This is a genomic window from Variovorax sp. IB41 (assembly GCF_016405905.1).
GTDB lineage: Bacteria > Pseudomonadota > Gammaproteobacteria > Burkholderiales > Burkholderiaceae_C > Variovorax.
In genome coordinates this window covers 277206-328795 of sequence record NZ_JAEFCB010000004.1, presented here as the reverse complement: position 1 = coordinate 328795, position 51590 = coordinate 277206, and the positions used below count along the sequence as shown (strand labels likewise).

50 protein-coding genes (1 of these 50 only partly in view) are annotated in these 51590 nt (G+C 67.9%); 18 read left to right on the top strand and 32 right to left on the bottom strand.

Translation table 11 applies throughout. The features are described 5' to 3' along the window. Positions 1 to 97: 97 nt before the first annotated feature. Positions 98 to 1009 (bottom strand): LysR family transcriptional regulator, encoded by a 912-nt coding sequence (locus tag JC881_RS11820; protein ID WP_198785908.1) that lies wholly within the window; start codon positions 1007 to 1009, stop codon positions 98 to 100. Between the two features lie 145 nt (positions 1010 to 1154). On the opposite strand from JC881_RS11820, the gene JC881_RS11815 reads away from it, so the two are divergent. Next, positions 1155 to 2057 carry an amino acid ABC transporter substrate-binding protein gene (locus JC881_RS11815; RefSeq protein ID WP_198785895.1) on the top strand — a complete coding sequence of 301 codons (903 nt, stop codon included), beginning with the start codon at positions 1155 to 1157 and terminating at the stop codon, positions 2055 to 2057. A 4-nt stretch (positions 2058 to 2061) separates the two neighbouring features. Then, positions 2062 to 3351 (top strand): aminotransferase class V-fold PLP-dependent enzyme, encoded by a 1290-nt coding sequence (locus JC881_RS11810; protein ID WP_198785894.1) that lies wholly within the window; start codon positions 2062 to 2064, stop codon positions 3349 to 3351. An 18-nt stretch (positions 3352 to 3369) separates the two neighbouring features. Here the strand turns inward: JC881_RS11810 and JC881_RS11805 are convergent, their stop codons facing one another. Continuing rightward, the gene (locus JC881_RS11805; RefSeq protein WP_198785893.1) at positions 3370 to 4317 is read right to left on the bottom strand and encodes a class I SAM-dependent methyltransferase; all 948 of its coding nucleotides are present in this window, start codon (positions 4315 to 4317) and stop codon (positions 3370 to 3372) included. A 97-nt stretch (positions 4318 to 4414) separates the two neighbouring features. Here JC881_RS11805 and JC881_RS11800 point away from each other — a divergent pair, with 97 nt between their 5' ends. Beyond that, the gene (locus JC881_RS11800) at positions 4415 to 5044 is read left to right on the top strand and encodes a flavin reductase family protein (protein ID WP_198785892.1); all 630 of its coding nucleotides are present in this window, start codon (positions 4415 to 4417) and stop codon (positions 5042 to 5044) included. A 10-nt stretch (positions 5045 to 5054) separates the two neighbouring features. Here JC881_RS11800 and JC881_RS11795 read toward each other — a convergent pair whose 3' ends face one another. From JC881_RS11795 to JC881_RS11715, 17 genes are all read right to left on the bottom strand, one after another. Beyond that, the gene (locus JC881_RS11795) at positions 5055 to 5858 is read right to left on the bottom strand and encodes a CPBP family intramembrane glutamic endopeptidase (protein WP_198785891.1); all 804 of its coding nucleotides are present in this window, start codon (positions 5856 to 5858) and stop codon (positions 5055 to 5057) included. Positions 5859 to 5956: 98 nt separating this feature from the next. Further along, a complete protein-coding gene (locus JC881_RS11790) occupies positions 5957 to 6517 on the bottom strand; it encodes a methyltransferase family protein (protein ID WP_198785890.1) in 561 nt (186 codons plus the stop codon). Positions 6518 to 6547: 30 nt separating this feature from the next. Continuing rightward, a complete protein-coding gene (locus JC881_RS11785) occupies positions 6548 to 7306 on the bottom strand; it encodes an SDR family NAD(P)-dependent oxidoreductase (protein ID WP_198785889.1) in 759 nt (252 codons plus the stop codon). Next, positions 7306 to 9357, bottom strand: coding sequence for a phenylacetic acid degradation bifunctional protein PaaZ (gene paaZ / locus JC881_RS11780; protein WP_198785888.1), 2052 nt, complete (start codon positions 9355 to 9357; stop codon positions 7306 to 7308). The genes JC881_RS11785 and paaZ overlap by 1 nt, the downstream gene beginning before the upstream one ends. Before the next feature lie 23 nt (positions 9358 to 9380). After that, the gene (locus JC881_RS11775; RefSeq protein ID WP_198785907.1) at positions 9381 to 10130 is read right to left on the bottom strand and encodes an ABC transporter ATP-binding protein; all 750 of its coding nucleotides are present in this window, start codon (positions 10128 to 10130) and stop codon (positions 9381 to 9383) included. A gap of 5 nt (positions 10131 to 10135) precedes the next feature. After that, the gene (locus tag JC881_RS11770; RefSeq protein WP_198785887.1) at positions 10136 to 12037 is read right to left on the bottom strand and encodes a branched-chain amino acid ABC transporter ATP-binding protein/permease; all 1902 of its coding nucleotides are present in this window, start codon (positions 12035 to 12037) and stop codon (positions 10136 to 10138) included. Then, the gene (locus tag JC881_RS11765) at positions 12034 to 13062 is read right to left on the bottom strand and encodes a branched-chain amino acid ABC transporter permease (protein WP_198785886.1); all 1029 of its coding nucleotides are present in this window, start codon (positions 13060 to 13062) and stop codon (positions 12034 to 12036) included. Before JC881_RS11765 ends, JC881_RS11770 begins: the two co-directional genes overlap by 4 nt. A gap of 274 nt (positions 13063 to 13336) precedes the next feature. Continuing rightward, positions 13337 to 14482 (bottom strand): ABC transporter substrate-binding protein, encoded by a 1146-nt coding sequence (locus JC881_RS11760; RefSeq protein ID WP_198785885.1) that lies wholly within the window; start codon positions 14480 to 14482, stop codon positions 13337 to 13339. Positions 14483 to 14525: 43 nt separating this feature from the next. Beyond that, complete coding sequence (paaE, locus tag JC881_RS11755) at positions 14526 to 15611, bottom strand: 1,2-phenylacetyl-CoA epoxidase subunit PaaE (protein WP_198785884.1); 1086 nt, start codon at positions 15609 to 15611, stop codon at positions 14526 to 14528. A 130-nt stretch (positions 15612 to 15741) separates the two neighbouring features. Then, entirely contained in the window at positions 15742 to 16257 is a 516-nt protein-coding gene (paaD, locus tag JC881_RS11750) for a 1,2-phenylacetyl-CoA epoxidase subunit PaaD (RefSeq protein WP_198785906.1), read from the bottom strand. An 8-nt stretch (positions 16258 to 16265) separates the two neighbouring features. Next, positions 16266 to 17045 carry a 1,2-phenylacetyl-CoA epoxidase subunit PaaC gene (paaC, locus tag JC881_RS11745; protein WP_198785883.1) on the bottom strand — a complete coding sequence of 260 codons (780 nt, stop codon included), beginning with the start codon at positions 17043 to 17045 and terminating at the stop codon, positions 16266 to 16268. 169 nt (positions 17046 to 17214) lie between these two features. Continuing rightward, positions 17215 to 17514, bottom strand: coding sequence for a 1,2-phenylacetyl-CoA epoxidase subunit PaaB (paaB, locus tag JC881_RS11740; protein ID WP_198785882.1), 300 nt, complete (start codon positions 17512 to 17514; stop codon positions 17215 to 17217). Then, positions 17511 to 18518, bottom strand: coding sequence for a 1,2-phenylacetyl-CoA epoxidase subunit PaaA (gene paaA / locus JC881_RS11735; RefSeq protein ID WP_198785881.1), 1008 nt, complete (start codon positions 18516 to 18518; stop codon positions 17511 to 17513). Before paaA ends, paaB begins: the two co-directional genes overlap by 4 nt. Before the next feature lie 44 nt (positions 18519 to 18562). Continuing rightward, positions 18563 to 21007: a penicillin acylase family protein gene (locus JC881_RS11730; RefSeq protein WP_198785880.1), complete on the bottom strand. Its 2445-nt coding sequence runs from the start codon at positions 21005 to 21007 to the stop codon at positions 18563 to 18565. A 28-nt stretch (positions 21008 to 21035) separates the two neighbouring features. Further along, the gene (paaK, locus tag JC881_RS11725; RefSeq protein ID WP_198785879.1) at positions 21036 to 22346 is read right to left on the bottom strand and encodes a phenylacetate--CoA ligase PaaK; all 1311 of its coding nucleotides are present in this window, start codon (positions 22344 to 22346) and stop codon (positions 21036 to 21038) included. Positions 22347 to 22379: 33 nt separating this feature from the next. Continuing rightward, positions 22380 to 22823, bottom strand: coding sequence for a hydroxyphenylacetyl-CoA thioesterase PaaI (gene paaI, locus JC881_RS11720; RefSeq protein WP_198785878.1), 444 nt, complete (start codon positions 22821 to 22823; stop codon positions 22380 to 22382). A gap of 2 nt (positions 22824 to 22825) precedes the next feature. Next, on the bottom strand, positions 22826 to 23629 hold the full coding sequence (locus JC881_RS11715; RefSeq protein ID WP_198785877.1) for an enoyl-CoA hydratase-related protein: 804 nt from the start codon (positions 23627 to 23629) through the stop codon (positions 22826 to 22828). A gap of 149 nt (positions 23630 to 23778) precedes the next feature. On the opposite strand from JC881_RS11715, the gene paaY reads away from it, so the two are divergent. Together paaY and JC881_RS11705 are read left to right on the top strand one after the other, a co-directional pair. After that, complete coding sequence (gene paaY, locus JC881_RS11710) at positions 23779 to 24381, top strand: phenylacetic acid degradation protein PaaY (protein ID WP_198785876.1); 603 nt, start codon at positions 23779 to 23781, stop codon at positions 24379 to 24381. A gap of 65 nt (positions 24382 to 24446) precedes the next feature. Further along, entirely contained in the window at positions 24447 to 25112 is a 666-nt protein-coding gene (locus JC881_RS11705; protein WP_198785875.1) for a TetR/AcrR family transcriptional regulator, read from the top strand. Here JC881_RS11705 and JC881_RS11700 read toward each other — a convergent pair. After that, the gene (locus JC881_RS11700) at positions 25094 to 25897 is read right to left on the bottom strand and encodes an SDR family NAD(P)-dependent oxidoreductase (protein ID WP_198785874.1); all 804 of its coding nucleotides are present in this window, start codon (positions 25895 to 25897) and stop codon (positions 25094 to 25096) included. The two genes, JC881_RS11705 and JC881_RS11700, sit on opposite strands and share 19 nt — an antisense overlap. Positions 25898 to 26048: 151 nt before the next feature. Here JC881_RS11700 and JC881_RS11695 point away from each other — a divergent pair, with 151 nt between their 5' ends. Next, a complete protein-coding gene (locus tag JC881_RS11695; protein WP_198785873.1) occupies positions 26049 to 26627 on the top strand; it encodes a TetR/AcrR family transcriptional regulator in 579 nt (192 codons plus the stop codon). A 1-nt stretch (position 26628) separates the two neighbouring features. Here the strand turns inward: JC881_RS11695 and JC881_RS11690 are convergent, their stop codons facing one another. The 4 genes from JC881_RS11690 to JC881_RS11675 are packed head-to-tail and all read right to left on the bottom strand — an operon-like array spanning position 26629 to position 30750. After that, on the bottom strand, positions 26629 to 27666 hold the full coding sequence (locus JC881_RS11690) for a VWA domain-containing protein (RefSeq protein ID WP_198785872.1): 1038 nt from the start codon (positions 27664 to 27666) through the stop codon (positions 26629 to 26631). Further along, complete coding sequence (locus tag JC881_RS11685; protein WP_198785871.1) at positions 27663 to 28670, bottom strand: DUF58 domain-containing protein; 1008 nt, start codon at positions 28668 to 28670, stop codon at positions 27663 to 27665. The genes JC881_RS11690 and JC881_RS11685 overlap by 4 nt, the downstream gene beginning before the upstream one ends. Beyond that, a complete protein-coding gene (locus JC881_RS11680; protein WP_198785870.1) occupies positions 28651 to 29685 on the bottom strand; it encodes an AAA family ATPase in 1035 nt (344 codons plus the stop codon). Before JC881_RS11680 ends, JC881_RS11685 begins: the two co-directional genes overlap by 20 nt. Positions 29686 to 29739: 54 nt before the next feature. After that, the gene (locus JC881_RS11675) at positions 29740 to 30750 is read right to left on the bottom strand and encodes a S1C family serine protease (protein ID WP_198785869.1); all 1011 of its coding nucleotides are present in this window, start codon (positions 30748 to 30750) and stop codon (positions 29740 to 29742) included. Between the two features lie 89 nt (positions 30751 to 30839). On the opposite strand from JC881_RS11675, the gene JC881_RS11670 reads away from it, so the two are divergent. Together JC881_RS11670 and JC881_RS11665 are read left to right on the top strand one after the other, a co-directional pair. After that, positions 30840 to 31700, top strand: a complete 861-nt coding sequence (locus JC881_RS11670; RefSeq protein WP_198785868.1) for a TatD family hydrolase — start codon at positions 30840 to 30842, stop codon at positions 31698 to 31700. 130 nt (positions 31701 to 31830) lie between these two features. Next, positions 31831 to 32289, top strand: a complete 459-nt coding sequence (locus JC881_RS11665; RefSeq protein ID WP_198785867.1) for a hypothetical protein — start codon at positions 31831 to 31833, stop codon at positions 32287 to 32289. Positions 32290 to 32352: 63 nt separating this feature from the next. Here the strand turns inward: JC881_RS11665 and cysC are convergent, their stop codons facing one another. From cysC to JC881_RS11635, 6 genes are read right to left on the bottom strand one after another with little or no spacing between them, the layout of a single operon-like run. After that, positions 32353 to 32880: an adenylyl-sulfate kinase gene (gene cysC, locus JC881_RS11660; RefSeq protein ID WP_198785866.1), complete on the bottom strand. Its 528-nt coding sequence runs from the start codon at positions 32878 to 32880 to the stop codon at positions 32353 to 32355. Continuing rightward, positions 32877 to 33725 carry an STM4011 family radical SAM protein gene (locus tag JC881_RS11655; protein ID WP_198785865.1) on the bottom strand — a complete coding sequence of 283 codons (849 nt, stop codon included), beginning with the start codon at positions 33723 to 33725 and terminating at the stop codon, positions 32877 to 32879. Before JC881_RS11655 ends, cysC begins: the two co-directional genes overlap by 4 nt. Next, entirely contained in the window at positions 33719 to 35074 is a 1356-nt protein-coding gene (locus tag JC881_RS11650; protein WP_233101709.1) for an STM4012 family radical SAM protein, read from the bottom strand. The genes JC881_RS11655 and JC881_RS11650 overlap by 7 nt, the downstream gene beginning before the upstream one ends. Next, the gene (locus JC881_RS11645) at positions 35071 to 35877 is read right to left on the bottom strand and encodes an STM4013/SEN3800 family hydrolase (RefSeq protein WP_198785864.1); all 807 of its coding nucleotides are present in this window, start codon (positions 35875 to 35877) and stop codon (positions 35071 to 35073) included. Before JC881_RS11645 ends, JC881_RS11650 begins: the two co-directional genes overlap by 4 nt. Beyond that, positions 35874 to 36956, bottom strand: a complete 1083-nt coding sequence (locus JC881_RS11640) for an STM4014 family protein (RefSeq protein ID WP_198785863.1) — start codon at positions 36954 to 36956, stop codon at positions 35874 to 35876. The genes JC881_RS11645 and JC881_RS11640 overlap by 4 nt, the downstream gene beginning before the upstream one ends. Before the next feature lie 10 nt (positions 36957 to 36966). Further along, complete coding sequence (locus JC881_RS11635; protein WP_198785862.1) at positions 36967 to 37878, bottom strand: STM4015 family protein; 912 nt, start codon at positions 37876 to 37878, stop codon at positions 36967 to 36969. Positions 37879 to 38045: 167 nt separating this feature from the next. Between JC881_RS11635 and JC881_RS11630 the strand changes: the two genes are divergently transcribed. The 5 genes from JC881_RS11630 (at position 38046) to JC881_RS11610 (ending at position 43287) form a co-directional block, all read left to right on the top strand. Next, positions 38046 to 38585, top strand: coding sequence for a DNA-deoxyinosine glycosylase (locus JC881_RS11630; protein ID WP_198785861.1), 540 nt, complete (start codon positions 38046 to 38048; stop codon positions 38583 to 38585). Next, positions 38585 to 39367, top strand: coding sequence for a spermidine synthase (locus tag JC881_RS11625; protein WP_198785860.1), 783 nt, complete (start codon positions 38585 to 38587; stop codon positions 39365 to 39367). Before JC881_RS11630 ends, JC881_RS11625 begins: the two co-directional genes overlap by 1 nt. After that, positions 39364 to 41160, top strand: a complete 1797-nt coding sequence (locus JC881_RS11620; protein ID WP_198785859.1) for a GspE/PulE family protein — start codon at positions 39364 to 39366, stop codon at positions 41158 to 41160. The genes JC881_RS11625 and JC881_RS11620 overlap by 4 nt, the downstream gene beginning before the upstream one ends. 110 nt (positions 41161 to 41270) lie before the next feature. Further along, positions 41271 to 41759 carry a tripartite tricarboxylate transporter TctB family protein gene (locus JC881_RS11615; RefSeq protein ID WP_198785858.1) on the top strand — a complete coding sequence of 163 codons (489 nt, stop codon included), beginning with the start codon at positions 41271 to 41273 and terminating at the stop codon, positions 41757 to 41759. A 16-nt stretch (positions 41760 to 41775) separates the two neighbouring features. Next, the gene (locus tag JC881_RS11610) at positions 41776 to 43287 is read left to right on the top strand and encodes a tripartite tricarboxylate transporter permease (RefSeq protein WP_198785857.1); all 1512 of its coding nucleotides are present in this window, start codon (positions 41776 to 41778) and stop codon (positions 43285 to 43287) included. A 333-nt stretch (positions 43288 to 43620) separates the two neighbouring features. Here JC881_RS11610 and JC881_RS11605 read toward each other — a convergent pair whose 3' ends face one another. Then, positions 43621 to 44547 carry a LysR family transcriptional regulator gene (locus JC881_RS11605; protein ID WP_198785856.1) on the bottom strand — a complete coding sequence of 309 codons (927 nt, stop codon included), beginning with the start codon at positions 44545 to 44547 and terminating at the stop codon, positions 43621 to 43623. 98 nt (positions 44548 to 44645) lie between these two features. Between JC881_RS11605 and JC881_RS11600 the strand changes: the two genes are divergently transcribed. The 5 genes from JC881_RS11600 to JC881_RS11580 are packed head-to-tail and all read left to right on the top strand — an operon-like array spanning position 44646 to position 51443. Further along, positions 44646 to 45632: a Bug family tripartite tricarboxylate transporter substrate binding protein gene (locus JC881_RS11600; protein WP_198785855.1), complete on the top strand. Its 987-nt coding sequence runs from the start codon at positions 44646 to 44648 to the stop codon at positions 45630 to 45632. A 14-nt stretch (positions 45633 to 45646) separates the two neighbouring features. After that, positions 45647 to 47260 carry a gamma-glutamyltransferase family protein gene (locus JC881_RS11595; RefSeq protein ID WP_198785904.1) on the top strand — a complete coding sequence of 538 codons (1614 nt, stop codon included), beginning with the start codon at positions 45647 to 45649 and terminating at the stop codon, positions 47258 to 47260. A 21-nt stretch (positions 47261 to 47281) separates the two neighbouring features. Further along, complete coding sequence (locus JC881_RS11590; RefSeq protein WP_198785854.1) at positions 47282 to 48247, top strand: DMT family transporter; 966 nt, start codon at positions 47282 to 47284, stop codon at positions 48245 to 48247. 11 nt (positions 48248 to 48258) lie between these two features. Then, positions 48259 to 49053, top strand: a complete 795-nt coding sequence (locus JC881_RS11585) for an SDR family oxidoreductase (protein ID WP_198785853.1) — start codon at positions 48259 to 48261, stop codon at positions 49051 to 49053. Positions 49054 to 49082: 29 nt separating this feature from the next. Beyond that, on the top strand, positions 49083 to 51443 hold the full coding sequence (locus JC881_RS11580; RefSeq protein ID WP_198785852.1) for a DUF5672 family protein: 2361 nt from the start codon (positions 49083 to 49085) through the stop codon (positions 51441 to 51443). A gap of 3 nt (positions 51444 to 51446) precedes the next feature. Here JC881_RS11580 and JC881_RS11575 read toward each other — a convergent pair whose 3' ends face one another. Beyond that, a protein-coding gene (locus JC881_RS11575) for a DMT family transporter (RefSeq protein WP_198785851.1) crosses the window boundary here: on the bottom strand, positions 51447 to 51590 show its final stretch. 765 nt of this gene lie beyond the right edge of the window; 144 of the gene's 909 nt are visible here — the last part of the coding sequence; the start codon falls outside the window, past its right edge — the gene reads right to left on this strand; it ends in the stop codon at positions 51447 to 51449.

The following is a 51590-nucleotide window of genomic DNA, read 5'->3' as shown; positions in this document are numbered from 1 at the left end:
CAAGGAGGAGGGCGAAGCCCGGGGGACATTCGCGGAGCAAGGTACCCCGTCGGCGTGATCGCGCCCCCGAACAAGGCCGCCCGCACTCCCCAGTGGTTCAATCCTGCGCCTGGAACATGCGCGTGAAGTCGCAGCATTCCTGCGCCAGCATCACGATCGACGAGGTGAGCGCGCTGCGGTGTTCGCCCTTGTGCATCGCCACGTAGCGCACCACCGGCAGCGGCGGCGTCACTTCGATTACCGCGAGCATGCCGGCCGCCACCAGCGGCGCGAGGCATTCGCGCGGCAGGTAGCTCACGCCCAGCCCCGACACGGTGAGGCCGGTGAGCGCCACGAGGTTGCTCACCACGATCACGTTGGAAGGCTGCACGCCCTGGTCCTTCATCCATGCATCGTAGGCGCGCCCGGTGCCCGAGTTGTTGCCCTGCACCAGCATGCGGTGGCGCGCCAGGTCGTGCAGGCGCACGGTGCCCGTCGCCGCGGCCGAGGGAATCACGCCGGGCTTGCACATCCACGCGCTCTTCACCTTGCCGATGACCTTGCTCTGCATGCGCGAGTCGGCGAAGGTGTCGGGCACGATGACCACGTCGAGCGCATCGACCAGGAGCTTGTCGCGCAGCTGCAGGCTGTCGTCCACGTCGGGCTCCAGGATCACCTTGGGGTAGTGCTGCTGGATGAGACCGACCAGGCGCGGCAGCCACGTCATCGCGGTGAGCTCGGTCACGCCGATGCGGATGCGCCGCTCCACCACGCCGGGCTTGCCGAACTGCTCGACCGCGGCATCGCGCTGCTCCAGCAGGCGCTTGGCGAGAACGAACATCTCCTCGCCCTTTTCGGTGAGGCGCGCGGTGCGCTGGCTGCGGTCGAAGAGCTCGGTGTCGAACAGCAGCTCCAGTTCGTGCACCCGCTTGGAGACGGCCGACTGCGAGGTGTGCAGCTGGTTGGCGGCCTGCGCGAAGCCGCCGAGCTGGCCGATCCAGTAGAGGGCTTCGAGTTGCTTGAAGGTCATCACGGTGCGGGTCTCCTGTGAAAACTGCCTGCAGAACGCTTTTGTTCATGCAATTCGATCACAAAAAATCGCTTTTAGAAATTCATCGAGGCGCAGAAGATTCGCCCAGCCCACCCCTCCGTCTGCAAACCAAGGAATACACGCCATGGACTTCTTCAAGCTGCCTTCTGTCCTTGCCCTGGGACTCTCCCTCGCCTTCGCCTGCGCCGCCGCCAGCGCCCAGGACGGCGGCACGCTGCAGAAGATCAAGGAGAGCGGCACGATCCAGATCGGCGCGCGCGACAGCCAGATCCCGTTCTCCTACAAGCTGAGCGCCGACAGCGCGCCCATCGGCTTCACCAACGACATCTGCCTGAAGATCGTCGATGCGGTGAAGGCGAAGCTGGGCCTGGCGAAGCTCGACGTGCGCTACACCATGCTCAATTCGACCAACCGCATTCCGCTCCTGCAGAACGGTACGGTCGACCTGGATTGCGCGACCACCACCAACACCACGCAGCGCCAGGCGCAGGTCGATTTCGCGCCGAGCCATTTCGTCACCAACATCACCGCCGCGGTGCGCAAGAGCTCGGGCATCAACACCCTGGCCGACCTCAACGGCAAGAACGTGGCCACCGTCTCGGGCAGCACGTCGATCCAGCTGCTGCGCGGCGCGCGCAAGAGCGGCACGATCGAAGTCAACGAGATCGCGGGCAAGGACACCTCCGACGGCTTTTTGCTGCTCTCCACCGGCCGCGCGGACGCCTACGTGCTGGACGACGTGCAGCTCGCCGGCATGGTCGCCAGCGCCACCAATCCGGGCGAGTACAAGCTCTTGAAGGAGTCGCTGCGCCAGGAGCCCTACGGGATCATGCTGCGCAAGGACGATCCGCAATTCAAGGCGTTGGTCGATGAAACGGTCACCGGCCTCATGAAGTCGGGTGCCATCGAGCAGCTGTATGCCAAGTGGTTCATGTCGCCGATTCCGCCGAAGAACGCGAACCTGAATTTCCCGATGTCCGACGCGGTGCGCGACATCTACAAGAACCCCAACAACAAGGGCGTCTGAGCACATGGCGACCACGCTTGACAACCACCCCCGCGGCCTCGCGTTTTCCGATGCGCTGATGCGCGAGGTGAAGGCGCGCTTCCTGCTCGTGGACCACGACCACCACGGCCGCGAGCGCCTGTACTTCGACAACGCGGGCGGCTCGTTCCGGCTGAAGGCCGCGGCCGAGCGGTTCGCTGAGGTCGATGCGATTCCCGACAACGCCGAGCGCATTCACGCGACCGCGGTCGAGCTGCAGCAGATCCAGGCGAAGGCCGCCGACGACTTGCGCACCATCCTCAATGCGAAGGGCGGGAGCGTCTACGCCTCGCTCACCGCCTCGGGCGCCATGTTCGACATGGTGCGCGCGGTGGCTGAGAACGTGGCCGGAACGAACATGGTCACGACGGTGCTGGAGCACCCCTCGGCCTTCGACGCGATGAGCCTCTACGCGAGCCGGCTCGGCCGCGAGCTTCGCGTGGCGAAGAGCAATCCGGTGACGGGCGGCGTCGATGTCGATGAGATCGTGCGTCTCGTGGACAAGGACACCTGCCTCCTCAACGTGATCTACGCCTCGAACATCTCGGGCGCCAAGCTCGACATGGCCGAGATCGTGCGCCGCGCGCGCGCCATCAAGCCCGACCTCTACATCCTCGTGGACGCGGTGCAGCATGCGCCGCACGGCCTTATCGATTTGCAGAAGACGCCGGTCGATGGCATCAACCTCGCGCCCTACAAGTTCTTCGGCTGCCGCGGCTCGGGGCTCTCGTGGGTGTCCGAGCGCGCGGCCGTGCTGCCGCACCACAAGCTCGCGGGCAAGAAGCCGGACTACTGGGACCTGGGCAGCTCCGCGCCATGGCAGTTCGCCGCGCTCACGGAGATCGTGGACTACGTCTGCTGGATCGGCGGCCAGTTCACAGATGCCACCGAGCGCCGCGCGCTGTTCGTCGAAGGCATCGGCCGCATCGAGCTGCACGAGCGCGCGCTGCTCGCGGCGCTGCTCGACGGCACGGGCGATGCGACGGGCCTCCGCGAAATGCGCGGCGCGCAGGTGTTCCTCGACCACGAAGACTTGACGAAGCGCGACCTGATCCTGGGCATCGGCTTCGATCGCATCGACTGCACGCAGGCGGTGGTCGAGTACGGCAAGCGCGGCGTCACCGTGTACGAGCGCGTGGCGAGCAGCATCTACTCGAAGCGGATGCTCGAATCCTTCGGGCTCGAAGGCACGGTGCGCGTCTCGCCGCTGCATTGCCATTCGATGGCGGACATGGAGAAATTCCTCAAGGTCACGCAGGAGATCGCCGCGCTGTAGCCGTACAGCCGGGCGAGTTCAGGCGGCAGGCGGCGCTGCGCTGATCACGCGTGCATCCACGCGCGCATGGGCGATGTACCCCGCGCCGTCCCGCTGCCGCTGCAGGCCGTTGGTGCCTGCCGCGTCGTAGCGGGCCACGGTCTGTTCTCCGTCCAGGTCTTCCGTCAGCACCAGGCCGGTCTCCAGCAGCAGCGCACCGAGCGTCGCCGGATCGAAGCCCGAAAGGAAGGCCTCGCCGACGCCAGACACATCGCTGCGGAGTTTCCGGAACCCCTCGGTGCCCGCATGGCCGGGCTGCAGCGCCGCTTCGTCGATGTAGGTGAAGACCAGCTCGCTCCCCACCGGCGCAACGGTGGCGATGGCACGCAGCGTCGCGAGGTTGGCTTCGCGCGTGAGGTACACGGTGACACCGAGCCACGAAAAGAAGGTGGGCCGCGCCGGATCGAAGGATGAGCGTGCGAGGGCCGACTGCAGCGTCTCCTCGGCGAGGTCCGCCGCCACGAAATGCACGTCGCCGGATTCGGCGATGCCGCAGTGCCGCAGGCGCTCGCGCTTCAGCTGCTGCGTCGCGGGGTGGTCCACCTCATAGACCTGCAGGCCTTCGGCCCAGCTCGGGCGGCGGCAGAGAAAGCTGTCGAAACCCGCGCCGATGAGCACGTACTGCGCGATGCCGCGCGCGACCGCGGCCGCCAGCATGTCTTCGGTGTAGCGGCTTCGCAGGATGACGCCGGGATAGGCCGCGTTCGCGCGCATCGCGGCGTCCAGCACCCTGGCCGGCGCGGCCTCGGCGCGCTCAGCGGGGTCCAGCCGCGCCATCGCCCGGTCGCGCAGGCCGGCCTGCACGGACTCGGGCACGAGGCGGTCGCCCCACGGGTCGTCCAGCAGCGGCGCCGGGTCGCTGCGCGTGTGAAGCGCGCGCATCAGCGAGGTGACGAGGGCGGTGTAGCTGGCTTTCGAGGGTTCCATGAAGGGGCGCTCCGGGCAGAGGATGACGAAGGGCGGGCTTTGTGCGACGCTTGCCGCCGCTGCCGCCCCGGTTTCTACTTCATTCTCCGACGACTTCATGAACGCCTCCTCGTCCTCGTCCTTGTCCTCCCACCGCCGCCCCGTCCCGCTCGCCAAGGCCTACCGCCTGCTCAACCACGGACCGACGGTGCTCGTGAGCGCCGCGCACGGCGGGCAGCGCAACATCATGGCCGCCGCCTGGGCGATGCCGCTCGACTTCGATCCGCCCAAGGTGGCCGTGGTGCTCGACAAGAGCACCTGGACGCGCGTGCTGCTCGAAGGCGCGGGCACCTTCGCGCTGCAGGTGCCCACGCGCGCACAGCTCGACCTGACGGAAGCGCTGGGCAACAGCTCGGGCCGCGAGATCGTCGAGACCTCGGGGCGCGACAAGTTCGCGGCGTACGGCCTCGAGACTTTTGCGGGCACCGCGACCGATGCGCCGCTGCTCGAAGGCTGCGCCGCGTGGCTCGAATGCCGGTTGCTCCCCGAGCCGCCGATCCAGGAGCGCTACGACCTGTTCCTCGGCGAAGTGATCGCCGCGCAGGCCGATGCGCGCGTGTTCGCCGACGGGCGCTGGAACTTCACCGGCCACGACGAGCTGCGCACGCTGCACCATGTGGCGGGCGGGCACTTCATCGTCGATGGCGAGGCGGTGGATGCGCGGCCGCTGCCGCCGGTGCAGCGCTAGCCCTGACGGCTCAGCGCCGGGGCTTGCCCGCTCCCGGCGTCACCAGCAAACGCCGCAAGGCCAGCACCCCCACGACGGCCGCCACCAAGACCAGCAGCAGGGTCCACACCGCGTCCGCCCTGGAGGCGTCCGTGGGCCAGTCGCCGACGAACAAGGTGCCGGTGTTGTAGGTGGCGTGCAGCGCGACGCACGGAATGAGCGAGCGGGTGCGCTCGTAGAGCCAGCCGAGCACCAGGCCGAGCACCAGCCCGACGAGGAACTGGTAGATGTTCAGGTGCGCGGCCCCGAATAGCACGGCCGAGCCGACGATGGCATGCCAGCGTGCATAGCGCTGCAGGAAGCCGCGCAGCACGATGCCGCGGAACAGCATTTCTTCCAGCAGCGGCGCCACGACGCACACCGCCAGCGTGGCCGCGACGCTGCCGTCGGCCATGCGGCTGAAGAGCGACTCTTCCCACGGCGAGAGCGGCGCGACCAGCACCAGCAGGTTGAGCGCCGTGATCACCGTCACCATCAGCGCCGGCACGAGCAGCAGCACCGGCGGCACGACCATCGTGAGCGTCGCCCGCACGGACATCGGCGAGGCGTGGAAGAGCTGGCGGTAGGTGAGCTGCTGGTAGTGCATGACCACCGCGAACACGCAGCCGTTGCCCAGCACGGTGGAGAGCACGCCCAGCTGCATGCCGTTCAGCCCGAGCCAGCCGTTCGCATCGCGCAGCGCGGCGCCCACGACGAGCTCGCAGAGAAACAGCGCCACGAACAGCAGGATGGCCTGCACGGCGGAGGGAAAGGCCGTGCTTTTCGGGGAGGGCATGGGAGGGGCGCGAGGAGCGAGGGGCGGGGACGGGGGAGGTCGCGCATATTACCGTCGCCCCGCGAAACGACGGACGCATCCCGCGCCCGAATGGCCAACTACAGCACGAACGGAATGAAGCGCCGCGTGCGGCGCATGTAGTCGCGGTAGGTGTCGCCGAAATGCGAGATGCATTCCTTCTCGTCGCTGAGCGCCGTCAGCACCAAGAGCAGCGTGGCCGCCGCCACCAGCGCCAGCGTGAGCCAGGTGAACTGCTTGAGGAAGGCGCCCCAGGCCAGCAGCATCAGCGCGGTGTACATCGGGTGGCGGATGTAGCGGAAGGCGCCCGAGGTCACGAGCGAGGAGGTCTTCTCGAAGCCGTAGAGGGCCGGGTCGTCGTTGCGCGCATCGCTGGGCTTGCCCTGCGCCTTGAGGAGGCGCACCGCGTGGATCGGCAGCCAGATCGACAGCGCCAGGAATACGCACGAAAGAATCTGCGTCGCCGAGAACGGATCGACATGCCACACCGGCAGGTTCACCACGATCAGCACCAGCATGCATTCCCACGCGAAGAAGCGGTAGAAGCCATGCGAGCCGGGCTGGCGCAACGGCCCGCGCGAGACGTAGAGCAGCGCGGCAGTGCCGGCGACAAGAAGGAAGATCTGGAACCAGAAGAGCATGGCGGCCGAATTTACACGGGCCGCCTGTCTTCAGCCAGAGATCGAAAACCCGCCATCGACCGGAATGGCGGTGCCGGTCACGTAGTCGGAAGCGGCGCTCGCGAGGAACACCGCGGTGCCGGCGATGTCGGCCGGCTGGCCCCAGCGGCCGGCGGCGGCGCGGGCCACCACGCGGTCGTACAGGCCCGGGATCTGGCTGCGCGCGCCGTCGGTGAGCTCGGTCTCGAACCAGCCGGGCAGGATCGCGTTGACCTGGATGTTGTCGGCCGCCCATGAAAGCGCGGTCGATTTGGTCAGCTGCACGATGCCCGCCTTGCTCGCGGCATAGGCCGGCGCATAGGGCGCGCCGAAGATCGACATCATCGAGCCGATGTTGATGACCTTGCCGCCGCCGGCCGCCTTCAGGTGCGGGTGCGCAGCGCGGCTGCAGAGGAACGCGCTCGTGAGGTTGGTGTCCATCACCTGGTGCCATTCGGCAAGCGCGAGCTGGTCGACGGGCTTGCGCACCGTGGTGCCGGCGTTGTTCACGAGGATGTCGAGCCGGCCGCAGCGCGCGACCGCGTCGTCGAACCCCTTCTGCACGGAGGCTTCGCTGGTCACGTCGACTTCGAGCGCGAAGCTGTCGCTGCCCAGGGCCTTGAGTGCTTCCACCGCGGCGGCCGACTTCTGCGCATTGCGCGCCGCGACGATGACGCGCGCTCCGGCTTTCGCCAGGCCCAGTGCCATGCCGAGACCTATGCCGCCGTTGCCGCCGGTGACGAGTGCGACTTTTCCCGTGAGATCGAACATCAGGTGGCTTCCGGTTTCTTGGAGACGAGGGTCAGGATATCGTAGCTCGCGACCACGTCGCCATCCTGGTTCGTCACCTCCACGTCCCAGGCCACCACGCCCTGGCCCTGGCCGCTCGCGTCCTTCTTGTTGCGGTCGATCTTGCGCTTGCATGTGAGGCGCGCGCGGATCGTGTCGCCGATGCCCACGGGCTTGACGAAGCGCAGCGTATCGAGCCCGTAGTTGGCCAGCACCGGGCCGGGCGCGGGCGAGACGAACAGGCCCGCCGCCGCCGAGAGCACGAAGTAGCCGTGCGCGATGCGCTTGCCGAAGGGCGACTCCTTGGCCGCCACTTCGTCGAAGTGCATGTAGAAATAGTCGCCCGAGATGCCGCCGAAGGCCACGATGTCGGCCTCGCCGACGGTGCGGCGGTGCGTGAGCAGCGAGTCGCCGATGCGCAGGTCCTCGAAGTAGCTGCGGAACGGATGCACATCGCTCTCGCGCACGGCCGCGCCGCGCACGTGCTCGCCGGTGATCGCGGCCAGCATCGTGGGCGAGCCCTGCACCGCGGCGCGCTGCAGGTAGTGCTTGACGGCGCGCAGGCCCCCGAGCTCTTCGCCGCCGCCCGCGCGGCCCGGGCCGCCGTGCTTGAGTTGCGGCAGCGGCGAGCCGTGGCCGGTCGATTCGGTGGCGGCTTCGCGGTCGAGCACCAGCAGGCGCCCGTGCCATGCGGCGGCGACCGGGATCGCCTTGGCCGCGATGGCCGGATCGCGCGTGACCAGCGTGCCCACGAGGCTGCCGCGGCCGCGTGCGGCGAGCGCTAGCGCTTCGTCGATGCCGTCATACGGCATCAGCGTGCTGACGGGCCCGAAGGCCTCGACGTCGTGCGCGGCATCGTGTTCGAGGGGCTTGCGGCTCAGGAGCAGCGTGGGCGCGAAGAAGGCGCCCTCGGCGACCCCGTCGCCCACGGGCGAGAAGCCGTCGCGCTCGCCGTAGACCAGCTCGGCGCCCTGCAGCAACATGGCCACGCGCTCGGCCACGTCGGCCTGCTGCGCATGCGAAGCGAGTGCGCCCATGCGCACCTCTTCGCGCGACGGGTCGCCGATGACCGTTTTCGCGAGCCGCGCGCGCAGGCGCTCGGCCACCGCATCCAGGTGCTGGCGCGGCACGATCGCGCGGCGGATGGCGGTGCACTTCTGCCCGGCCTTGGTCGTCATCTCGCGCGCCACTTCCTTCACGAAGAGATCGAACTCCTCGTCGTCGGGCGTCACGTCGGGCGCGAGGATCGCGCAGTTGAGCGAGTCGGCCTCGGCGTTGAACGGGATCGACTGGCGCACGATGTTCGGGTGCACGCGCAGCTTGGCCGCGGTGTCGGCCGAGCCGGTGAAGGTCACCACGTCGGGGCCTTCGAGGCGATCGAGCAGGTCGCCCGTGCCGCCGATCACCAGCTGCAGGCTGCCCTCGGGCAGGATGCCCGACTGCACGATGAGCCGCACGGCCGCCTCGGTGAGGTAGCTGGTGGCCGAGGCCGGCTTGCCGATGCACGGCATGCCCGCAAGGAAACTGGGCGCGAACTTCTCGAGCAGCCCCCACACCGGAAAGTTGAAGGCGTTGATGTGCACCGCCACGCCGCCGCGCGGCACCAGGATGTGCGTGCCCGCAAAGCCGCCCTTCTTGCCGAGCGGGAAGGCCGGGCCTTCGTGCACGAGGTTGCCCGAGGGCAGCTCGTTGGAGCCGATGCCCGCATAGGCGCTCAGCGTGCCGGCGCCGCCTTCGATGTCGATCCAGCTGTCGGCGCGCGTGGCGCCGGTGTGGGCCGAGATCGCGTAGAGCGTTTCCTTGTTCGCCGCGAGGTACTTGGCCAGCGCCTTCAGGCGCTCGGCGCGCTGCTGGAAGTCCAGCTTCATGAGCGCGGGAATGCCCGTGCGGCGCGCGTACTGCAGCGCTTCGGCGAAGTCGATCGCCTCCGCATGCGTCGCGGCCACGGACTGGCCGTTGATGGCGCTGCGCAGCTGCTGCGCGCTTTCTTTGCCGATCCAGCGGCCGGCGATGTAGCTTTGAAGGGTGGTCATGGAAGTCCTTGAGCGTCCGGGGTTCAGGCGACGGCGGGTTCCGCGTTGCGGTTGCCGATGCCCAGGTAGGTGTCGATGATTCGCTGGTCGTGCAGCAGCTCGCGCGCATTGCCTTCGAGCGCCACGGCGCCCATCTCCAGCACGTAGGCGCGGTCGGCCACCTGCAGCGCGGCGCGCGCGTTCTGCTCCACGAGCAGCACCGAGACGCCATGGCTTCGCAGTTGCGAGACCACGCGCAGCACTTCGCGCACGACGAGCGGCGCGAGGCCCAGCGACGGTTCGTCCAGCATCAGGAGGCGCGGCCGCGCCATCAGCGCGCGGCCGATGGCCAGCATCTGGCGTTCGCCGCCCGAGAGCGTGGAGGCCATCTGCGGCTTGCGCTCGCGCAGGCGCGGGAAGATGGCGAACACCTCCTCCATGCGCGCGCGCTGGTCGCGCTTGCCCTTGCGCCACTGGTAGAAGCCGCCGAGCAGCAGGTTGTCTTCGACCGACATCTCGCCGAACAGCTCGCGCCGCTCGGGCACGAGCGCCACGCCGCGCGCGACCATGGTCTCCACGCCCGGGCGCGCGATGCGCTCGCCCGAGAGCGTGAGCGCACCGGTGGAAGGCAGGAGGCCCATCGCCGCGCACAGGAGCGTGGTCTTGCCCGCGCCGTTGGGGCCGATGACGGTGACGATCTCGCCTTCGTTCACATGCAGGCGCACGCTGTGCACCGCTTCGACGGTGCGGTAGGCGACGCAGAAGTCTTCGAGTTGGAGCAGGGGTGTGGTCATCGCGGTCATCGTGCGTCTTCCAGCAGTTCGTCGTCGGCGCCGCCGAGGTAGGCCTCGAGCACGCGCGGGTTGGCCTGCACTTCGGCCGGCGTGCCGGTCGCGATGACGGTGCCGAATTCGAGCACCGTGATGCGGTCGGCCAGGTTCATCACGAACTCCATGTCGTGCTCCACCACCAGGATGCCCAGGCCCTCGGCGCGCAGCTGGCTCAGCAGCACGGAGAGGGCGCGCTTTTCCAGGTGGCGCAGGCCCGCGGCGGGCTCGTCGAGCAGCAGCACCGACGGCTGGCCTGCGAGCGCGCGCGCGATTTCGACCACGCGCTGCTGGCCGAGCGAGAGCGATGCGGCCGGCGTGTCGGCGTGCGCGCCGAGGCCGCAGCGTTCGATCTGGCGGCGCGCCTCGGCCATCAGCGCAGCCTCTTCGGCGCGGTCCAGCCGCAGCATCGCGGCGAGCCAGCCGCGCTTGGCACGCAGGTGGGCGCCGAGCGCGACGTTCTCGACCACGCTGCGCTGCCCGAGCAGCCGCACATGCTGGAAGGTGCGGCCCAGGCCCAGCGCGGCGAAGGCGCGCGAAGGCTTCGTTGCCATCGACTGGCCCGAGAGCCGCACCTCGCCCGAGGTGGGATCGTCCACGCCCGAGATCATGTTGAAGAAGGTGCTCTTGCCGGCGCCGTTCGGGCCGATCAGCGCATGGATCTCGCCGGCCTTCAGCGTCATCGAGATCGCGTTGTTGGCCACGAGGCCGCCGAAGCGCTTGCTCACGTCGCTGGCTTCGAGCAGCAGCTCGCCCGATGCGGGCAGCTTGCGTTGCACGAGCTGCATCGTGGAGGGGTGCACCAAGGCAGGCGCCGCCTTGCGCGCGTCGTCGCGCACCCAGCGGCTCGCCAGCCGCGAGACCGTGGGCCAGAGCCCGTCCGCAAAACGCTGCAGCACGAAGAGCATCAGAAGGCCGAACACGATCACCTCGAAGTTGCCGCTCGTGCCCAGCAGCGCGGGCAGCACGTCCTGCAGCTTTTCCTTGAGCAGCGTGATGAGCGTCGCGCCGAGCACCGCGCCCCAGAGGTGTCCCGCGCCGCCGACCACGGCCATGAACAAAAGCTCGATGCCGATGTTCAGGTTGAAGGGCGTCGGGTTCACGAAGCGCTGCAGGTGCGCATAGAGCCAGCCCGATACCGCCGCGAGCAGCGCGGCCAGCACGAACAGCTTGATGCGGTGGCGCGCCGTATCGACGCCCATCGACTCGGCCATGAGCCGCCCGCCCTTGAGCGCGCGGATGGCGCGGCCTTCGCGCGAGTCGAGCAGGTTGTGCATCGCCCACAGCGCGAGCAGCAGCACGCCCCAGATCACCACGCCCAGCGCGCGCGGCGTGGCGAGCGAGAAGCCCGCGACCACCAGCGGCGGCACGCCCGTGATGCCGGTCTGGCCGCCCAGGAAATCCATGTTGCCGAACAGGTAGTAAAGACTCAGGCCCCAGGCGATGGTGCACAGCGGCAGGTAATGGCCCTGCAGCTTGAGCGTGACCGCGCCCAGCGTCCAGGCGAGCGCGAAGGTAAAGACCAGGCCGAGCGCAAGGCCCGCCCATGGCAACAGCGCGGGGCTCACCGCGCCGCCCATCCATGCGGCGGCGGTGGGCGAGGTGCAGATCCATGCGGTGGCGTAGGCGCCCATACCGACGAACGCGGCCTGGCCGAAGGAGGTCATACCGCCCACGCCGGTGAGCATCACGAGGCCCGCCGCGACCAGCGCATAGAGCCCGATATTGCTGAGCACGGACACGGTGAACTCGGGCAGAAAGCCCCAGGCCATCGCGAGCGCGACGACGAAGACCAGGGTGAGCTGGCGCGGCGTGACCAGCGGCTTGCCGGCGGGCGGAGCAGTGGCGGCGATGTTGTTGGATGGCGAGCTCATTCCTCGTCCTCCACATGATGGCTGCGCAGCGATCGCCACCACAGCACGGGAATGATCAGGGTGAAGACCAGCACCTCCTTGAAGGGGCTGGCCCAGAAAGAGGCGAAGGCTTCCAGCTGCCCCACCAGCAGCGCGCCGACGAGCGCCAGCGGATAGCTCGCGAGCCCGCCGACGATGGCCGCGACGAAGCCCTTGAGGCCGATGAGGAAGCCGGTGTCGTAGTACACGGTGGTGATCGGCGCGATGAGCAGCCCCGACACCGCGCCGATGAGCGCCGCGAGCGCGAAGCTCAGGTCGCCCGAGAGCTCGGTCGGAATGCCCGAGAGCCGTGCGCCCACGCGGTTGATGGCGGTGGCGCGCAGCGCCTTGCCGACCATCGAGCGCCCGAAGAACAGGAACATCGCGATCACCAGCAGCAGCGTGACGCCCACCACCACCAGCGACTGCCCGCTGACCGGAATGCCGCCGACGTCGAAGCGCGCGTCCGAGAAGGCCGTGGTGCGCGATCCCTCGGCGCCGAAGAAGAGGAGACCCAGGCCCACCAGCACTCCGTGCAGCGCGACCGAGACGATCAGCAGCATCAGCACGTTGGCATCGGCCAGCGGCCGGTAGGCCAGCCGATAGAGCAGCGGGCCGAGCGGCATGATGAGGATGAGCGTGGTGAGCGTCTGCCCCGCCATCGAGGTGGGCTTGAGCAGCAGCACCAGCGCGGCGGCGGCCAGCGGCAGCACCACGCACCACGCAAGCGCCGAGGCCCAGTCGACCACCGCGCCGCGCTTCCAGCGCCAGAACTCCACCACCAGCACGATCGCCGCGAGCGCGAGCAAGAGCCACAGCGTGGCCGGCACGCGGCCGGCCTGCAGCATCGCCATCGAGAGGGCCCCGAAGGCGACGAACTCGCCCTGGGGAATGAAGATGACGCGCGTGACCGAGAACACCAGCACGAGGGCGAGCGCCATCAATCCATAGACGGCACCGTTGACGATGCCGTCCTGCCCCAACAACAGGGCGATCTGCAAATCCATACGAGAACTTTCAATCGAGGCTGAATGCCCCCGAACCGGTCGAGCTGAGCTTGTCGAAGCCTTGCATGCTCGGAGCCGCCCTTCGACAAGCTCAGGGCGAACGGCCTGGCAGCCAGGCGAACGGCCCGGCAGCTAGGCGAAGGGGTGGCAGCTCGGAGCGAAGGGTGGCTCTAAGTGCCCCGGCCGTTCGGGCTGAGCCTGTCGAAGCCTTGCGCGTTCGAAGCGGCCCTTCGACAAGCTCAGGGCGAACGGGTTTGGGGGTGGGGTTTGCTCCTTAAGGCTGGTATTTCCAGGCGCCGTTTTCGATCTTGACCATCACGCGGGCGCGCTGGTCCAGACCCAGGTGGTCCTTCTCCGTCATGCTGAACACGCCATGCGCGCCCGACACTTCCTTGACCTGCTCCAGCGCATCGCGCAGCGCCGCGCGGAATTCCGGCGTGCCCGGCTGCGCCTTCTTCAGCGCGACCGGAACGGCCGACGTCATCAGGAGGCCCGCGTCCCACGCATGCGCGCCGAAGGTCGACACGGTGCCCTTGCCGTTGGCCGCTTCATAGGCCGCCACGTAGGTCAGCGCGGACTTCTTGACCGGGTTGCTGGCCGGCAGCTGGTCGGCCACGAGCACGGGGCCGGCGGGCAGGAAGGTGCCTTCCACGTCCTTGCCGCCCACGCGCAGGAAGTCGGCGTTCGCCACGCCGTGCGTCTGGTACATCTTGCCGGTGTAGCCGCGCTCCTTGAGCGTCTTCTGCGGCAGCGCGGCCGGCGTGCCCGAGCCTGCGACCAGCACGGCGTCGGCCTTGGCGGACATGATCTTCAGCGCCTGCCCGGTCACCGAGGTGTCGCTGCGGGAGTAGCGCTCGTTGGCCACGATGGTGATCTTCTTGAGCGCGGCGGCCTTGGCGAATTCTTCCGACCAGCCTTCGCCGTACGCGTCGGAGAAGCCGATGAAGGCGACCGTCTTCACGCCGTTGGCGGCCATGTGCTCGGCGATGGCCAGCGACATCATGATGTCGTTCTGCGGCGTCTTGAAGACCCACTTCTTCTTCGCATCCATCGGCTCGATGATGCGGGCCGAAGCGGCGATGGAGATCATCGGCACCTTGGCCTCGCTCACCACGTCGATCATCGCGAGCGAGTTGGGCGTGGTGGTGGAGCCCAGCACGATGTCGACCTTGTTCTCGGCGATGAGCTTGCGGGTGTTGGCCACGGCCGCGGTGGTGTCGGAGGCATCGTCCAGCACGATGTAGTTGATCTTCTGGCCGCCGATGGTCTTGGGCATCAGCGCGATGGTGTTCTTCTCGGGAATGCCGAGCGAGGCGGCAGGGCCGGTGGCCGAGACCGTCACGCCGACATTGACGTCGGCCCACGCCGCGGCGGCGGTGGCGCACAGCGCGGCGATCAGAAGGGGCTTGAAGAATTTCATTTGGGCTTGTCTCCGGGTTGAAAAATCGTTGAGGCCTGAAGTATCAACGCTCGTCGAAGGACAAGGTGACACGTTCGGTGAGGGGGTGTGCCTGGCAGGTCAGGACGAACCCCGCGGCCACTTCATTCTTGTCGAGCGCGAAGTTGCGTTCCATGCGGACTTCCCCGTCCACGCACTTGGCGCGGCAGGTGCCGCACACGCCCGAGGTGCACGAGAACGGCACTTCCAGGCCCGCGGCCGAGGCCGCATCCAGGATGCTGGGCTGCCCTTCGGTGAAGGTGATCTCGCGCTGAAGGCCGTCGCGCACGATGGTGATGCGGGCCTGCTTGGCGTCGCCCGGCAGCGGCTCGTGCACCACGGCGCCCACTTGTGTGGCCGAGGGCAGGGCGACGCCGAAGCGCTCGATGTGGATGCGGTCTTCCGGCACGCCGGCCGCGAGCAGCGCGGCCTCGGCCTCGTCGTTCATCTGGAACGGGCCGCAGACATACACGTGGTCGATCTTCTTGGCCGGCACCACGGACTGCAAAAACTCGCCGATCTTCTCGCGGTTCATCACGCCGAAGCCCAGGGGCGAATCGGTGTGCTCGTCGGAGAACACGTGCAGCAGCACGAGGCGCGTCATGTAGCGGTTCTTCAGGTCCTCGATTTCTTCCTTGAACATCGTGGACTGCAATTGCCGGTTGCCGTAGATCAGCGTGAAGCGGCTCGCGGGTTCGCGCGCCAGCACCGTCTTCATGATGGAGAGGATCGGCGTGATGCCGCTGCCGCCCGCGATGCCCACGTGGTGCCGCGCCGAGGCCGGCTCGATCGGCACGAAGAAGCGGCCCTGCGGCGCCATCACCTGCAGCGTGTCGCCCGGCTGCAGGTTCGCGTTGATCCAGTTGGAGAACACGCCGCCGCGCACCTTGCGCACGCCCACGCGCAGCTCGCCGTCGTCCAGGCCCGCGCAGATCGAATAGGAGCGGCGCAGGTCCTGGCCGTCGATGTCGTGGCGCAGGGTGAGGTACTGGCCCTGCGTGAAGCCGAAGACTTCCTGCAGGTCGGCCGGCACTTCGAACGAGACGATGACGGCCTCGTGCGTGTCGGGCTCGATGGCCTTCACGCGAAGGGGGTGGAAAAGGGTACTCATGCCAGATGCTCAGGGTTGCCAGGCGTTTTTCCAGGGCTGCTGTGGAACCGGCTTTGCCGGGCCACTGGCAGCGCCCCCTTGAGGGGGGAGGAGAAGCGACACGAAGTGCGCGAAGCCTGGGGGTGGTTCTTCATATGGGCTTGAAGTGTTCGAAGGGTTCGCGGCAGGCCATGCAGCGGTAGAGCGCCTTGCAGGCCGTGGAGCCGAAGGCGGAAAGGCGCTCGGTGCGCTCGCTTGCGCAGCGCGGGCAGGCGATGCGTTCGCCCGCGATGCGCCCGAAGAGCTTGATCGGCATCGCGGTATTGGCGGCCGCTTCGGGCGTGAGGTGGGCCGGCGGCGCGATGCCGTAGGCCTTGAGCTTGGCGCGGCCCTCGTCGCTGATCCAGTCGCTGCTCCATGCGGGCGCGCGGCGCAGCGTGGCGCGTGCATGGCCCAGGCCCGCCTGCTCGATGGCGGCCAGCACGTCGTGCTCGATGGCTTCGGTCGCGGGGCAACCGGAGTAGGTCGGCGTGAGCACGATCTCCAGGCCGTCGTCGTGTTCGATCACTTCGCGCACGATGCCCAGGTCGCACACCGACACGGCCGGCACCTCGGGGTCGAGCACCGTGTGCAGCACGGCCCACGCCGCGTCGACGCGCGAGGCCATGTCGGTGTTCACCACACGCCTCCGGGGAAGCTGCGCTGCAGGTGCTGCATCTCGGTGAGGATGTAGCCCATGTGCTCGCTGTGCACGCCCTGCTTGCCGGTGCTGCGGAAGGCGGCTTCCTTCGGCATCGCGAGGCCGGCCGCATCGAGCACCTGCTGCATCTCGGCGAGCCAGGGTTCGCGCAGTTCGCTCCATGCCGGGCCGAGGCCGCTGGCGCTCGCGGCTTCGTCCACCGCATCGCTCTCGAACAGCTCCGGCACGTAGAGCCAGAGTTGCTTGAAGGCCTTTTCGGTGCGGCGGCGCGATTCGTCGGTGCCGTCGCCCAGGCGCACGACCCAGTCGGCCGAGTGCTGCTGGTGGTAGCGCGCTTCCTTCACGGCCTTGCCGGCGATGGCGGCCACTTCGGCGTCGCTCGATGCCGCGAGGCGCTGCCACAGCAGCTTGAGCAGCGTGGCGACCATGGTGTTGCGCACCACGGCGAAGGCGAAGTCGCCGCGCGGCAGCTCGACCAGCGTGAGGTTGAAGTAGTCGCGCTCGTTGCGCAGGTACGCGAGCTGGTCCTCGTCGTGCGCGCGGCCCTCGCCCTCGAGCTTGCCGGCGTGCGTGAGCAGGCCGCGGGCCTGGCCCACGAGGTCCAGGGCGATGTTGGCCATCGCGATGTCTTCTTCCAGCACGGGCGCATGGCCGCACCATTCGCCCAGGCGCTGCGCGAGCACGAGACACGTGTCGCCGATGCGCAGCAGGTATTGCACGGCGGGCGTGCGGTTCAGTTCGATCGATGCTTGCATGGTGTTGAATTCCTTTTGCGACTCCCGATCCGTTCGGCCTGAGCTTGTCGAAGGCTGGTGACCGGCTTCGACAAGCTCAGCCCGAACGGTTGGGGGCGAGCGTGTCTCGATCCGTTCATCCTGAGCTCGTCGAAGGGCGACAGGCTCAGCCCGAACGGCCGGGTGGGCATTACATGTGGTCGACCTGCTTGGGCAGCGCGTAGAAAGTCGGATGGCGGTAGACCTTGTCTTCGGCCGGATCGAAGTACATGCCCTTCTCGCCCGGATCGCTCGCCACGATCTGCTCGGAGCGCACCACCCAGATGCTGCTGCCTTCCTGGCGGCGCGTGTACACGTCGCGCGCCATCTGGATGGCCATCTTCGAATCGGCCGCGTGCAGGCTGCCGCAGTGCTTGTGGTCCAGGCCCGCCTTGCTGCGCACGAACACTTCCCACAGGGGCCACTCTTGCTTGGTCGTATCGGCGCTCATGCGGCCTCCTTCAATGGTTGCTTGTTGGCGTGGGCCATCGCGGCTTCGCGGACCCATTCGCCGTCTTCCCAGGCATCGACGCGCGCCTGCAGGCGCTCGCGGTTGCAGGGGCCGTCGCCGCCCACCACGCGCCAGAATTCGCTCCAGTCGATCGTGCCGAAGTCGTGCGCCTGGCGCTCCTCGTTCCACTTCAGGTCCGGATCGGGCAGGGTCACGCCGAGGATGGCGGCCTGCTCGACGGCCGCGTCGATGAACTTCTGGCGCAGCTCGTCGTTGCTGAAGCGCTTGATGCCCCAGCGCATCGACTGCGCCGAGTTGGGCGACTGGTCGTCCGGCGGGCCGAACATCATGATCGAGGGCCACCACCAGCGGTTGACCGCGTCCTGCACCATCGCCTTCTGCGCGTCGGTGCCGTGGGTCATCATGGTGAGCAGCGCCTCGTAGCCCTGGCGCTGGTGAAAGCTCTCCTCGCGGCAGATGCGGATCATGGCGCGCGCATACGGCGCGTACGAGCAGCGGCAGATCGGCACCTGGTTCATGATGGCCGCGCCATCGACCAGCCAGCCGATGGTGCCCATGTCGGCCCAGGTGAGCGTGGGGTAGTTGAAGATCGAGCTGTACTTGGCCTTGCCGCTGTGCAGCGCGTCGAACATCTGGTCGCGCGAGGTGCCCAGCGTCTCGGCGGCGGCGTACAGGTAGAGGCCGTGGCCGCCCTCGTCCTGCACCTTGGCCAGCAGGATGGCCTTGCGCTTCAACGTCGGCGCGCGGCTGATCCAGTTGCCCTCGGGCAGCATGCCGACGATCTCGGAGTGCGCGTGCTGGCTGATCTGGCGCACCAGCGTCTTGCGGTAGTGCTCGGGCATCCAGTCCTTGGCCTCGATGAAGTCGCCGGCATCGATCTGCGCGTCGAAGCGCTCCTCGAGCCGCATCTCGTCGGCCGAACGCACGGCCTTCTTGCCGTCGCCTGCGTCCTTGCCCATGGTGTCCATGGCTTGCGTGTACATCGTGGTTCTCCTTTGCGGGTGAATGGGTGTGTGCCGGGCTGCGGTCAGTAGCTCAGCTGCTTGGTCGATTCGGCGTGGCGGTCCACTTCGGCGGGCGTCAGCGCCTCGCTCTTGCAGCCGAAGTCCTTGAAAAGCGTCATCTGGTCGGCGTAGTGCGCCGACTTGCGGCCATCGGGCGCGACGAAGCCGCTCTGGCCGGGCGGCGCGGCGGTGCACAGCGTGACGCCGCGCGCACCGAGCACCACCTTGTCGTTCTGCGAGCCCCGGTTCATGAAGCTGGGCAGCGTGAGCAGCTCGTCGGCACCCGCCTGCGGCGCGCCGATGAAGTTGCTGGTGAGAAAGGCGTGCTTGACCACCGGCGTGCGCCACTTCGCGGTGTCCTTGCCGTAGCGCTTCTCCAGCGCGGCCATGGCCTCCGCGAGCGTGGTGCGCAGCACCGCGTTCCTGTCTTCGCCGTTGAAGAAGTCGTAGGTCTGCGGCACGCCGGCCTTCGCGCCGAGCAGCGCGTTGTAGACCAGCTTCATGCCGTTGCCGGGGCGGATGCTCGCCACCTGCGTGTCGCCCGCGTAGCCGTTGCCCGCATAGGCCGCGAACACCTCGGGCGGCAGGTCGTCGGCCAGCACCTTTTTGTAGAGGATGGGCAGCCAGTTCATCATCAGCGTGGTGGCGGGGCTGTCGTAGACGCCACGCTCGGCCGGGTCTTCGTTCAGCGCATTCCAGTCGGCCAGCATGCGGGCCGCGCGGCGTGCGGGGGCGAGGGCCGGCAGGTTGCGCGTGGCCTCGATGGCGAAGGGCACCATGTAGCGCGCGTTGGTGTCGGCGTAGGCGGTGGTGCGGTTGAGCGCCCACAGTTCCTCGGGCGTGAGCTTCGGCTTGGCTTCCAGGCGCGCGGTGAATTCGCGCACGCGGTCGACCACCGAGTAGTTGCCGCCGTCGCTCACCGCGCCCGGGGCGGACTGGTTGTTCCAGTTGGCCACGTAGCCCTGCGCCGGGTTGAAGGTCCTGGGGTCTTCGCTGAAGGGGCGGATGCCGAGCCATTCCATCGAGCCGTCGCCCAAGGCCGGCAGGCGGATGTCCTGCGTGGCCGGGCGGATCGGCAGGCGGCCGGGCGAGACATAGCCGATGTTGCCTTCGGTGTCCGCGTAGTACCAGTTGATGGTGATGGCCACGCGCGAGGCCTGTGCCAGCCACTGGTCCCAGTTCTTCGCCTGCATCGAGTGGATCCAGCCGAGCAGCGATTCGAGCTCGTAGCCGTCCCAGCTGCGCTTCATCGAATAGGCGGTGCCGTTGGGCAGGTCGAAGTTGGTGACGATGCCGTGCACGGTGGCGAACACGTCCACGCTCTGGTCGGGCTGGCCCTTGACCTTGATCACTTCGGTACGCCGGGTCATCGCGCGCATCGCGCCGTTGAACTGGTACTCGTGCGGGTTGGCCGGGTTGAGCTTCTCCTGGTACATGTCGTTCACGTCCAGCGGTCCGGCGGTGGCGCCCCAGGCGATCTTGCCGTTGGTGCCGAAGAGCACGACCGGGTGCGCGAACGGCGTGTTGCCCGTCACGTCGAAGCCGGCGCCGTGCAGGCCGATGCCGAACACGTAGGACGGGTTGAACCAGTTGAACTGCGGGCCGTTGATGAAGACGGTGCTGCCGTCGGTGGTCTTCGATGGGCCGGCGATCCAGAGGTTGCTGGCGATGGGGCGGGTCCACGGCTCGGCCACGCCGCGGCGGGCCGCGTCGATGTCGTTGCGCGCGACCAGCAGCTCGGGCGAGACGGGGGCCAGGCGGGCGATGGTGTCGTCGCCGGCCGGCTGCACGGCAGCAGCCTGCGCGCGGGTGCCGGTGCGCGGCACGGTGGTCGGCGCGAGCGGGTCTTCCACCCAGCGGATCTGGTCGAACAGCTGGCGGCCGGCGACGTCGCCGCGCGCCTTGCGCAGTTGCTCCAGGAGGCGCAGGTTGGCGACCTCGCTGCTCACGTTGGAGTAGCGGTTGGCCATGGTGCCGACCCAGATCATGGCCACGTCGTAGCCCGTCCAGTCGGCCTTCGGCTTGAACCCGGCGTCGGTGAACTGCTTGGGCAAGAGCGTCGCCTCGGCCGCGAGCACTTCGTTGACGCGCGCGTTGAAGCCCGCGGCATAGCCGTCGAAGATTGCCTTGTCGTCGGGCGACAGGCGCGCCATCTGCGCGCGGATGGAGGCGGGCGTGAAGCCGGCGCGGCTGCCCTTGTCGAGCGCGACGTAGGCCGGGCCCATCACTTCGGAGACCGTGCCGAGCACTGCGCGGCGGGCCATCTCCATCTGGAACAGGCGGTCTTCGGCGACTGCGTAGCCGAAGCCGTGGAACAGGCCGCGCACGTCGTTGGCATACACGTGCGGCACGCCGTAGGCGTCGCGCTTGATCGTGACCTTGCCGCCGGGCGCGGAAGTCGTGGCGGCGCAGCCGGCCAGCACGAGGGCGGCGCAGGCGAGGGCGATCGGTCGGAAATTCAATGTCATCGGTTGCGTTCTGTGGGAGGCGATGCGCTCAGCGCGGGCGCGTGTCGATCACGCGGCGGGCCTTGCCGGTCTGGGTGCGTTCCATCTCGTTGGGCGCGTGGACCACCACGCGCGTGGAGATGCCGATGAGCGTCTTCACGCGGTGCTGCACCCAATCGCCGATCGCGGTGCGGTCGGCCGAGGCGGCGTCGGCGGGGTTGAGCTCGCAGTGCACCTCGACCTCGTCGAGCTTGTCGGCACGGCTCACATGCACCTGGTAGAGGCCCGACAGCGCCTTGTGCGCGAGCACGATTTCTTCCACCTGCGTGGGGAAGACGTTGACGCCGCGGATGATCATCATGTCGTCGCTGCGCCCGACGATCTTGCCCATGCGGCGGAAGGCGCGCGAGGTGGGCGGCAAGAGGCGCGTGAGGTCGCGCGTGCGGTAGCGGATGATCGGCATCGCCTCTTTGCTGAGCGACGTGAAGACCAGCTCGCCCTCTTCGCCGTCGGCCTTCAGCTCGCCCGTTTCGGGGTCGATGATCTCGGGGTAGAAATGGTCTTCCCAGATCACCGGGCCGTCCTTGCTCTCGACGCATTCGCTCGCGACGCCCGGGCCCATCACTTCGGAGAGACCGTAGATGTCGACCGCGTCGATGCCGGCCTTGGCCTCGATGTCGCGGCGCATCGCCTCGGTCCATGGCTCGGCGCCGAAGATGCCGATCTTGAGAGAGCTGTCTTTCGCATCGAGGCCCTGGCGCTCGAACTGCTCGATGATCACCTGCATGTAGCTGGGCGTGACCATGATGATGTCGGGCTTGAAGTCCTGGATGAGCTGCACCTGCTTCTCGGTCTGGCCGCCGGACATCGGGATGACGGTGCAGCCCGCGCGCTCCGCGCCGTAGTGCGCGCCCAGGCCGCCGGTGAAGAGGCCGTAGCCGTAGGCCACGTGGATCATGTCGCCCGCGCGTCCGCCCGCGGCGCGGATCGAGCGCGCGACGAGGTCGGCCCAGGTGTCGATGTCGTTCTTCGTGTAGCCCACGACGGTCGGCTTGCCGGTGGTGCCCGACGATGCATGGATGCGCGCGACCTGCGTGCGCGGCACCGCGAACATGCCGAAGGGGTAGTTGTCGCGCAGGTCGGTCTTCACCGTGAACGGGAACTTCGACAGGTCGGCGAGCGACTTCAGGTCGTTCGGGTGCACGCCCTTGGCATCGAAGGCACGGCGGTAGTGCGGCACGTTGTCGTAGGCGCGCTGCAGCGTGGCGCGCAGGCGCGTGAGCTGCAGTGCGGTGATCTCGTCGCGGCTCGCGGTTTCGATGGCATCGAATTCGCCGGGGGCGGGGTGTCGGGCGGTCATGGTGATTTCGTCTCTTCGGTCTCTTCGGTCTTTTCAGGCGGGGACGGCGGGCCGGCCCTTGGCGGTGTACGAACGGCCGCGGAACATCGCGATGCGCTCGCCGCGCTGGTTGGTGATTTCGGTGTCGTACACGCCGGTGCGCCCGGCCTTGGAGACCTCGTGGCAGCGCGCGGTGAGCACGTCGCCTTCGCGCGCGGGGGCGATGAAGTCGATCGAGAAGCCCGAGGCCACCGTCAGCTCGTTGTACGAGTTGCAGGCGAAGGCGAAGGTCGAGTCGGCCAGCGTGGCCATGAAGCCGCCGTGGCAAGTGGCGTGGCCGTTGAGCATGTCGGGGCGCACCCGCATCTGGAGGGTGGCCTGGCCGGGGCCGACCTCCACGATGCGCATGTCCAGGCCCTTGGTGGCGTTGTCGTTGGCGAGCATGCCGTCGCGGACGTACTCGGCGGTCTGCTGCGGCGTGCGGATGGATTCAGTCATGTTCAGCGGTCCTTGAACACGGGCGCGCGCTTGGCGCGGAAGGCCTCGACGCCTTCGCGGTAGTCGTCGGCGTTGCCCATCTCGCGCTGCAGGCGGGCTTCTTCGGCGAGGGCGGCGTCCAGGTCCATGTCCTGCGCGGCGGCCATCGCCTGGCGCGTCGCGACGAGGGCGCGGGTCGGCATGGCGGCCAGCTTCGATGCGAGCGCGGCGGCCGCATCGGCCAGCGCCGCGTCGTCCACGCACTGCCAGATCAGGCCGATGCGCGCGGCTTCTTCGGCGGGGAGCTTGTCGCCCAGCAGCGCGATGCCCATTGCGCGCGCCGAGCCCACCAGGCGCGGCAGCAGCCACGTGCCGCCGGTGTCGGGCACGAGGCCGATCTTGGTGAAGGCCTGGATAAAGCTGGCCGAGCGGCCGGCCACCACGAGGTCGCAGCACAGCGCGAGGTTGGCGCCCGCTCCTGCTGCAACGCCGTTGACGGCTGCGACCACCGGCACCGGCATCGAGCGCAGGCGCGCGACGAGCGGGGCGTAGTAAGTGGAGATGACGTGGCCCAGGTCCTTGGGCGCAGCGCCGGGCGTGGGGTCCGGGGCGACCGAGGGATCGGCAAGGTCCTGCCCCGCGCAGAAGGCGCGGCCGGCGCCGGTGAGAACGACGCAGCGAACGCTGTCGTCACCGGCTGCGAGCTCCAGCGCGGCCATCAACTCGGCATGCATGTGCGTCGTGAAGCTGTTGAGCGCCGCGGGGCGGTTCAGGCTCAGCGTGCGGACCGCGCCAGCGTTGCTGGTGAGAACTAAAGGTTCTGACATGGGGTGTCTCTCATCCTTGTGTGGGTACGAATCGGCTCGCAAACACTATTGACCGACCGTTCGGTTGATTTTAGGATCGAGCTCAATCCCGACACAAGCGGGTTGATTCAGGGCAAACCCTGAGTTCCCAAAAAAAGGAGACCGACCGAATGCCCAGCTATTCCATCGACGGCGTGATTCCCGTCGTCGACCCGAGCGCCTACGTGCACCCGAGCGCGGTGCTGATCGGCGACGTGATCGTCGGCCCCCGCTGCTACGTCGGCCCCTGCGCGAGCCTGCGCGGCGACTTCGGCCGCATCGTTCTGGAGGAGGGCTCCAACGTGCAGGACCACTGCTGCATCCACGGCTTTCCCGACAACGACACGGTGGTGGAGGTCAACGGCCACATCGGCCACGGCGCGATCCTGCACAGCTGCATCGTGCGGCGCGATGCGCTGGTGGGCATGAACGCGGTGGTGATGGACGAGGCCGAGATCGGCGAGAAGGCCATCGTCGCGGCCTGCGCCTTCGTTCCGGCCGGCATGAAGGTGCCGGCGCGCTCGCTGGTCTCGGGCATTCCGGCGAAGGTGAAACGCGAGCTCACCGAAGAAGAGATCGCCTGGAAGCTCGAAGGCACGCATGTCTACCAGGCGCTCACGGTGCGCTGCCTCGAGAGCCTGCGCGAAGTGGCGCCGCTCGCGGCGGTGGAGGCCGGGCGCCCGCGCATGCCCGCCATCGACGTGCGCCCGCTCATCGCCACCAAGCGCGGCTGAACCGCGCCGCGCTTCATGCAAGATCGCGCGCTCCTCCCAACCGATTCATCCCAGGAACCCGACCGATGCCGCGTGGAAGATCCGCCACCTACGACGACCAGCGCGAGTTGATCCTCGCGCAGGCCGCCCAGCTGTTCGCGCGCCGGGGCTATCCCGCCACGTCGATGAACCAGGTGGCCGAGGCGTGCAACCTCTCCAAGGCCACGCTCTATCACTACTACAAGGACAAGAGCAGCCTGCTCATCAGCATCGCCGAGACGCACGTCTCCAAGCTCGCGGCGCTGGTGGCCGAGGAAGAGGCCTCGACGCACACCGACGAGCAGCGTCTTCGCCGCTTCATCTACCGCATCGTGGAGGAATACGCCGGCGCGCAGGACGCGCACCGCGTGCTGACCGACGACGTGCGCTTTCTCGACGACGAAGACCGCGAGCGCGTGCTCGACAAGGAGCGCGAGGTGGTCGCGGGCTTCGCGCGCGCGGTGTCGGCGCTGCGGCCCGGCGCGCCCAGCGACGACCTGGCCAAGCCGCTGACCATGCTGCTGTTCGGCATGATCAACTGGATGTTCACCTGGATGAAGCCGGGCGGAACGCTCGACCACGCGGCGATCGCGCCGATCGTGGCCGATCTGTTCCTGGGCGGCATCGGCGCTGTGAAGTCACCGGACTACGCGGCGATCGCGGCCGCGCAGGCCGCGATCGCTGATCGGGCCGATCAGGCCGTCTTCAAGTAGCGCGCTGCCGGCTTGCTGGTCTGCGAGGCGCCGAACAGCGTGGCGCCTGCATCGACGAAAGTCGCGAGCAGGGCCGCATCGTTCACCGACGGCAGGGTGATCGGCTCGCCAAGGTCGAGGCCGGCGAGGGCGGCGTCCACGCAGTCTTCGGCGGCCATGATCGTGCCTTCGGCCAGCGCCGACATCGGCACGCCCGAGAGTTCCCAGATGTCGGTGGCCGTCGCCGCTGGCAGCACCAGCTGCACCTTCACGCCGGTGCCCGCCACTTCGTCCTGCAGCCCGCGCGTGAACGCGACCACGAAGGCCTTGGTGCCGCTGTAGATGCTGCTGATCGGCAGCGTGTGGAAGCCCAGCACCGAGCCGATGTTCACCAGGGTGCCGCGGTCGCGCGCCTTGAAGGCGGCCAGCGCGGCGTGGCTCAGGTGCGCGAGGGCGTTGATGTTCACGTCCAGCATGCTTTGCAGCTGCGCGGTCGTGGTCTGCGCGACGGGCGCGAGCGTCGAGAGGCCGGCGTTGTTGACCAGCAGCGCGATCGACGCGTCGGTGGCGATGACCTGGGTCACGCGCGCGAGGTCGTCGGCCACGGCGAGGTCGGCCGCGAGCGCCTGCACCTTCACGCCGTACTTGGCGCGCAGGGCGGCCGCGACTTCTTCCAGCAGGTCGGCGCGGCGCGCCACCAGCACGAGGTCGTGGCCGCGGCGGGCCAGGCGGTCCGCGTAGATCTTGCCGAGGCCGGCCGAGGCGCCTGTGACGATGGCGGTGCCGAGGGTTGCTTGTTCGCTCATTTGGAATCCATTCAAGTTCAGTGGTGGTGGTGGGTTTCGGGATCGTGGATCAAAGCATGATGACCATCATGTTTGAAGTGGCGAAGCATGATGGTTATCATGCTTAACGTCAACCGCGGTTCTGAAGTACCCCGGAACAGAAAGAGGTCACATGCGATACCCAGCAGCGGAAACCGCCGAAAAGCACCAGAAGATCCTTGCCGAGGCCTCGCGCCTGTTCAAGGAGCGCGGCTTCGACGGCGTGAGCGTGAGCGAGATCATGAAAGCCACGGGCCTCACGCACGGCCCGTTCTACAACCACTTCGACTCGAAGGAGGCGCTGATGGCCGAGTGCATCACGCACTCCGGAGATGCCGCGCTCGCCGACCTCGATGCGGCCGGCGAAACGCCCGAAGGCATGCGCACCTATGTGCGCGACTACCTCAGTCCTGACCACCGCGACGGCCGTGCCGACGGCTGTCTCGTGGCCGCGTTCGCCGCGCACTCTGGCCAGCCGGGCAGCGAGCAGGGCGTGGGCGCGCCGCTCACGGCGTACCTGAAGTCGGTCATCGACCGGTTCGCGAAGAACTTCCCGTGGCGCTCGAAGAAGAACGCGAAGGGCGATGCGATCCGCATGCTCGCGTCGATGTACGGCGGCGTGGTGCTGGCCCGCGCCGTGGACGACGAGGCCCTGTCCGAAGAAATCCTGCGCGAAGTGCTCGCGGGCCTGCAGGCCGCGCCGAAGGCCTGAGCTAGAGGATGCGGTTGAACCAGAGCAGCGACAGCCCCGCCGACAGCAGCGTGAGCACCGCCGCGCCGAGCGCGAAGAGCGCCGAGATTTCCGTTTCCTTCTTCTCCACGGTGAGCTTGGAGCTGAGCGTTTCGTAGACCTTCTTCAGGTCGTTCGCGGTGCCCGCGTAGAAGTACTCGGCGTTGGTCTTGTTGGCCACGGCCTTGAGCGTTTCCTCGTCCAGCCGCACGCGCATCGACCAGCCTTCGAAGCCGATGGTCTCGCCATCGACCGTGCCCACGCCCACCGTGTAGATGCGCACGCCGCGGTCGGCCGCGGCCTTGGCCGCATCGAGCGGATCGACGCCGGTGGTGCGCTGGCCGTCGGTCAGCATGATGATCGCGGCCGAGGTGAAGGAGCCGGGCGCCACGGGGGTGAAATCCTTGAGCTTCTTGTCGGTCTGGTCGATCGGCGTTCCGCGCTGGCGGCTCGGTGCGCTGAACTGCTCGACGTCGATGCCCGCATCGGGGAACAGCGTGGCCAGCGACACCACGATGGCGTTGCCGGTGGCAGTCGCGCGCTGCAGCTGGAAGCTGTCGATGGCGGTCACCAGGTCGTCGTGGTTGGTGGTGGGCAGTTGCGCCACCTGCGCGCTGCCCGCGAAGGCGACGATGCCCACCTTCACGGTGCGCGGCAGGTCCTTGATGAAGCTCTTGGCCGCCTCCTGCGCCGCCACCAGCCGGTTGGGCAGCACGTCGGCTGCGCGCATGCTGCCCGAGACGTCCATCGCGAGAATGATGGTCTGCTGGTTCGAGGGCAGCATCACCACGGCCATCGGCCGCGCCGCGGCCACCAGCATCGCGGCCATGGCCAGCAGGAACAGCAGGGGCGGCACATGGCGCCTGAAGCTCTGCCCCGCGCCCATGGCCTCGCGCACGATCGAGAGGCTCGCGTAGCGCACCGCGAGCTTCTTCTTGCGGCGGATCAGCCAGACATAGAGCAACACCAAAAGCGGCAACGCCGCCAGCAGCCAGAGGAATTGAGGCCAGAGAAAAGTCATGCTGCCACCGCCTTCACGTTGCCCGAACCCGAACTTGCATTGATGCGTGTGCGGCGCTTGCGCAGGTCGGCAAAACGAACGATGGCTTCCACCAGGTCGTCGCTGGTCGAAAGCTCCAGGGCATCGACGCCGGCCTTGGCGAGCGAGGCGCGCAGCGTCGCCTCGCGCTCGGCGGCCAGGCGCGCAAAGCGCTTGCGAAAGCCTGCATCGTGCGTGTCGACCCAGAGCTGCTCGCCGGTCTCGGCATCGCGCAGCGGCACGAGGCCGAGATCCGGCAGTTCGAGTTCGAGCGGATCGAAGAGGCGCACCGCGATCACCTCGTGCCGCTGCACCAACTGGCCGAGCGGGCGCTCCCAGCCGGGTTCGCTCAGGAAGTCGGACACCACGAAGACGGTGGAGCGGCGCGGCATCAGCGTGGCGGCGGATTTCAGCAGGTCGTCCAGACGGGTCATTCCTTTCTGCGCGGGGCCGTCCGCCTTGTCGGCGCGGCGCTCCATTGAATGCAGCAGGTGCAGCACGTGGCGCCGGCCGCTGCGCGGTGGAATCACCGCTTCCAGGTCGTTGCCGTAGACCAGCGCGCCGACCCGGTTGCCGTGCCGCGTGAGGAGCCGCGCGAGCACGCCGACAAAGCCGGCCGAGATCTCGCGCTTGGCTTTCAGGCCCGAGCCGAAATCGACCGAGCGGCTGAGATCCAGCACGAACCAGGCGGCCATCTCGCGGTCTTCGGTGAAGACGCGCACGTGCGGCGTCTGCAGCCGGGCGGTGACGTTCCAGTCGATGTGGCGCACGTCGTCGTGGTGCTGGTATTCGCGCAGGTCCGCGAGGTCCAGGCCGCTGCCGCGCATGAGCGTGCGGTAGTCGCCCTGCAGCAGGCCATCGAGGCGGCGGATGACGGTCCATTCGAGCCGGCGCAGCGCGCGCTCGGCTCCGCCGGCCACAGCCGATTCGGCTGCAAGCCGTTCGTCGTTCGCGGCCGCGGGGGCCTTACGCCACCAGCTTTTCATGTTCCAAAGGTTTGGGTGGTGCGGGAATGGCCCGCATGATCTTCTCGATCAGGCTGTCGGGCGTCAGGCCTTCGGACAACCCTTCGTAGGAAAGCGTCACGCGATGGCGCAGCACGTCGGCCACCAGCGCGGTCATGTCCTCGGGCAGCGCGTAGCTGCGTCCGCGCAGCAGTGCGAGGGCGCGCGCGCCCTCGGTGAGGCTGATGCTGGCGCGCGGGCTCGCGCCGAAGGTGATGAAGCGGCGCATGTCCTTCAGGCCGTGCTTCTCGGGCGTGCGGGTGGCCGAGACGAGCTTCACCGCGTACTGGATCAGCGAAGGATCGACGTACACGCGCCGCGCCTCCGCCTGCAGCGCCGCGAGCTGCTCGGTGGTGGCGACCGGGCTGGCCTCCACCGGCGGGCCGATCACGCGCTGGACGATGACGAACTCTTCCTCGTCGCTTGGGTAATCGACCAGCACCTTCATCATGAAGCGGTCGACCTGCGCCTCGGGCAGCGGGTAGGTGCCTTCGGTCTCGATGGGGTTCTGCGTCGCCATCACGAGGAAGGGGCGCGGCACCTTGTGCGTCTCGCCGGCAATGGTGACCTGGCGCTCCTGCATCACTTCGAGCAGCGCGCTCTGCACCTTGGCCGGTGCGCGGTTGATTTCGTCGGCCAAGAGCAGGTTGGCGAACACCGGGCCCAGCGAAGTGCTGAATTCGCCCGTCTTCTGGTTGTAGATGCGCGTGCCCACCAGGTCGGCAGGCACCAGGTCGGGCGTGAACTGGATGCGCTTGAAATGGCCGCGCACGGTGTCGGCCAGCGTCTTGATGGTGAGCGTCTTGGCCAGGCCCGGCACGCCTTCGACCAAGAGGTGCCCGCCCGCAAGCATCGCGACCATCACGCGCTCGAGAAATCGGTCCTGCCCCACGACCACGCGCTTGACCTCGTAGAGGATCTGCTCCATCAGCTCGGCGGTGGCGGGCGCCGTGGAGAAGCTGGAGGTGGTCGGGGTGGTCGGGTTCTCTGTGCTCATGCGAAGGGCTTTCGAAGGAAATCAGAAAAATCGGAACGGCGGCGAACCTGCAAATCAGAAGGGCGGCGATCCCGCCGCGGAGGCCGCGTTCTCGATGGGCACCGCGAAGCCGATGCCGATGAAGGTGCGCTGCTGCGTGGGGTTCAAGATGGCGGTGACGATGCCCAGCACCTCGCCGTCCATGTTGATGAGCGGGCCGCCCGAATTGCCGGGGTTGGCGGCCGCATCGAACTGGATCAGGTTGCCCAGTTCCTGCTTGCCCTCGGGCGAGCGGAACGAGCGCTTCAGGCCCGACACCACGCCGGCCGACACCGACGGCCCGATGCCGAACGGAAAGCCCACGGCGGCCACCTGGTCGCCGGGGCGCAGGTCGGCGGTGGAGCGCATCGCGGCGGGAATCAGGTCGTCGGGAATCTTCTGCGCCTGCAGCACCGCCAGGTCGTTCTCGGGCTGCACGCCGGTGATGACGGCCACGGCTTCCAGCCCATCGGCGAAGGTGACCTTGATCTTCTCGGAGCCGGCCACGACGTGCAGGTTGGTGAGGATCACGCCCTTGTCGACGATCACCACGCCGGTGCCCACGCCGCGCTCGACTTCGCCGGGCGCCGCGCCGTCCAGCGGCGCTTCGGGCGGCTTGCCCTTGGCCATGTTGCGGCCGCGCTTCTGGGTCTTGGCTTCGGGCGTGGCCTTCTCCGGGCCGTAGCTCACCACGCGAACGACCGAGGGGCGAATGATGTCGGCGGCCTTGGCGGCGGGCGAGGGGAGGGTGGCGGTCTGCATCGTGCGCAGCACGGCCGCGTCGATGTCTTTCTGCGTGATCGCCTTGCCCTGGCGCGGCCACCACACGGTGCCGCCGGTGACCAGCGCGGCGCACAGCACGAGGAGGAGGGCGAAGCTCTTGCGTCCGGGCTGCCAGCCGGTCTGACCATGAGCGGTCGGCGGCTGCATGGCGCCACCTGCGCCTGCCGTGTCCGGCGATGCCGCGGCATCCGCCAGATCGGCCGCTTGTTCTGCGGCCGGCGGCGGCGTGCGGGGCGAACGGCTGTAGAAAGCGGGCCTGCGCATCGGAGAACCTCCGGCAAAAAAAGACGCGTGAAGGAGTTCACAGTAGCACGCTTTCCGCGCCTGCGCATCCCTTCGGGCATCATCGCGCGATGGCTTCGTTTGTCGATACCCACTGCCACCTGGACGCGCCCGAATTCGGTGCGGAGATGCCGCAGATCCGCGCCCGCGCCGCGGCCCGAGGGGTTTCCCTGTGCGTGATTCCGGCCGTGGCCGTCTTCAACTTCGCCGCCGTGCGGGAGCTCGCCCACAGGCAGGGCGATGCCTACGCCCTGGGTATCCACCCACTTTGCACGGGCCAGGCGGAGGATGCCGACCTCGAGGTGCTCGACGCGGAACTGACCGCGCGGCAGGGCGATCCGCGGCTCGTGGCGGTCGGCGAGATCGGCCTGGACTACTTCGTCGACGGCCTCGATGGCCCCAAGCAGGAGCGTTTTTTTCACACTCAGTTGCAACTGGCACGCAAGCACGGGTTACCCGTGCTCATCCACGTGCGGCGTTCGGTCGACAAGGTGCTCAAGCACCTGCGGCAGACCGCGGGCGGGCGGCCATGGCAGGGCATTGCGCATGCGTTCAACGGCAGCGAGCAGCAGGCCAACGCCTGCATCGCACTGGGCCTTCGGCTGGGCTTCGGCGGCGCGGTGACCTTCGAGCGCGCATTGCAATTGCGGCGGCTCGCGACCACGTTGCCGCTCGATGCGATCGTGATGGAAACCGACGCGCCCGACATCCAGCCGCACTGGCTCTACCGCACGCAGGCGCAGCGCGACGCGGGCGAAGCGCAGGGGCGCAACGACCCCGGCGAGCTGCCGCGCATCGCGGAAGTGGTGGCCGGATTGCGCGGCATCGGCATCGATGCGCTGGCCGCAGCCACCACCCGGAATGCGGTCCGGACGCTGCCGAAGCTCGAAAGTCTGATGGCCTTGTCGGCGCGGGCGCCGCACCCCGCGTAGGCCAATGTCCCGAGTTGCGGCGGGGGCGGCATGGGGCGAGTTTTTGCTGTCATCCTTGAAGTTCGAAGTGGCGTTGCTTGCACAGTGGCAAGTCCGTCACTCCAACACTTCACTCAAAAAGGAGTCTTCCATGACCACATCTTTCGTTCGCACCATGCCCGTCGTGCTCGCCCTGGCGCTCGCCTCCATCGGTGTGTCCGCCGTGGCACAGACCGCAGCCCCCGCAACGGCCGAGCCCACCACCACCGAGAAGGTGAAGGAAACCGGCAAGGACGCCGTGGACGCCACCAAGCGCACCACCAAGAAGGCCGTGAACGCCACCGAAAACGGCGCCGAGAAGGCCTGGGACGCCACCAAGAGCACCACCAAGAAGGCCGCCAATGCCACCGAGCGCGGCACCAAGAAGGCCTGGAGCGCGACCAAGAACACCACCAAGAAGGCGACCAACGCCACCAAGAACGCGGCCGCCAAGACCGGCGACGCCGTGGAAACCGCCGGCCACAAGACGGCCGACGGCATGCGCAGCACCGGCGCGGCCATCGGCGAGAAGATCCCCGGCACCGCCGAGAACGAAGCCGCCAAGAAGTAAGTCTGGGCTTCGGTCCGCGCTCTCTCGAAAAAACCCGCTTCGGCGGGTTTTTTCATGGGCGGGCTAAGCGCCGTGGAGCAGCTCGATCACCTGGTCCGCGAGGGCGTCAGGCGACGGATGGGTGCCATCGAGGCGCAGCTCCGGCTGCACCGGTGCCTCGTAGGGAGAGTCGATGCCCGTGAAGTCCGCGATCTCGCCCCGCCGTGCTTTGCGGTACAGAAATTTCGGATCGCGCACCTCCGCGATCTCGATCGGCGTGTCGACATGGATCTCGAAGAACGCGCCCGCCGGAAACAGCGAACGCGCCATCGCGCGGGCGCTGCGAAACGGCGAGATGAGCGCGACGATGACGACCAGGTCCGCCGCGCTCATCAGCTTCGCGACCTCTGCCACCCGCCGCGTGCTTTCCATGCGATCCGCATCGCTGAAGCCGAGGTCGCGGTTCAGCCCGAGCCGCAGGTCATCGCCATCCAGCAGCACCGTGTGCTTGCCGAGCGCGCGAAGCCGGGTCTCGACCTTGCGCGCGATGGTCGTCTTGCCCGCGCCGGAGATGCCGGTGAGCCAGACGACGCAGGGCGCCCGGTCGTTCATGTCCGCAGCGGAATGCGGGCGAGCACGCCGTCGCCGTAGGCCGGGTAGAAGTCCAGGTCGCGCCGGTGCACGTAGCCGATGAAGCAGTCGCACTTGAACCGGCTGCAGGGCTGCTCCGCCAGCATGCCGTCGAGGTCGTCGGCATACAGGTTGCCCAGGCGCCGCGGAATGAAGTGGCACCGTTGCACCTCGCCGTCGCCATCGACGGCGATGGCTTCGGAGCCCGCGCGGCAGGCCTTTCCGCGCGACGGCCCGGGCGAATGCTCGTGGACGAAGCGCGGGTCCATGGCATCGAGCCACTGCAGGTCTTGCGCCGTGTAGTAGCCCGGGCCGCGCCGGTCGTAGGCGTTGAGCCAGAAGGGCGTCGTTTCAGGGAGCGCCGACTTCAGCGCGCGAATGGCCTCGTAGTGCGCCTGCATTGCCACGACGCCGACCGAGTGACCGATGCCCAGCACGGACAGCTGCCGGGTGCGCTCGAGGAAACGCTCGAGCCGCGTCTGGTCGGGGTGATAGGTGCACCACAGCGAGATCTTGCCGGCCGGCGCCTCGGCGAGCCACGACAGCGGTCCCGCCAGGTTGGTCTGCAGCGCCACCTGGGACACGTGCGGCATGGCGGCGAGCGCCAGCATCGCGTGGCGATATTGGCGCCGCACCATGGCTTCACCCCAGGGCGTGAAGAGGATTCGCAGGGGGCGCGTCTGCCCACCTGCCCACTCGACGAAGCGCGCCACCTCGGCGGCATCCCGCGCCAGTGCGGCCCGGGAGTCGCGCCGCTTGGCGAACGGGCAATAGCTGCAGCTGTAGTTGCAGCTCGACAGGCTGCCCCGGTAGAGCACCGTCAGCATGGCGCGTCCGGCATCAGGCGGCGCACGGCCGTCGATGCGAGCCAGGGGCCGATGGTGTCGGAATAGGACACGCCCTGCGCGCTCAACGTGAAGAGGCCCGCCTCGTCTGTCGCGAGTTCCAGGGCCGTGAGTTCCTGCAACTGCGGCAGGTCTTCGAGCACCGGCGCACCGAAGCGCTGTTCGTAGGCCGCGTGGGAGAGGCCCGGGTCCGTCAGGAGCGACTGGATGACAAAGCGCCTGCGCTGCTCGTCGCCGTCGAGTTCGAACCCGTAGCGGGCCTCCGCGAACTGCGCCTCGTCGCAGGCGATGAAGTCTTCGATGATGCTGCGCGTCGCGCTGCGCTGCACGGCGTAGCTGGAGGAGTAGTGAAGGCTGCGGGTGTACGAGCGCGCACCGGCGCCGAACCCCACCATGCCGTCGTCCTGGCAGCAATAGACCGGGCCGTTGTCGCAGGGCGCGTGCGGTGCGCGAAACATGCGCATCGACACCTGCTCGTAGCCCGCGGCCAGCAGGCGAGCCCGTGCCGCGGCGTACAGCGCCTGCCGGAAATCCGCGCCCTGCTCGGCCTTGCGGATCGCCATTTTTCCGAGCCCCGTCTGCTCGCGCACGTAGAGCGGGTAGAGGTAAAGCTCTTCGGGCCCGAACGCCAGCGCGCTCTCGATGGAAGACAGCCAGCTTTCCACCGTCTGCCCATCGATGCCGTAGATCAGGTCGAGGTTCATGACCGGGAAACCCGCCTCGCGGATCCGAGCGATCGCCTCGATGACCACGGCGTTCTGCTGCGGACGCGCCAGTGCGCGAACCTCGTGCTGCGCGAAGCTCTGGATGCCCATGCTCACGCGTTGCACGCCCATCGCGCGGCACACGCGCAGGCGCTCGGGCGTCACGGTTTCGGGCGAGACCTCGATGCCCGAGGGCGTGGCCTGCAGGTCGATGCCCAGGATGCGCTCGGCCGCGACGTACAGCCGCTCGAGCAGCGCAGCCGGCAGGTAGCTGGGCGTGCCGCCGCCCACCGCCAGCCGCGCGAACCGGCGCTCGCCGAGCGCGCGGTCCATGGCCCGCATCTGCCGCACGACGGCATCGACGTAGGACTCGACCAGCGCCTCGGCCGGCTGCGCCATCGCGAAGAGATTGCAGAAGCCGCACCGCATCGTGCAGAAGGGCACGTGGATGTAGGCGAAGAGCGCCGAGCGATCCTCCGCGGCCCAGGCGTCGCGCAGCGACCGGGCGGGCAGCGCGCGGTAGGCGCTCTTGTGCGGATAGCTGTACGAGTAAGCCTGGTAGGGGCCTTGCTGGAGCCATTCGGCGAGCGAGGCTTGGGGCTCGGCTTGGATCATGGCTTGGGTCATGAGGCCCCCAGGAAGAAGTGCGCGTAAGGAACGGTCCACACGCAATCGTGGCCGATGCGGTGGCCGTGGTAGCCGTCGTCGCCATAGGCCGTGCCGTGGTCGGAGCAGACGATCACGAAGGTGGGCCCGCGCGACGCGCAGGCATCGAACAGGGGCGCCAGCGCCCCATCGACGTAGCGCAACGCGGCGGCATGCGTTTCGATGGAGTCCTCCGTATGACCGGGGAGGTGCGCGCGATTCGGTGTGTGGATCGAGGACACGTTGATGAAGAGAAACACGCGCCGCGCATCGGCATGCAGCCGCTGCACGGCCAGGTTCACCTGGCGCTCGGTGGAGTGGCGATGCCCCACGCCCAACGTGGGATGCCAATGGCTTTCCGCGAACATCCCCGGAAACACCTGGCCCAGCGCGTTCTGCTTGTTGAAGAAGCCCACGCCGCCGATGCAGACGGTGCGGTAGCCGCGTGCGCCCAGGCCCTTGGGGATGCTCTCCTCGTCGAAGACGAAGGTGGTGCGCGCCGTGGTCTCGCTGCCGCGAAAGGCGGTGGCGAAAAGCCGCGGATGCGCGCCCGGCCGGGCCGGCGTCGGCAGGTAGCCGGCGAAGAACGCGTGGTGGGCCGCGTAGGTGAAGTTGCCCGGCGTGTGGCGCTTCTCCCAGCCTTGCGCGGGCAGGTGCCGCGAGAGCACCGGCAGTTCGCCGCGCTCGAACGCTGCCTGCGCCACGTCGTAGCGCAGGGTGTCGAGCGTGATCATCACGATGTCGTGGGTGCCGACCACCCGATTCATGTCGACGGTCTCGTTCATCGCAGCGCGCCGTCGCAAAAGGCGGTCGCGTAGGTGTCCTTGCCCTGCCACAGCCAGCCGGGCAGCAGGTCGCCGAAGGCGTTGGCTTCCAGCACATGGGCTTGTCCCTGGCGCACCACGAGGTCGAAGCCGACGACGTTGCTGCGCGGAAACACGCGCGCGGCGAGTTCGGCCGTCGCGGCGAGCGCCGCCTGGTCTGCGGACGCGAGCACGCGGTCGGGGTCGACGCGTTCGCTGTCCAGGTGGAGATTGGTCATCGGTCGTTGTCCGAGGCGCGCGATGCGGTGCGCGACACGGCCGCCGAAGGTCACCGCGCGCAGGTCGAAGTGGCCCGCGCCATGGCGGGGTTTGGGCAGCCATGCTTCCGCGTACGCGCCCTGGGCGCTCACGAGGTCGACCACGCGGCGCACCTCGTCGTGCCGCGTGTAGCAGGACACGCGCTTGACGTTGAACAACCGCCCGCCTTCGTGAAGCTGCGCGGTCGTCGCGGCCTGCTGCTGCCCGCGGCGATTGCGGCGGAACGCGATCACGCCGGACGCGGACGAGCCATAGCGGGCCTTCAGGAAAATGCGGTCCAGTCCGCTGCGATCGAGCAGCGCGACGAGATGCTCGTAGTCATGCACGAGCCCCAGCAGGGGCGCGGTGGACACGGAGTGGGACTGCAGTTGCTGCTGGCACTCGAGCTTGTCGGTCATCGCCAGGATCTCCGCGGGCGCGTTGACGACACGAACGTGCGGCATCGCCGTGAGCATGTGCGCAAGGCGTTTCATCGCGAGGCTGAAGCCCGCGAACCACGCATCGGTTTGCGCCAGCTCACCGCGTTCGATGGGGGCGCAGGGTGCGCGGCCCAGTTGCTCGCACCCCATGAGAACGAGCGCCATGTGCACGGCTGCGTCGTCCCCGGGCGGTTCGATCTTGAAGCGGCAGGGCTCCCGGAGCCGATCTTCGAGCGCATGCGCATCGGCAAGCCATTCGCGCCATTCCACGAGTCGCACGGACGCCCCCGTCTCGCGGGCGGCGGCAAGCAGGCCTTTCGTGCGCTTGCTCGTCGCAACGCCCAGCACCACCCAAGGGAGCATCGCCGGAGGCCTACTCGCCCACCGCCACGTAGCGGTTTCCTTCGTCCGGCTCCTGCGGATCGTCCAGCACCACACCCGGGATGGCCGCGCGCAGTTGCGCCTGGACCGGCGCGCTGATGTAGTGGTGCGACAGGTCCAGGCGCTTGAGCTTCGTGACGTGAGGGCTTGCAAGCAGAGCCTTGGCGCCTTCGTCGCCGAGCGTGCCGAGCGAGAGGTCCAGGGTGTCGAGCTCCGCGACCCAGCCTTCACTCGCCAACCACGCGGCCACCTGGTCGGCGATTTCCGAATCGCGAAGGCCGAGGTGGCGCAGCTTGGGCGTGCGCAGTTTCTGCAACACGCTGCGCAAGAGCTCGACGTCGCCGTCAAAGCCGTATTCGTCGGTGCCCAGCCAGAGTTCGAGGTGCTCGAGCGACGGCAGCGTGGATTGCGCCAGTGCCTCGCTGATCTCGCGCGGCAAGCCGCCGGATTCGATGACGAGTTCGCGGAGTGCGGAATGGCTGAACGCAGGCAATTGCAGCGAGGTCGCGCCGCGGATGCGCAGCACTTCGAGCTGGGGAAAGGCCTGCAGCAGCGCTTGGTAGTTGCCCTGGATGATCCAGGAAATCTCGCAGTCCTCGAAGGTCATGTCGCCGACGAACAGCGCCTTGAGGTTCTTCAGCTCGGCGGCGTGCGCGATCAGGACTTCGAACGCATCGCCGGGGCCGGTGTCGTGGGGCTCGGACCACGGTCCGAGGACGAGGGCGTCGAGCGCGGACTTGTCGACCTTGGAGAGGTACTCCTCGAGCAAGGCGCCCATCGACTTGTCGTCGTCGTAGTCCAGACACAGTCGGTGAACGATGCCGGGGCCGCCGGCCACCTCGCCACCCTGATAGTCCTGAACACTCTTGCCGAAAAATGTCTCGGTACGGTCCGAGATGGTCATGCTGTTCCCTCCGCCACGGTGTGTCTGTGAAGCGGGGGAGAATAACTGACGGGCATGGCCTGTCCGTGACGATTCGGCGCCCGTTTCCGCTCTCGCTGCGACGCCCTGGCACGGGCAAAGGCCGCGGCCCCTGACGGCGGGCGGCGACAGTGCCAAGATGCAGCCCCATGAATCCATCCGCCGCACCCGACCCCGACCCTGACCCCGACAGCCTGGTGCTCACGGGGCTCGCGCCGATCGTCTCGCCGGCCACCGTCGTGCTGATCCTGGGCAGCTTTCCGGGCGTGCGCTCGCTCGCGCAGCAGCAGTACTATGCGCATCCTCAAAACCAGTTCTGGAAGATCTTGCAAGCCGTCTGGCCCGACCACCCGCTGCCGACCGGCGCAGACACCTACGCCGCCAAGAAGGCGTGGCTGCTCGATCGCGGCCTGGGCGTGTGGGACGTGTATGCGGCCTGCGAACGCGAAGGCAGCCTCGATTCGGCGATTCGCGCGCCGGTCGCGAACGACATCGCCGGCCTCCAGTTGCCCAAGCTCGCCGCCATCGCGCACAACGGCGGCGAGAGCTTCAAGCACGCGCGCCACACGCGCACCCTCGGCGTGCCGGTCTACCAGCTGCCTTCCACCAGCCCCGCCAATGCGTCGTGGAGCTTCGAGCGCAAGCTCGCGGCCTGGCGCGAGGTCTTCGACGCCCACAAACTCACCTGATGGCCACGCGCACCACACTCGTTCTTCCCGAAGTCAATTTTTCCGACTGGGGCGACATCCGCTACCTGCACCTGGGCACCGAATGGGTCCAGGGCTCGATGAAGCTCGATGCGCCGTTCGAGATCGAACTCGAATACGTGCAGCGCATGATGGCCTGGCTGCTCTTCGTCGACGGCAAGACCGTCGCCAGCCGCCATGCGATGCAGCTGGGCCTCGGGGCGGCCACGCTCACCAAGTTTTGCCGCAAGACGCTGCGCATGCGCACCACGGCGGTCGAGCTCAACCCGCAGGTGGTGTCGGCCTGCCGCGGCTGGTTCAAGCTGCCGGCCGACGATCCGAAGCTGCGCGTGGTGATCGCCGATGCGGCGGTGGAGATCCGCAAGCCCGAGTGGCACGGCACGGTCGATGCGTTGCAGGTCGACCTGTACGACCATGAGGCCGCCGCGCCGGTGCTCGACAGCGAAGACTTCTACGCCGACTGCCGAGCCCTCCTCACCGAAGACGGCTGCATGACGGTCAACCTCTTCGGCCGCTCGTCCAGCTACGAGCGCAGCCTGGAGAAGATCGCTGGTGCCTTCGGCGCCGATGCCGTCTGGGCCTTCAAGCCGACGCGCGAAGGCAACACGGTGGTGCTGGCGCAGCGCACGCCGAGCCGTCCGAAGCGCGAGGTGCTTGCCGAGCGCGCGCAAACGATCCAGACTCGCTGGAGTCTGCCCGCGCCCAAGTGGCTGCGGGTGTTCAAGCCCCTGAATACATCCATCACCCGACCCTCCGGCCCATGAGCGCTGTTCCCGCAGTTTCCGCCCCCGCACCCCTGGCCGCCCGCCACGAAGGCCCGCTCGAGCTGCGCCGCCTGATCGAATGGCTGGCCACCGACGGCGTGATCTCCCCCGTCGAAGCCAAGCGCACCATCGCGCGCTGCGCGCAGGCCGAGAGCCGGCAGGCGCCGCTGGTGCGCCTGGCCAACGTGGCGATGACGCGCGAGAGCGACAACAAGCCGCTCGACCTCGAAGCCCTCACGCAGTGGCTCGCCGGCCGCGCGGGCCTCACGTACCTGCGCATCGACCCGCTCAAGGTCGACGTGGGCAAGGTGGCCGACACCATGAGCGCGGCCTACGCCGAGCGCCACAAGGTGCTGCCCGTGCAGGTGCTGCCCAACGAGGTGGTGGTGGCCACGGCCGAGCCGTTTCTCACCGACTGGATCGCCGAGGTCGAGCGCCAGTCCAAGCGCACGGTGCGGCGCGTGGTGGCCAACCCGGCCGACATCCAGCGCTACACGGCCGAGTTCTTCGCGCTCGCCAAGTCGGTGCGCGCCGCGCAGAAGGCCGGCGGCAACACCGGCGGCGCGAGCTTCGAGCAACTAGTCGAACTGGGCAAGAGCACCAAGCAGCTCGACGCCAACGACCAGAGCGTGGTGCAGGTGGTCGACTGGCTCTGGCAGTACGCCTTCGACCAGCGCGCGAGCGACATCCACCTGGAGCCGCGGCGGGAGCAGGGCGTGATCCGCTTTCGCATCGACGGCATCCTGCATCCGGCCTACCAGATGCCCATGGGTGTGATGAACGCGATGGTCGCGCGCATCAAGCTCCTGGGCCGCATGGACGTGGTGGAAAAGCGCCGTCCGCTCGACGGCCGCATCAAGACCCGCAACATGCGCGGCGACGAAGTCGAAATGCGCCTCTCGACCTTGCCGACCGCCTTCGGCGAGAAGATGGTGATGCGGATCTTCGACCCCGACACCGCGGTGAAGGACCTCGACGCGCTCGGCTTCGCGCAGCACGACGCGCAGCGCTGGGAGCAGCTGGTCACGCGGCCCAACGGCATCATCCTAGTGACCGGCCCCACGGGCTCGGGCAAGACCACCACGCTGTACTCCACGCTCAAGCGCGTGGCGACCGAAGAAGTGAACGTGAGCACGGTGGAAGACCCGATCGAAATGATCGAGCCCTCGTTCAACCAGACGCAGGTGCAGCCGCAACTCGATTTCGGTTTCACCGAGGGCCTGCGCGCGCTGATGCGGCAGGACCCGGACATCATCATGGTGGGCGAAATCCGCGACCTCGCCACCGCCGAGATGGCGGTGCAGGCCGCGCTCACCGGACACCTCGTATTCAGCACGCTGCACACCAACGATGCGCCCAGTGCCATCACGCGGATGATGGAACTGGGCGTGCCCTCGTACCTGATGACCGCCGTGATGCTGGGCGTGCTCGCGCAGCGCCTGGTGCGCACGCTTTGCCCGCACTGCAAGCAGCCCGACGACGCCGTCACGCGCGAGAGCCTCGAAGCCATCGTCAAGCCGTGGCAGATCACCGGCTCCGTGCGCGCCTACAAACCGGTGGGTTGCGTGGATTGCCGCATGACCGGCTACATGGGCCGCATGGGCCTCTATGAATTGCTGAGCGTGACCGAACCGTTCAAGGACAAGGTCACCAAGGAGCCCAACCTCACGGGCCTCCGGCGCCAGGCCGTGATCGACGGCATGCGGCCCCTGCGCCTGGCCGGCGCGCTGCGCGTGGCCGAGGGCGTGACCACCATCGAAGAGGTGCTGAGCGCCACGCCACCCCTGGAGTGAGGTGTTGCCCTTTGGGTTAACCCTAACCGTTCGGTTAGTGAAATCCACATCCGCCTGACCGCAAGCTGACTGGACAATCCCGCATCGAAACTTGTTCGAGGAGACTGTTCGTGAAAATCAAAAGTCAGAAAGACTTTTTCTCGGGACTGATGTTCACCATCGTGGGTGTGGGGTTCGCCTGGGGCGCCACCACCTACAGCGTGGGCAGCGGCGCCCGCATGGGTCCTGGTTACTTCCCGTTGATGCTCGGCATCCTGATGTCCCTGATCGGCCTGGGGATCATGTTCAGCGGCCTGACCGTTGAAACGACCGACGGCGAAAAGATCGGCAAATGGGCCTGGAAGCAGGTGGTGTTCATCCTGGGCGCCAACCTCGCATTCGGCGTCCTCCTGGGTGGCCTGCCGAGCATCGGCGTGCCGGCCATGGGAATGATCATCGCGATCTACGCGCTCGTGATCATCGCCAGCCTCGCGGGCCACGAGTTCAAGCTGCCCACCGTGCTGATCCTGGCGACGATTCTGGCTATCGGCAGCTACATCGCATTCATCTGGGCGCTCAAGCTGCAGATCCAGGTCTGGCCGACCTTCATCACCGGTTGAGAAGAAAGCTGCTCACATGGAATTGTTTGAACACCTCTCGATGGGTTTTGGCGTTGCCTTTACCTTCACGAACCTGCTGTACTGCCTGGTCGGCTGCATTCTGGGCACGCTGATCGGCGTGCTCCCGGGCATCGGCCCGGTCGCGACCATCGCGATGCTGCTGCCCGCCACGTATGCACTGCCGCCTGTCTCGGCGCTGATCATGCTGGCCGGTATTTACTACGGCGCGCAGTACGGCGGCTCGACCACCGCAATTTTGGTGAACCTGCCGGGCGAATCGTCCTCGGTGGTGACCGTGATCGACGGCTACCAGATGGCGCGCAAGGGCCGTGCGGGTCCGGCGCTCGCGGCTGCGGGCCTCGGCTCGTTCTTCGCGGGTTGCGTCGGCACGCTGATCCTGGCCGCCTTCGCGCCGCCGCTGACCGAGCTGGCCTTCAAGTTCGGCCCGGCCGAGTACTTCTCGCTCATGATCTTGGGCCTGATCGGCGCCGTGGTGCTGGCTTCGGGTTCGCTCCTGAAGGCCATCGCGATGATCGTGCTGGGCCTCTTGCTGGGCCTGGTCGGTACCGACGTGAACTCGGGTGTCGCGCGCTATAGCTTCGACATCCCTGAACTCACCGACGGCATCGGCTTCGTGGCCATCGCCATGGGCGTGTTCGGTTATGGCGAAATCATTGCCAACCTCTCGCGTCCGGACGACGAGCGCGAAGTGTTCACCGCCAAGGTCTCGGGCCTGTTCCCGACCAAGGAAGACTTCAAGCGCATGGTGCCCGCGGTTCTGCGCGGCACGGCGCTGGGTTCTGCCCTGGGCATCCTGCCCGGTGGCGGTGCGCTGCTGGCGGCTTTCGCGGCCTACACGATCGAGAAGAAGACCAAGCTCAAGCCGGGCGAAGTGCCCTTCGGCAAGGGCAACATCCGCGGCGTGGCGGCTCCCGAGTCGGCCAACAACGCCGGTGCGCAAACGTCCTTCATTCCGCTGCTGACGCTGGGCATTCCGCCCAACGCCGTGATGGCGCTGATGGTGGGCGCGATGACCATCCACAACATCCAGCCAGGCCCGCAGGTGATGACCAGCAACCCCGAGCTGTTCTGGGGCCTGATCGCCTCGATGTGGCTGGGCAATGCGATGCTGATCATCCTGAACCTGCCGTTGATCGGCATGTGGATCAAGCTCCTGTCGGTGCCGTACAAGTTCCTGTTCCCCGCCATCGTTCTGTTCTGCGCGATCGGCGTGTACTCGACCAACAACAACACCTTCGACATCTGGATGGTGGGCATCTTCGGCCTGGTGGGCTACACCTTCTTCAAGCTGGGTTGCGAGCCTGCGCCGTTGCTGCTGGGCTTCATCCTCGGGCCAATGATGGAAGAAAACCTGCGCCGCTCGCTGCTGCTCTCGCGGGGCGACTGGAGCGTGTTCGTCACGCGTCCGATCTCCGCGAGCCTGCTGGCCGCCGCAGCGCTGCTGCTGGTGATCGTGCTGCTGCCTGCGGTGAAGTCGAAGCGCGAAGAGGCCTTCGTCGAGGAGTAAGCGGGGCTTCGGCTCTCTTTGGGAAAGCGGCGCCTTCGGGCGCCGTTTTTTATTTCTGTCGGGGTCGGTTCGGGGCGTGTGCACAGGCCACCGGGTACTCCCCTCCGCGAATGTCCCCCGGGGCTTCGCCCCTCCTCCTTGATTTCGCTGCGGGGAGCACCCGATGCCCTGCGCACTTGGGCACGTTGCTGGTGTATCGCTGATCAACGACCACTCTGAAAACGAGCACGCCGATGGGGTGCCTTGCGCAGCGAAATCAAGGAGGAGGCCGCAGGCCGGGGGACATTCGCGGAGCAAGGTACCCCGTCGGCGTGATCGCTCCCTGAATGCCCCCTACGGCCTGGCCGCACGCGGCGGCTTCATATGCTGCCGCGCCATCGCCAGGAAGGCCAAGGCAGCAGGACTGAGCGGATGCTTGGCCAGCCGCACCGCGACCACCGGGTATTCGAGCGTCGGCCGCGTCACTGCCACAGCGCGCAGGTTGCCGGGCATCAGCACCTCCACATAACGCGGCAGCAGCGCGACACCCGCGCCCGCCTGAATGAGGCCGAACGCCGTCGACAGCATCGACACGTGATGCACCACGTGCGGGTACACGTTCGCCACGCTCGACAATTGGCGGCTCACCGCGCGCCAGATGTTGGCGTCGGGGTTGACGTGGATGAAGGGCAGCGCGTCCAGGTGCTTCGCATCGACCACCACGCGCTGCGCGAGCGGATGATCGTCGCGCACGAAGAGGGCCATGCGCTCCGTGAACAGCGGCTCGGTCGCGAGTTCGGAGTGCTTCTGCCCGATGTCCGAACCGAAGCCCAGATCCGCCTCCTGCGAGAGGATGCGCGAGATCATCTGCTCGGCCGTGCTGTCCAGCAGCGTGGTCGCGAGCGTCGGGTGCTTCTGCGAGAAGCGCCCGAGCATCGGCGGCAGCAGCGCGCCCGCCGTGAGATGGCCCACGGCCAGCACCACGCGCCCCTCGCGCAGTTGCGATTGCGAGCGGCAGGCGCCCACCGACTCGTCGATCAGCCGCAGCGCCCGCACCGCCGTCTCGACCATCACCTGGCCCGCGCTCGTGAGCTGGATGCGGCGGCCCCGCACGATCAGCGGCTGCCCGAGCTGCTCTTCCATGCGCTTGACCAAGTGGCTGATGGCCGGCTGCGTGAGCTGAAGGCTTTCCGCCGCGAGCGTGAAGCTGCCCGATTCGGCGACCGCCGCCAGCGCCCGCAACTGCTGCAGCGAGACCTCTTCGGTGGCGTTCTTTGTCATAAGCCGCGCTCATAGTTGAATAAGCTGGATTATCTGGCTTGATGCACGGCGGCTGCATAGCATGGGGGGTTTCCCCACGGGGCCAGAATCGAAGCACCATGAAAAGAATCCAGTTCCTCCAGTTCTTTCAAGGGGCCGCCGTTGCGCTGCTGTGCGTGGCCGCCTCGTCCGCCAGCTTGGCGCAGGGCTATCCGAACAAGCCGATTCGGCTCATCGTGCCGTTTCCCGCGGGCGGCGCCACCGACCTCTTCGCCCGAACGCTCGGCCAGAAGATGGGCGAGAAGCTCGGCACCCAACTGATCATCGACAACAAGCCCGGCGCCGGCGGCGCCATCGGCTCCGACCAGGCGGCCAAGGCGCCTGCCGACGGCTACACGCTGCTGCTGGCCACCACCAGCACGCATTCGATCGGCCCGGCCGTGATGCAGAAACTGCCCTACGACACGGTGCGCGACTTCACGCCCATCGGCCACGTGGGCGATGCGCCCAGCATCATGCTGGTGCCGGTCACCTCGCCCGCCAAGACGGTGCGCGAGTGGATCGACTACGCGAAGAAGAACCCCGGCAAGCTCAACTACGCATCGAGCGGCAACGGCACCATCGTGCAGCTGACGGCCGAGCTCTTCAAGGCGCAGGCCGGTGTGTTCGTCACGCACATTCCCTACAAGGGCACGGCGCTCGCCATTCCCGACCTCATCAGCGGCAAGATCGACGTGCTGTTCGACTCGCTCCCCACCGGCATGCCGCACGTGCGCGACGGGCGCCTGCGCGCCCTGGGCGTGACGACGCTCAAGCGCTCGCCGCTCGCGCCCGAGCTGCCGCCGATCGCCGACACGCTGCCCGGCTACGAGTCGAACACCTGGTTCGGCTTCTACGGCCCGAAGAACCTGCCGGCCGACATCGTGGCGCGCGTCAACAAGGCGGCCAACGAGGCCATTGCCGATCCGGAAGTGAAGGACAAGCTCGCGCGCCTGGGCATCGAGCCCGCCGTTGCCGGCACGCCCGAGCAGTTCGCCAAGATGGTGGCCGTCGACGCCGCCAAGTGGAAAAAGATCGTGGTCGACCGCAAGATCACCAACGAATGACGAGAGCGCACGACATGAACTTCGACTTCAACAATCCCTATCTCTCCACCCGCATCCCGATCTTTGCGCGCAACGTGGTGTCGACCTCGCACCCGCTCGCCTCGCAGGCGGGCCTTCGCATCCTGCAGCAGGGCGGCAACGCCGTCGATGCGGCCATCGCCACCGCGGCCGTGATGACGCTGGTCGAGCCGGTGAGCAACGGCCTCGGCAGCGATGCGTTCTGCATCCTGTGGGACGGCAAGGAATTGCACGGCCTGAACGCCTCGGGCCCCGCGCCCAAGGCCTGGACGCCCGAGTACTTCAAGGCCAAGTACGGCGCCGATGCCGCCACGCCGCCGATGCGCGGCATCGATTCGGTCACCGTGCCGGGCGCCGTGCGCGGCTGGGTCGCGATGAGCGATCGCTTCGGCAAGCTGCCGTTCGCCGACCTGCTGGCGCCGGCCATCGACATCGCCGAGCGCGGCTACCTGGTGCCGCCGGTGGTGCAGGGCAAGTGGGCCGCGGCCACGCCGCTCCTGGGTTCGCAGCCCGGCTTCGCGCAGGCCTTCCTGCCCTGGGGCCGCGCGCCCGAAGTGGGCGAGCTGTTCCGCTTCACCGCGGCGGCGCGCGCGCTCAAGGCCATTGCCCGCACCAAGGGCGAGGCGTACTACACCGGCGAGATCGCCGAGGCGCTCGCCAAGTTTTCTAAGGAGCAGGGTGGCTCGCTCACCGTCGCCGACCTCGCGGCCTACCAGCCGGAGTGGGTGCAGCCCATCTCGCGCGACTACCGCGGCCACACGCTGCACGAGATTCCGCCGAACGGCCAGGGCATCGCGGCGCTGATCGCGCTGGGCATCCTGGAGAAGTTCGACATCGCGTCGCTGCCGGTCGATTCGGTGCAATCGCAGCACCTGCAGATCGAAGCGATGAAGCTGGCCTTCGCCGACGTGTACCGCTACGTGTCGGAGCCATCGTCGATGACGGTGACCCCCGCGCAAATGCTCGATGACGCATACCTCGCATCGCGTGCGAGACTCATCGACGTGAAAAAGGCGCAGGACTTCAAGGCCGGCAACCCCGTCAAGGGCGGCACCATCTACCTCACCGCGGCGGACGAGAGCGGGATGATGGTGAGCTTCATCCAGAGCAACTACATGGGCTTCGGCTCGGGCTGCGTGGAGCCCGAATTCGGCATCAGCCTGCAGAATCGCGGCCATGGCTTCAGCCTGAAGGCCGAGAGCCCGAACGTGGTGGCGCCGGGCAAGCGGCCTTTCCACACGATCATTCCGGCCTTCCTCACCAAGGACGGCCAGCCGGTCATGAGCTTCGGCGTGATGGGCGGCAACATGCAGCCGCAGGGCCACATGCAGACGCTGGTGCGCATGCTCGACTACAAGCAGAACCCGCAGGCCGCCTGCGACGCGCCGCGCTGGCGCTTCAACGCGGGGCTGGAGATCAACGTCGAGGCCGCGATGAACCCGAACACCGTGCAGGGACTGCGCGACCTGGGCCATCACCTGGACGTGATCAACGACTCGTACCAGGACTTCGGCGCGGGCCAGTTCATCTGGCGCGCGGGCGACCCGTCGGTCGAAGGCTACGTGGCCGCGAGCGACCCGCGCCGCGACGGCGTGGCGGCAGGGTTTTAACGCTCGCGCGATGATCGGGGGATGACCAAGACCGCCGCACAGACCGGCATCCCCCTTTCTTCCTCCGCCGGCGCAAAGAGCCTTGCACCCGGCCTCGTGCTCGCCTCGCTGGGCGCCATAGCGTTCAGCGGCAAGGCGATCATCGTCAAGCTGGCCTACCGCTACGGCGTCGACGCCATCACGCTCATCATGCTGCGCATGCTCTTCGCGTTGCCGCTGTTCGCGGTGATGGCGTGGTGGGCGGGGCGCGGCAAGCCGGCGCTCACCTTTCGCGACTGGCTCGGCGTCGTTGGCCTCGGCTTCTCCGGCTACTACCTCGCGAGCTTTCTCGACTTCGCGGGGCTGGCCTACATCTCGGCCAGCTTCGAGCGGCTGATCCTGTACCTCAACCCGACGCTGGTGCTGCTGTTCGGCTGGCTCCTGTACCGGCGGCGCGCCACGCGCCCGCAGGTGCTGGGCATGGTCGTGAGCTACGCGGGCGTGCTCTTGGTGTTCGGCCACGAGCTGTGGACCGGTGGCGGCGGCAAGGGCGGCGGGGCTGCGGCCTGGGGCGCGTTCCTCGTGTTCCTGAGCGCGGTGAGCTACGCGGGCTACCTCGTCTACAGCGGCGAGTTCGTCAAGCGCCTGGGGTCGCTCCGGCTCGTGGGCCTGGCCACCACCGTGGCGTGCGTGCTGTGCATCCTGCAGTTCGTGCTCACGCGGCCGATCAGCGTGGCGATGCAGCTGGCGCCCGAGGTCATCTGGCTCTCGGTGCTCAACGCCACGGTGTGCACGGCGGTGCCTGTCCTGATGGTCATGATGGCCATCGAGCGCATCGGCCCCGCGGTGGCCGCGCAAACCGGCATGATCGGGCCCCTGTCGACCATCCTCATGGGGGTGGTCATACTCGATGAGCCGTTCACCGCGTGGATCGCGGCCGGCACGGTGCTCGTCATTGCGGGCATCTTCGTTTTCACACGCAAGGGGCGCCAGGCCCCTGCAAGTTAGGAGCAACAAACATGGATCTGGGCATTGCGGGCAAGACCGCGCTGGTGTGCGGCGCGAGCAAGGGGCTGGGCTACGGCTGTGCCGAGGCGCTGGTGCGCGAAGGCGTCAACGTGGTGATCGTGGCGCGCGGCGCCGAGGCGCTGGAAGCGGCCGCGAAGAAGCTCACCGAAGCGGCGGGCGCATCGGGCGCGCCGTTCGTCAAGCACGTGGCCGCCGACATCACCACCGAAGCCGGCCGCGCGGCCGTGTTCGCGCTGGGCCATGACTTCGACATCGTCGTCACCAACGCCGGCGGTCCGCCGCCCGGCGACTTTCGCAACTGGGACCGCGAGGCGTGGATCAAGGCGGTCGACGCGAACATGCTCACGCCCATCGAGCTCATCAAGGCCACGGTGGACGGCATGGCCAAACGCGGGTTCGGCCGCATCGTGAACATCACCTCCAGTTCGGTGAAGTCGCCCATCGACATCCTGGGACTTTCCAACGGCGCGCGCAGCGGCCTCACCGGCTTCGTGGCCGGCGTGGCGCGCACCGCCATCGCGGCGCAGGGCGTGACCATCAACAACCTGCTGCCGGGCTCCTTCGACACCGATCGCCTCAAGGGCACCATGGCCGGCGCTGCGCAGAAGACCGGCCAGGACTTCGACACCGTGTGGGAAGCCCGCAAGAAGAACATCCCGGCCAAGCGCTTCGGCACGCCGGCCGAGTTCGGCGCCATCTGCGCCTTTCTCTGCAGCCTGCAGGCCGGCTACATGACCGGCCAGAACGTGCTCGCGGACGGCGGCGCCTACCCCGGCACCTACTGACGCGGCTCACGAGCGAAGGGAGGCGCTTCGTGAGCAACAGCAATCACCGGGCGTCTTTCGAGAAGATCACGCTCGTGTCGGTCACCGGGCTGCCCGATGCGCGCGGCGCGGCGATGGCCCTGCAGCACAGCCAGGCGCAGATGCCCGGTGCGCGCGCGCTCCTGTGCAGCCCGCAGGCGCCGCACGACCTCGCACCCGGCATCGAACACCTGCCGATCGCGCCGCTGAACTACCACGAGTACGGCTGGTTCATGATGTTCGCGCTCTGGCGCGTGGTGCACACCGAATTCGCATTGGTGGTGCAGGAAGACGGCTGGGTCGTCAATGCGGACAACTGGCGCGACGAGTTCCTCGGTTTCGACTACATCGGCGCGCCGATCCACCTCGCGAAGATCGACACGCCGCAAGGCACCTACTGGCGCAACCGCTTCGCGTGGGCCGACGAGATGGACAAGCCCGGCCACGTCGTCACGCCGATCCAGAACGGCGGCTTCAGCCTGCGCAGCCGCCGCTTCATGCGCGCGCTCATCGACCATCCGCACATCCGCGTGGAGATTCCGCCGCCCGATGCGGTCGAAAGCGATCCGCTCAGGATGCACTGGCAGCACAACGCGCTGCTCGAAGACGTGCAGCTCAGCGGCGTGCTGCGGCCCACGCTCGAAGCGGTCGGCATGCGCTTCGCGCCGCTGGAGCTCGCGCGCAGTTTCTCCATCGAGCATGCGGGGCCGCAACTGCACCACGGCTACAACGCGATGCTGCTGTTCGGGCATCACGCGAAGATGCGGCAGTTGGCGAGCTTGTCGCCGCTCACGCTGCGTTCGCTGATCCCTCTGTCCGAGCTCGATGCCTGGTACGGCGAGCGCGACATCCTGCAGATGTTCGAGCGCAACGGCTACCGCATCGAATTCGCGCCCGAGCCCGTGGCTTCGAAGGCCGCGCCGCGCAAGGTGTACGACTGCATCACCTACAACGGCGAGGCCGACATCCTCGCGGCGCGGCTGCATGAGTTGTCTGAAGTCGTCGATTGCTTCGTCGTCGTCGAAGCCGACCGCACCTTCAGTGGCGAGCCCAAAGCACTGCGCTTCGATGTCGCCGACCCGCGCATCGCGCCGTTCCTGCCGCGCATCCGCTACATCGCGGTGCACGACATGCCGGTCGTCGACGAGGCGGCGGACGCTGTTCCGGTGGTGGGCGACTGGCACTCCGACACGCCGAAGTCCGGCTTCTGGATCCGCGAGAAATTCCAGCGCAACCAGATCGTGCGAGGGCTGCACGATGCGGCGCCCGACGACCTCGTGCTGATCTCCGATGCCGACGAGATTCCGCGCGCATCGGTGGTGCAGGCGATGCGCGACGACCGGCGGCACACGCTCTTCGGGCTGTGCCTGGCCTTCTATTACTTCTATGCGAACTACCGCAACGTCGAGGGGCCGGAGGCATCGTCGGTGTGGACCGTCGCGGCGACGCGCGCGCAACTCGATGCGCTCACGCCCGACCAGTTGCGCATGCGGATTCGCACTGGCGCGCAGCCCGCGCTGATCCTCGCGGACGCCGGCTGGCATCTTTCATACCTCGCGATGGACGAGGACGCGGTGCGCGCCAAGATCCGCGGCTTCGCACACCAGGAGCACAACGCGCCGGAATTCCTGGCCGCCATCGACATCGCGGCGCTGCTGGTTTCGGGGAAAGATCTCTACGACCGCCCGGGCTATGCGTGGCGCGTCGTCGGGCGCGACGAGGCGCCGCAGTGGCTGGCCAGCCAGCCGGCGCTGGCGCATCTGTTCGCTGTTCCGTCACCCGACGCCATGCGCTACGCCAAGGAGTCGTACGTCACCGTCGAGCCGAGCCCCTTCGGTTTCTGGGAGCGGCATGCGAACCGCCGCATCCTGCAGGCCTACGCGCCATTCATCCGTGGCCGGGTGCTGGACCTCGGCTGCAACCACGGCGCAAGCACCTACTGGCTGCGCGAGAACCCGGCGGTGACCGAGGTGATCGGCGTGGACCTGAATGAACAGGCCTTGGACCTCGCGCGCGAACTCTTCGCGTCGGTGCCCATGCCCAGCATGTTCGTCGGCCACGACATGACGGCCGACGGCCCGATTCTTCCGCCGGCCGACACCGTCGTGAGCTTCCATACGCTCGAGCACATCTATGCGGACGACGTGCCCGACTTTCTTGCATCGGCATGCCAGTCGCTGGCGCCCGGCGGCCACTTCGTCATCTCCATTCCCTACGACCGGGCCTACCCGGACCCCTGCCACGTCGGCTTCTACAACGAGGCCAGCCTGGCGCGGGCGATGGAGGCTGCGGGCCTCGAAACCGTCGAGTGCTTCAAGGATGACCGGTTCGACGAAAAAGACCTGCTGACGGGGTTGTTCCGCAGGCCCTGAACGTCAGCGCCGCGACGACACCACGATCCCGCCCACGATCAGCACGAACGCCACCCCGTGGTACCAGTGCGGCGCCTCGCGCAGGAACGCGGCCGACAGCAGCGCCGCGAACAGCGGCGTCAGGTTCATGAAGATGCTCGCCGCCTG

Bases quoted from the DNA above. Each gene is read 5' to 3' on its own strand.
- JC881_RS11820 (WP_198785908.1), bottom strand. From the start codon at position 1,009: ATGACCTTCAAGCAACTCGAAGCCCTCTACTGGATCGGCCAGCTCGGC.
- JC881_RS11815 (WP_198785895.1), top strand. From the start codon at position 1,155: ATGGACTTCTTCAAGCTGCCTTCTGTCCTTGCCCTGGGACTCTCCCTC.
- JC881_RS11810 (WP_198785894.1), top strand. From the start codon at position 2,062: ATGGCGACCACGCTTGACAACCACCCCCGCGGCCTCGCGTTTTCCGAT.
- JC881_RS11805 (WP_198785893.1), bottom strand. From the start codon at position 4,317: ATGGAACCCTCGAAAGCCAGCTACACCGCCCTCGTCACCTCGCTGATG.
- JC881_RS11800 (WP_198785892.1), top strand. From the start codon at position 4,415: ATGAACGCCTCCTCGTCCTCGTCCTTGTCCTCCCACCGCCGCCCCGTC.
- JC881_RS11795 (WP_198785891.1), bottom strand. From the start codon at position 5,858: ATGCCCTCCCCGAAAAGCACGGCCTTTCCCTCCGCCGTGCAGGCCATC.
- JC881_RS11790 (WP_198785890.1), bottom strand. From the start codon at position 6,517: ATGCTCTTCTGGTTCCAGATCTTCCTTCTTGTCGCCGGCACTGCCGCG.
- JC881_RS11785 (WP_198785889.1), bottom strand. From the start codon at position 7,306: ATGTTCGATCTCACGGGAAAAGTCGCACTCGTCACCGGCGGCAACGGC.
- paaZ (WP_198785888.1), bottom strand. From the start codon at position 9,357: ATGACCACCCTTCAAAGCTACATCGCCGGCCGCTGGATCGGCAAAGAA.
- JC881_RS11775 (WP_198785907.1), bottom strand. From the start codon at position 10,130: ATGACCACACCCCTGCTCCAACTCGAAGACTTCTGCGTCGCCTACCGC.
- JC881_RS11770 (WP_198785887.1), bottom strand. From the start codon at position 12,037: ATGAGCTCGCCATCCAACAACATCGCCGCCACTGCTCCGCCCGCCGGC.
- JC881_RS11765 (WP_198785886.1), bottom strand. From the start codon at position 13,062: ATGGATTTGCAGATCGCCCTGTTGTTGGGGCAGGACGGCATCGTCAAC.
- JC881_RS11760 (WP_198785885.1), bottom strand. From the start codon at position 14,482: ATGAAATTCTTCAAGCCCCTTCTGATCGCCGCGCTGTGCGCCACCGCC.
- paaE (WP_198785884.1), bottom strand. From the start codon at position 15,611: ATGAGTACCCTTTTCCACCCCCTTCGCGTGAAGGCCATCGAGCCCGAC.
- paaD (WP_198785906.1), bottom strand. From the start codon at position 16,257: ATGGCCTCGCGCGTCGACGCGGCGTGGGCCGTGCTGCACACGGTGCTC.
- paaC (WP_198785883.1), bottom strand. From the start codon at position 17,045: ATGCAAGCATCGATCGAACTGAACCGCACGCCCGCCGTGCAATACCTG.
- paaB (WP_198785882.1), bottom strand. From the start codon at position 17,514: ATGAGCGCCGATACGACCAAGCAAGAGTGGCCCCTGTGGGAAGTGTTC.
- paaA (WP_198785881.1), bottom strand. From the start codon at position 18,518: ATGTACACGCAAGCCATGGACACCATGGGCAAGGACGCAGGCGACGGC.
- JC881_RS11730 (WP_198785880.1), bottom strand. From the start codon at position 21,007: ATGACATTGAATTTCCGACCGATCGCCCTCGCCTGCGCCGCCCTCGTG.
- paaK (WP_198785879.1), bottom strand. From the start codon at position 22,346: ATGACCGCCCGACACCCCGCCCCCGGCGAATTCGATGCCATCGAAACC.
- paaI (WP_198785878.1), bottom strand. From the start codon at position 22,823: ATGACTGAATCCATCCGCACGCCGCAGCAGACCGCCGAGTACGTCCGC.
- JC881_RS11715 (WP_198785877.1), bottom strand. From the start codon at position 23,629: ATGTCAGAACCTTTAGTTCTCACCAGCAACGCTGGCGCGGTCCGCACG.
- paaY (WP_198785876.1), top strand. From the start codon at position 23,779: ATGCCCAGCTATTCCATCGACGGCGTGATTCCCGTCGTCGACCCGAGC.
- JC881_RS11705 (WP_198785875.1), top strand. From the start codon at position 24,447: ATGCCGCGTGGAAGATCCGCCACCTACGACGACCAGCGCGAGTTGATC.
- JC881_RS11700 (WP_198785874.1), bottom strand. From the start codon at position 25,897: ATGAGCGAACAAGCAACCCTCGGCACCGCCATCGTCACAGGCGCCTCG.
- JC881_RS11695 (WP_198785873.1), top strand. From the start codon at position 26,049: ATGCGATACCCAGCAGCGGAAACCGCCGAAAAGCACCAGAAGATCCTT.
- JC881_RS11690 (WP_198785872.1), bottom strand. From the start codon at position 27,666: ATGACTTTTCTCTGGCCTCAATTCCTCTGGCTGCTGGCGGCGTTGCCG.
- JC881_RS11685 (WP_198785871.1), bottom strand. From the start codon at position 28,670: ATGAAAAGCTGGTGGCGTAAGGCCCCCGCGGCCGCGAACGACGAACGG.
- JC881_RS11680 (WP_198785870.1), bottom strand. From the start codon at position 29,685: ATGAGCACAGAGAACCCGACCACCCCGACCACCTCCAGCTTCTCCACG.
- JC881_RS11675 (WP_198785869.1), bottom strand. From the start codon at position 30,750: ATGCGCAGGCCCGCTTTCTACAGCCGTTCGCCCCGCACGCCGCCGCCG.
- JC881_RS11670 (WP_198785868.1), top strand. From the start codon at position 30,840: ATGGCTTCGTTTGTCGATACCCACTGCCACCTGGACGCGCCCGAATTC.
- JC881_RS11665 (WP_198785867.1), top strand. From the start codon at position 31,831: ATGACCACATCTTTCGTTCGCACCATGCCCGTCGTGCTCGCCCTGGCG.
- cysC (WP_198785866.1), bottom strand. From the start codon at position 32,880: ATGAACGACCGGGCGCCCTGCGTCGTCTGGCTCACCGGCATCTCCGGC.
- JC881_RS11655 (WP_198785865.1), bottom strand. From the start codon at position 33,725: ATGCTGACGGTGCTCTACCGGGGCAGCCTGTCGAGCTGCAACTACAGC.
- JC881_RS11650 (WP_233101709.1), bottom strand. From the start codon at position 35,074: ATGACCCAAGCCATGATCCAAGCCGAGCCCCAAGCCTCGCTCGCCGAA.
- JC881_RS11645 (WP_198785864.1), bottom strand. From the start codon at position 35,877: ATGAACGAGACCGTCGACATGAATCGGGTGGTCGGCACCCACGACATC.
- JC881_RS11640 (WP_198785863.1), bottom strand. From the start codon at position 36,956: ATGCTCCCTTGGGTGGTGCTGGGCGTTGCGACGAGCAAGCGCACGAAA.
- JC881_RS11635 (WP_198785862.1), bottom strand. From the start codon at position 37,878: ATGACCATCTCGGACCGTACCGAGACATTTTTCGGCAAGAGTGTTCAG.
- JC881_RS11630 (WP_198785861.1), top strand. From the start codon at position 38,046: ATGAATCCATCCGCCGCACCCGACCCCGACCCTGACCCCGACAGCCTG.
- JC881_RS11625 (WP_198785860.1), top strand. From the start codon at position 38,585: ATGGCCACGCGCACCACACTCGTTCTTCCCGAAGTCAATTTTTCCGAC.
- JC881_RS11620 (WP_198785859.1), top strand. From the start codon at position 39,364: ATGAGCGCTGTTCCCGCAGTTTCCGCCCCCGCACCCCTGGCCGCCCGC.
- JC881_RS11610 (WP_198785857.1), top strand. From the start codon at position 41,776: ATGGAATTGTTTGAACACCTCTCGATGGGTTTTGGCGTTGCCTTTACC.
- JC881_RS11605 (WP_198785856.1), bottom strand. From the start codon at position 44,547: ATGACAAAGAACGCCACCGAAGAGGTCTCGCTGCAGCAGTTGCGGGCG.
- JC881_RS11600 (WP_198785855.1), top strand. From the start codon at position 44,646: ATGAAAAGAATCCAGTTCCTCCAGTTCTTTCAAGGGGCCGCCGTTGCG.
- JC881_RS11595 (WP_198785904.1), top strand. From the start codon at position 45,647: ATGAACTTCGACTTCAACAATCCCTATCTCTCCACCCGCATCCCGATC.
- JC881_RS11590 (WP_198785854.1), top strand. From the start codon at position 47,282: ATGACCAAGACCGCCGCACAGACCGGCATCCCCCTTTCTTCCTCCGCC.
- JC881_RS11585 (WP_198785853.1), top strand. From the start codon at position 48,259: ATGGATCTGGGCATTGCGGGCAAGACCGCGCTGGTGTGCGGCGCGAGC.